Annotated in this window: 43 protein-coding genes and 3 pseudogenes (1 of these 46 running past the window's edge); 26 read left to right on the forward strand and 20 right to left on the reverse strand. The window is 72.2% G+C overall.

Going from position 1 to position 57,671, the window contains the following annotated elements:
- A pseudogene (locus ACFWI8_RS19305) lies at positions 1–125 on the reverse strand (ABC transporter); the annotation flags it as partial.
- 20 nt (positions 126–145) lie between these two features.
- Entirely contained in the window at positions 146–811 is a 666-nt protein-coding gene (locus ACFWI8_RS19310) for a DUF4097 family beta strand repeat-containing protein (protein WP_387092809.1), read from the reverse strand.
- 55 nt (positions 812–866) lie between these two features.
- On the opposite strand from ACFWI8_RS19310, the gene ACFWI8_RS19315 reads away from it, so the two are divergent.
- The 8 genes and pseudogenes from ACFWI8_RS19315 to ACFWI8_RS19350 all read left to right on the forward strand — a co-directional run bounded on the left by ACFWI8_RS19315 (position 867) and on the right by ACFWI8_RS19350 (position 7,058).
- Complete coding sequence (locus ACFWI8_RS19315; protein WP_387092812.1) at positions 867–1,016, forward strand: hypothetical protein; 150 nt, start codon at positions 867–869, stop codon at positions 1,014–1,016.
- Positions 1,017–1,036: 20 nt separating this feature from the next.
- Positions 1,037–1,234, forward strand: a pseudogene (locus tag ACFWI8_RS19320) (helix-turn-helix domain-containing protein); the annotation flags it as partial.
- 123 nt (positions 1,235–1,357) lie between these two features.
- Positions 1,358–1,792, forward strand: a pseudogene (locus ACFWI8_RS19325) (MarR family transcriptional regulator); the annotation flags it as partial.
- Between the two features lie 287 nt (positions 1,793–2,079).
- Positions 2,080–2,280 (forward strand): type II toxin-antitoxin system prevent-host-death family antitoxin, encoded by a 201-nt coding sequence (locus ACFWI8_RS19330; RefSeq protein WP_387093007.1) that lies wholly within the window; start codon positions 2,080–2,082, stop codon positions 2,278–2,280.
- A 104-nt stretch (positions 2,281–2,384) separates the two neighbouring features.
- A complete protein-coding gene (locus ACFWI8_RS19335; protein ID WP_387092815.1) occupies positions 2,385–2,699 on the forward strand; it encodes a transcriptional regulator in 315 nt (104 codons plus the stop codon).
- Positions 2,700–3,089: 390 nt separating this feature from the next.
- The gene (locus ACFWI8_RS19340) at positions 3,090–3,935 is read left to right on the forward strand and encodes a hypothetical protein (RefSeq protein WP_387092818.1); all 846 of its coding nucleotides are present in this window, start codon (positions 3,090–3,092) and stop codon (positions 3,933–3,935) included.
- 19 nt (positions 3,936–3,954) lie between these two features.
- The gene (locus ACFWI8_RS19345) at positions 3,955–4,374 is read left to right on the forward strand and encodes a hypothetical protein (RefSeq protein ID WP_387092821.1); all 420 of its coding nucleotides are present in this window, start codon (positions 3,955–3,957) and stop codon (positions 4,372–4,374) included.
- A gap of 5 nt (positions 4,375–4,379) precedes the next feature.
- On the forward strand, positions 4,380–7,058 hold the full coding sequence (locus ACFWI8_RS19350; RefSeq protein WP_387092824.1) for a KGGVGR-motif variant AAA ATPase: 2,679 nt from the start codon (positions 4,380–4,382) through the stop codon (positions 7,056–7,058).
- A 26-nt stretch (positions 7,059–7,084) separates the two neighbouring features.
- Here ACFWI8_RS19350 and ACFWI8_RS19355 read toward each other — a convergent pair whose 3' ends face one another.
- Positions 7,085–8,068, reverse strand: a complete 984-nt coding sequence (locus ACFWI8_RS19355; protein ID WP_387092826.1) for a LacI family DNA-binding transcriptional regulator — start codon at positions 8,066–8,068, stop codon at positions 7,085–7,087.
- Positions 8,069–8,248: 180 nt separating this feature from the next.
- Here ACFWI8_RS19355 and ACFWI8_RS19360 point away from each other — a divergent pair, with 180 nt between their 5' ends.
- The 5 genes from ACFWI8_RS19360 to ACFWI8_RS19380 all read left to right on the forward strand — a co-directional run bounded on the left by ACFWI8_RS19360 (position 8,249) and on the right by ACFWI8_RS19380 (position 13,250).
- Positions 8,249–9,076 carry an ABC transporter permease gene (locus ACFWI8_RS19360; RefSeq protein WP_311596738.1) on the forward strand — a complete coding sequence of 276 codons (828 nt, stop codon included), beginning with the start codon at positions 8,249–8,251 and terminating at the stop codon, positions 9,074–9,076.
- Complete coding sequence (locus tag ACFWI8_RS19365) at positions 9,073–9,870, forward strand: ABC transporter permease (protein ID WP_387092830.1); 798 nt, start codon at positions 9,073–9,075, stop codon at positions 9,868–9,870. The genes ACFWI8_RS19360 and ACFWI8_RS19365 overlap by 4 nt, the downstream gene beginning before the upstream one ends.
- Positions 9,867–10,880: an ABC transporter ATP-binding protein gene (locus tag ACFWI8_RS19370; RefSeq protein ID WP_387092833.1), complete on the forward strand. Its 1,014-nt coding sequence runs from the start codon at positions 9,867–9,869 to the stop codon at positions 10,878–10,880. The genes ACFWI8_RS19365 and ACFWI8_RS19370 overlap by 4 nt, the downstream gene beginning before the upstream one ends.
- A gap of 35 nt (positions 10,881–10,915) precedes the next feature.
- Complete coding sequence (locus ACFWI8_RS19375) at positions 10,916–12,025, forward strand: extracellular solute-binding protein (RefSeq protein ID WP_387092835.1); 1,110 nt, start codon at positions 10,916–10,918, stop codon at positions 12,023–12,025.
- A gap of 106 nt (positions 12,026–12,131) precedes the next feature.
- Positions 12,132–13,250, forward strand: a complete 1,119-nt coding sequence (locus ACFWI8_RS19380) for an adenosine deaminase (protein ID WP_387092838.1) — start codon at positions 12,132–12,134, stop codon at positions 13,248–13,250.
- 648 nt (positions 13,251–13,898) lie between these two features.
- On the opposite strand, the gene ACFWI8_RS19385 is transcribed toward ACFWI8_RS19380, so the two are convergent.
- The 4 genes from ACFWI8_RS19385 to ACFWI8_RS19400 all read right to left on the reverse strand — a co-directional run bounded on the left by ACFWI8_RS19385 (position 13,899) and on the right by ACFWI8_RS19400 (position 16,702).
- On the reverse strand, positions 13,899–14,399 hold the full coding sequence (locus tag ACFWI8_RS19385) for a DUF1772 domain-containing protein (protein WP_387092841.1): 501 nt from the start codon (positions 14,397–14,399) through the stop codon (positions 13,899–13,901).
- Between the two features lie 8 nt (positions 14,400–14,407).
- Positions 14,408–15,115 (reverse strand): transcriptional regulator, encoded by a 708-nt coding sequence (locus ACFWI8_RS19390; protein WP_387092844.1) that lies wholly within the window; start codon positions 15,113–15,115, stop codon positions 14,408–14,410.
- The gene (locus ACFWI8_RS19395) at positions 15,112–16,233 is read right to left on the reverse strand and encodes a pyridoxal-phosphate dependent enzyme (protein WP_387092846.1); all 1,122 of its coding nucleotides are present in this window, start codon (positions 16,231–16,233) and stop codon (positions 15,112–15,114) included. Before ACFWI8_RS19395 ends, ACFWI8_RS19390 begins: the two co-directional genes overlap by 4 nt.
- A gap of 172 nt (positions 16,234–16,405) precedes the next feature.
- The gene (locus ACFWI8_RS19400; RefSeq protein WP_387092849.1) at positions 16,406–16,702 is read right to left on the reverse strand and encodes a WXG100 family type VII secretion target; all 297 of its coding nucleotides are present in this window, start codon (positions 16,700–16,702) and stop codon (positions 16,406–16,408) included.
- Positions 16,703–16,996: 294 nt separating this feature from the next.
- Between ACFWI8_RS19400 and ACFWI8_RS19405 the strand changes: the two genes are divergently transcribed.
- Positions 16,997–21,541 (forward strand): FtsK/SpoIIIE domain-containing protein, encoded by a 4,545-nt coding sequence (locus tag ACFWI8_RS19405; RefSeq protein WP_387092852.1) that lies wholly within the window; start codon positions 16,997–16,999, stop codon positions 21,539–21,541.
- A 34-nt stretch (positions 21,542–21,575) separates the two neighbouring features.
- Here the strand turns inward: ACFWI8_RS19405 and ACFWI8_RS19410 are convergent, their stop codons facing one another.
- The gene (locus tag ACFWI8_RS19410) at positions 21,576–21,914 is read right to left on the reverse strand and encodes a heavy metal-responsive transcriptional regulator (protein WP_132929423.1); all 339 of its coding nucleotides are present in this window, start codon (positions 21,912–21,914) and stop codon (positions 21,576–21,578) included.
- A gap of 73 nt (positions 21,915–21,987) precedes the next feature.
- A complete protein-coding gene (locus tag ACFWI8_RS19415; protein ID WP_387092856.1) occupies positions 21,988–23,790 on the reverse strand; it encodes an ABC transporter ATP-binding protein in 1,803 nt (600 codons plus the stop codon).
- Positions 23,791–24,111: 321 nt separating this feature from the next.
- Here ACFWI8_RS19415 and ACFWI8_RS19420 point away from each other — a divergent pair, with 321 nt between their 5' ends.
- The 6 genes from ACFWI8_RS19420 to ACFWI8_RS19445 are packed head-to-tail and all read left to right on the forward strand — an operon-like array spanning position 24,112 to position 29,559.
- A complete protein-coding gene (locus ACFWI8_RS19420) occupies positions 24,112–25,734 on the forward strand; it encodes an ATP-binding protein (RefSeq protein WP_387092859.1) in 1,623 nt (540 codons plus the stop codon).
- A complete protein-coding gene (locus tag ACFWI8_RS19425; protein ID WP_311596718.1) occupies positions 25,731–26,180 on the forward strand; it encodes a roadblock/LC7 domain-containing protein in 450 nt (149 codons plus the stop codon). The genes ACFWI8_RS19420 and ACFWI8_RS19425 overlap by 4 nt, the downstream gene beginning before the upstream one ends.
- On the forward strand, positions 26,177–26,524 hold the full coding sequence (locus ACFWI8_RS19430; RefSeq protein ID WP_311596716.1) for a DUF742 domain-containing protein: 348 nt from the start codon (positions 26,177–26,179) through the stop codon (positions 26,522–26,524). The genes ACFWI8_RS19425 and ACFWI8_RS19430 overlap by 4 nt, the downstream gene beginning before the upstream one ends.
- Positions 26,502–27,101, forward strand: a complete 600-nt coding sequence (locus ACFWI8_RS19435) for an ATP/GTP-binding protein (RefSeq protein ID WP_243740596.1) — start codon at positions 26,502–26,504, stop codon at positions 27,099–27,101. The genes ACFWI8_RS19430 and ACFWI8_RS19435 overlap by 23 nt, the downstream gene beginning before the upstream one ends.
- Positions 27,098–28,438, forward strand: a complete 1,341-nt coding sequence (locus ACFWI8_RS19440; RefSeq protein WP_387092864.1) for a cytochrome P450 — start codon at positions 27,098–27,100, stop codon at positions 28,436–28,438. The genes ACFWI8_RS19435 and ACFWI8_RS19440 overlap by 4 nt, the downstream gene beginning before the upstream one ends.
- A 44-nt stretch (positions 28,439–28,482) precedes the next feature.
- A complete protein-coding gene (locus ACFWI8_RS19445; protein ID WP_387092867.1) occupies positions 28,483–29,559 on the forward strand; it encodes a cytochrome P450 in 1,077 nt (358 codons plus the stop codon).
- A 51-nt stretch (positions 29,560–29,610) separates the two neighbouring features.
- On the opposite strand, the gene ACFWI8_RS19450 is transcribed toward ACFWI8_RS19445, so the two are convergent.
- The gene (locus ACFWI8_RS19450) at positions 29,611–30,462 is read right to left on the reverse strand and encodes a fumarylacetoacetate hydrolase family protein (protein ID WP_387092870.1); all 852 of its coding nucleotides are present in this window, start codon (positions 30,460–30,462) and stop codon (positions 29,611–29,613) included.
- Between the two features lie 96 nt (positions 30,463–30,558).
- The gene (locus ACFWI8_RS19455) at positions 30,559–31,218 is read right to left on the reverse strand and encodes a TetR/AcrR family transcriptional regulator (protein ID WP_387092872.1); all 660 of its coding nucleotides are present in this window, start codon (positions 31,216–31,218) and stop codon (positions 30,559–30,561) included.
- A gap of 130 nt (positions 31,219–31,348) precedes the next feature.
- Between ACFWI8_RS19455 and ACFWI8_RS19460 the strand changes: the two genes are divergently transcribed.
- Positions 31,349–32,467, forward strand: a complete 1,119-nt coding sequence (locus ACFWI8_RS19460; protein ID WP_387092875.1) for a serine hydrolase domain-containing protein — start codon at positions 31,349–31,351, stop codon at positions 32,465–32,467.
- 29 nt (positions 32,468–32,496) lie between these two features.
- Positions 32,497–33,261, forward strand: a complete 765-nt coding sequence (locus tag ACFWI8_RS19465) for an NAD(P)-binding domain-containing protein (RefSeq protein ID WP_387092877.1) — start codon at positions 32,497–32,499, stop codon at positions 33,259–33,261.
- 71 nt (positions 33,262–33,332) lie between these two features.
- On the opposite strand, the gene ACFWI8_RS19470 is transcribed toward ACFWI8_RS19465, so the two are convergent.
- The 6 genes from ACFWI8_RS19470 to ACFWI8_RS19495 form a co-directional block, all read right to left on the reverse strand.
- A complete protein-coding gene (locus ACFWI8_RS19470; protein WP_387092879.1) occupies positions 33,333–35,561 on the reverse strand; it encodes an MMPL family transporter in 2,229 nt (742 codons plus the stop codon).
- Between the two features lie 89 nt (positions 35,562–35,650).
- On the reverse strand, positions 35,651–37,360 hold the full coding sequence (locus ACFWI8_RS19475) for a phytoene desaturase family protein (RefSeq protein ID WP_387092882.1): 1,710 nt from the start codon (positions 37,358–37,360) through the stop codon (positions 35,651–35,653).
- A 35-nt stretch (positions 37,361–37,395) separates the two neighbouring features.
- On the reverse strand, positions 37,396–39,039 hold the full coding sequence (locus ACFWI8_RS19480; RefSeq protein ID WP_387092885.1) for a phytoene desaturase family protein: 1,644 nt from the start codon (positions 39,037–39,039) through the stop codon (positions 37,396–37,398).
- Entirely contained in the window at positions 39,029–40,759 is a 1,731-nt protein-coding gene (locus ACFWI8_RS19485; protein WP_387092888.1) for a phytoene desaturase family protein, read from the reverse strand. The genes ACFWI8_RS19480 and ACFWI8_RS19485 overlap by 11 nt, the downstream gene beginning before the upstream one ends.
- The gene (locus ACFWI8_RS19490) at positions 40,749–50,156 is read right to left on the reverse strand and encodes an amino acid adenylation domain-containing protein (protein ID WP_387092891.1); all 9,408 of its coding nucleotides are present in this window, start codon (positions 50,154–50,156) and stop codon (positions 40,749–40,751) included. The genes ACFWI8_RS19485 and ACFWI8_RS19490 overlap by 11 nt, the downstream gene beginning before the upstream one ends.
- Before the next feature lie 251 nt (positions 50,157–50,407).
- Positions 50,408–51,256, reverse strand: coding sequence for a sterol desaturase family protein (locus tag ACFWI8_RS19495; RefSeq protein WP_387092894.1), 849 nt, complete (start codon positions 51,254–51,256; stop codon positions 50,408–50,410).
- A gap of 414 nt (positions 51,257–51,670) precedes the next feature.
- Between ACFWI8_RS19495 and ACFWI8_RS19500 the strand changes: the two genes are divergently transcribed.
- Positions 51,671–52,336 carry an SDR family NAD(P)-dependent oxidoreductase gene (locus ACFWI8_RS19500; RefSeq protein WP_387092896.1) on the forward strand — a complete coding sequence of 222 codons (666 nt, stop codon included), beginning with the start codon at positions 51,671–51,673 and terminating at the stop codon, positions 52,334–52,336.
- Here the strand turns inward: ACFWI8_RS19500 and ACFWI8_RS19505 are convergent.
- Positions 52,305–53,066, reverse strand: coding sequence for a nucleotidyltransferase domain-containing protein (locus ACFWI8_RS19505; RefSeq protein ID WP_387092899.1), 762 nt, complete (start codon positions 53,064–53,066; stop codon positions 52,305–52,307). The genes ACFWI8_RS19500 and ACFWI8_RS19505 overlap by 32 nt on opposite strands.
- A gap of 127 nt (positions 53,067–53,193) precedes the next feature.
- On the opposite strand from ACFWI8_RS19505, the gene ACFWI8_RS19510 reads away from it, so the two are divergent.
- From ACFWI8_RS19510 to ACFWI8_RS19520, 3 genes are all read left to right on the forward strand, one after another.
- Positions 53,194–53,622, forward strand: coding sequence for an OsmC family protein (locus ACFWI8_RS19510; protein ID WP_387092902.1), 429 nt, complete (start codon positions 53,194–53,196; stop codon positions 53,620–53,622).
- Positions 53,623–53,711: 89 nt separating this feature from the next.
- Complete coding sequence (locus ACFWI8_RS19515; protein WP_387092904.1) at positions 53,712–54,023, forward strand: antibiotic biosynthesis monooxygenase family protein; 312 nt, start codon at positions 53,712–53,714, stop codon at positions 54,021–54,023.
- 104 nt (positions 54,024–54,127) lie between these two features.
- Complete coding sequence (locus ACFWI8_RS19520) at positions 54,128–56,473, forward strand: polysaccharide lyase 8 family protein (protein WP_387092907.1); 2,346 nt, start codon at positions 54,128–54,130, stop codon at positions 56,471–56,473.
- Between the two features lie 320 nt (positions 56,474–56,793).
- Here the strand turns inward: ACFWI8_RS19520 and ACFWI8_RS19525 are convergent, their stop codons facing one another.
- Positions 56,794–57,552: an IclR family transcriptional regulator gene (locus ACFWI8_RS19525; RefSeq protein ID WP_387092910.1), complete on the reverse strand. Its 759-nt coding sequence runs from the start codon at positions 57,550–57,552 to the stop codon at positions 56,794–56,796.
- Positions 57,553–57,663: 111 nt separating this feature from the next.
- Positions 57,664–57,671, reverse strand: the end of a protein-coding gene (gene ehuA, locus ACFWI8_RS19530) for an ectoine/hydroxyectoine ABC transporter ATP-binding protein EhuA (protein WP_387092913.1). 793 nt of this gene lie beyond the right edge of the window; only the last 8 of its 801 coding nucleotides appear in the window; its start codon lies beyond the right edge, outside the window; the stop codon is at positions 57,664–57,666.

Genomic DNA, 57,671 nt, shown 5'->3' on the forward strand with positions numbered 1-57,671 from the left:
GCGCCGTTCGGGCCGAGGAGGGAGAAGATCGTGCCCTCCGGGACGGCCAGGTCGACACCGTCCAGGACGGTCTTGTCGCCGTAGGACTTACGCAGTCCGGTCGCCGCGATGGCCAGGTTCGTCATGATCGGTGCTCCTCGGAGAGTCAGAGGCCGCGGGCGACGATGTCGCCGTGGGAGGTGGTGGCGCGGATGGTCAGGCCGGCGGTGCCGTCGTTCCTGAGCGCGTTGTCGATCCGGCCGTAGCCGGTGCTGGCGTCCAGCGCGGCCGAGACGCCGGCGGCGGCCGCGACCGAGATGTCGCCCAGCTGGGTGGTCAGGACGACCGACCCGCGCACCGCCTGGGCGATCCGGATGTCGCCCTTCTGGGTGCTGATCTGGGCGGCGCCGCCCAGCCGGCCGACCTCGACGTCGCTGTCCATCGCGGTCAGCCGCACGCTGGCGGCCTCGTCGATCTTGACCGCGCCCTGCGCGCCCTCGAAGACGACGTCACCCAGGCGGCCGACGGCCCGGAACTCGGCGCTGGCGGCCTTGGCCTCGACGCGGGAGTCGGCGGGCAGCTTGACGGTGACCTCGATGGATCCGGAGGGGCCGAAGTACTGGTTCTCCGCCGCCGGGGCGTCGATCCGCAGGACGCCGTCGGCGTACTCGACGGTGGTCTGCTCCGCCGCCTTCACGTCGCGGCCCTTCGAGGCGTTCGCCGGCAGTACCTCGACGGTGGTGTCGGCCCGGTCGGCGGCGATGAACCTGATGTGCCCGGCGGGGACGTCGAGCACGGCGGAGATCGGGGCGGGGGTGTCGAACGTGTGCATCGTGGGCTCCTCTTGTGGTCTTCGTTTCCGGCAACGGAAAAGCTACGTTGCATTCATGGATCTGGCAATGAAGATGTTGCGCTCTGATCGAATAGATACAGGTCAAGGCCCTGATTTCATTGCAACGAGTCTGGGGGCAACGCAACAGGCGAGCGCTCTTGCGTTGCAATGGATCGAGGGTGAACGCTATGCTGCGGGCACCTGAGGAGTACGAAGGAGACCGCGATGCCCGGAGGCAGGCTCACCCAGCAGGAACGTCAGCAGATCGCGCTGGGCCTGGCCGACGGCCTCGCCTACGCGGAGATCGCCAGGCGCCTCGACCGCCCCACCTCGACGGTCACGCGTGAGGTGATGCGCAACGGCGGCCCCACCGCCTACCGCGCCGACCTGGCGCACCGGGCCACCGAACGTCGCGCCCACCGGCGCGGGCGGGCCGTGCCCCGCGGGCCGCAGTCTCCCTCGGGGGGCGACGGCCGCGACGCCGAGGCCGTGCGTGAGTACGAGGAGTCGTTCGCCACGCTCTTCATGCAGCAGGGCCTGCCGAAGATGACGGCCCGGGTGCTGGCCGCCCTCTACGTCACCGACGCGGGCAGTCTCACCGCGTCCGAGCTCGCCCAACGCCTCGGGGTCAGCCCGGGGTCCGTCTCCAAGGCGATCACCTTCCTGGAGGGCCTGGACCTCATCCGCCGGGAACGGGACGAACGCCGCCGTGAGCGCTACGTCGTCGACAACGAGCTCTGGTACCAGTCGACGCTCATCGCCGCCCGGTCCCAGGCCCAGCTCGCCGAGGTCGCACGGCAGGGCGTCGCCATCCTCGGCCCCGACACCCCGGCCGCCGTCCGCCTCGAGAACATCGCCCGCTTCGTCGACTTCATCGGCGAAAGCATCACCCGCGCCGCGGAACAGGCCCGCGACATCCTCTACGCGACGCCGGCGACACCCTCGGACGGCGCCGCCACGTCAGGCGCGGACGGCGCATAGCCAACCGTCCCGACGGGCCATCTCGGTAGGGACGTTGAGGAACGCGTTCGGGGCGCAGCGGGCGAACGGCTCCGCGTGGCCACTGTCCAGGCGGCTTCCGGAGTCGAAGAAGGAGTAAGCGTGAGCTTGGGGGCGCGGTCGCTCCGGAGCCGGCGCGGCTGCCGCACGACGTCGCGTTCGGCCGCCGCCCTCCCGCGTGACTCGCCTGCCGAACCGGAACAGAGCCGTGGCCGGGAGGTCATCATTCCGACCGGTCGCCATTATGGTCGGTATGGAGTCCGTCCCCCATCACCCGCAACGGTCGCGCTGACGTCATGCTCATCTCCGTGGCGGAGTACCGGTCGATGCAGGAGACCCTCGAAATCCTCAGCGACGACGAGACGCTGGCCGATTTGCGCGCCTCCCGTGAGGAGTTCGCCTCGGAGGACGCCTTCAGTTCCGACGACGTCCGCGCGGAACTGGAACGTCGCCGGAGCAAGGCTGTGTGAGTACCGCACCATCAGAGCCGACCGACCCGTACGCAGTCCTCCGAGATCCACTCGATCCGGCACCGCCGCCACGTCTACCGCACCTGACTGTCCGGGCGAGGACGATGAACTACAGCCGCTGGAAGCTTGCCGGGGCACATGGTGTCACCGAGAGGCGTGTCGAGCCGCCGGAGGTCGAGGCGGAGCGGGAACAGATCCGGTTGTTGATGGCTCTTGGCCAGGCGGTTCATGACCGTCGCGTGACCATGGCGCTCCCCGAGGACGAGCTGGCGGATCGGCTCGGCGTCACGGTCGACGAGGTCGAAGGCGTCGAGTTGGGTGATCCGGACACCTTCCGTCCGACGTCGCTTGACTTGTTGGCGCGGGCGCTGGAGGCCCGTGTCGACCTGCGGGTGGTGCCGGGTGGGGAGGCCGGGTGACGTTCTCGGCAGAGGCCGCCGCCTGACGTCGGTGGCGGCGGCTACCCGCCGGCAGGAAAGACCACCGGCACCGGCAGCCGTAGCCAGGCCGCCGTTTCCGCCGTGTCGTGGGTCATCGGGTCGTGGAGCACGGACATCGCCGTGCGACCGGGTCTTGGGTTTCGCGATGCGAGAAACGAGCGCTCTTTCTGTGGAATGGGCGGAGGGTTTGAACCCACCCTCCCGCGCCCTGGACTGCGCCGATTACGTCATGTGGCGCATTGGACACAGATGACCCCAACGGCGTAACGTGCGGCACAGCGGACAAAAAACGAGCCCCGCCGGTGTTCTCAGCACCGGGCGGAGCTCTGACCACGAAGATCTCCAAGGAAAGAAAAGGACCCTGTGGCTGTGACCAATCCTAGCCCTGTTACGTCCTCCGCCGCACACCCGATGGCACGCTCCGGCTACGGAAAGCGTTCGGCCCCCGGTCAACGGCCCCGCACCGCACACGACTTCGAGCACCTTCACTGGCGCGACGCCGCCATTGCCGGCCACATCGACCGGCTTCCCGAGGGGGCGGACATCTCCATCAAGGGCCTGGCCGGCCAGCTCACCTTCGGGCAGATGGCGGTCTCCACCTCACTGCGCCGCCTCTCCGAGGCCGGACACCTGCGCCGGGTCAGCGAGCGCGATAACGGCGCGACGCAGTGGGTCACCCGGACCTACTTCTCCCGCACAGCGCGCGACGACGCCTGGTGGGAGACGTTTCTCGGCGGGGGACAGCGGCCAAAGGACGAGAAGCCGGTCCGCTCCCGCGCCTACACCGCCCTCGCTCGGCTCGGCGAGGCCGATCCTCGCATGCTGCTCTCGGCCCGTGACTGTGCCGAGTTGGAGAAGCTGGCCGCGCCCTGGTTCGAACGAGGCGTGACCGAGCAGCAGTTCTGGCACGCGCTCACCGCCGGGCTGCCACGGGAGGTCTTCTCCGCCCGCGGGATCGCCCACCGCCGGCTCACGGAGAAGCTACCGCCCGACCCAGTACGGCCGCCGGCCGAGCCCTCCGTCCAGCGGATCCTCGAATGCACGGTCTGCAACGCCCCTGGCCGCCCCGCGGCTCTGCCCGGTGGGCTCTGTCGCCCTTGCCGAGGCGAGCCGGCCCTGCCGCCGGAGCAGCCACGCGTGAACGTGAGCTCGCACGCCGCCAGGATCCGCGCAGTGCTGCACGCGGGCCGCGGCCGTCGGCCGGCCGTCGTCTGAGAGGAAGTAACCTGTTTCGATGGTGGACGTGGGGGTCAGCGAGTTGCGGCGGAGCCGCGATCGCCTCACCAAGCAGGGGGAGGCCGCCGAGCAGGCGGGGGAAGTGGCGGTCGGTGGCTTGCTGCTCTTCTACGCCGCCGAGTGCGCCTTGAAGGCCGAGGTGCTGCGTTGGGTTCTGTGTCGCCAGGACACCTCGGCTCTATCCGGTGATTTGAGGACGCACAACCTGCGCGGCCTGGCCAAGGCCTTGAACCTGCCGCCTCCCCCACCTGGGCAGCCGGACCCGTTGCGCTGCCGTCGACACAAGGGAGGCCCCTGGGTCGAGAGCCACGACCTGCATGAGGCATGGCGCTATGGTGCGGAACTGCGTGCGAATGATCAGAAGGCGGCGTTGGAAGCCTTGAAGTCACTGGTGAAGGACGCCAGGAAGGGATCTTGAGCGCTATGGCTGGCAAGCTCTTCACCTGGGTGGACATCGATTCCCGACTTGCGGAGGCGGCCGTAAGGGGTGAGTGGCCCAGCTGGCTGCTGGAGGTCGACGCCTGGTGGGACGGGGTGGAGCTCACGGTTCGCCCGAACGCGGCGTCAGCTGACGTCCGCGCGTGGTTGGATCGTCAGTTTGGACTGGGATCGACCATCGAGGGGGAAGACGGTCTTGAACTACCCCTGGACCGTCCCGCCGGCCTTGCCTCAGAGGCACTTCCCGTGCGGCTGGTCGAGCAACCGGACATCCGCATGGTCGCGCGTCGCCCGAGGCTCAGCGAACGCCGTGTCACCTCGGCGCTGACAGAGCCCCTTCCACGCCCGGAATCGTCACGGTTCGCGGGAGACACTCAGCTCACCGCCTTCCACTCCTTCAAGGGGGGCGTTGGGCGCACACTGCACGCCGTGGCGCTGGCTGACCGGCTCGCGTTCGAGGGACAGCATGTGCTTCTGGTGGACGCGGACCTGGAGGCGCCAGGGATCACGTGGATGTACCAGGCCCAGGGGGGACGCTGCGACATCGCATACGAGGACCTCCTGGCCCTCCTGCACTCCTCCAGGAGGGGAGATCCCAGCCAGGCGGTGGAAATCGCCGCAGCCCATCTGCCCAATCAGCGGGTCTCGCGGTACCCGGGGACCGGCCGTGTGACAGTGCTACCTGCCAGTCGGCGCAGACATCTCGGTCCGCCACGGGTGGGGCCTGCCGACCTGTTGACCGAGGACCGTTCGCCGTACTTCCTCAGTGAGTCCCTGGCGGCCCTCGCGGTCGCCGCGGAGGCCAGCACCGTCGTGCTGGATCTCCGGGCCGGGGCTTCTGAGTTGGCCGCTCCGATCCTGTTGGATCCTCGGGTGACGCGAGTGTTCGTCACGACGATCAGCAGCCAGTCGCTTCGCGGCACCGAGACCATGATCCGGCAGTTGGGCACGCAGTCACCCGCGGTGGCAGGGACGGACCCCACTCCAGGCGCGATCGTGACGCAGTACCGGCTCGACGTCCATGACTCGCACGCCGAACAGGCCCGCAGCAGGCTCTCGGCGTCGCTGGCATCCACGATCGCCTTGCCTCGGACGGCCGCCGACGAGTACGGGCTGGAGGAGTTGGCCATTGACGAGCAGGTTCTCACCAAACCCGTGCTCAGCCCGTTCCGCGAGGAATTGTTGGCGCTGCCGTCGTCCTGGGACGCGGTGGTGGAGGTCATCAGGCGTTGTGGTCTGCCTGGCCTACTGGGCGAATTTGCCTCAAGCGGGCAATCCACGCCTCCGCCCCGCCCTGAGGGGCGGGTCACTTTGCACGGCCGCCGGCGCGCTCTCGAAAGCACAGCACGTCGACTTGTCTTCGCCGAGCGCAGTGGCATGGATGCTGGGCTCGGGTTCCTCACCACCGAGCCGGTGCGACGTCTGATCGCGGATCACAGCACCGATCTCCCGGTGACAGTCGTCGTGGGTGCGAAGGGCTCGGGCAAGACATTCACCTATGCCCGGATGTGCGCAAGGGGGACCTGGGAGGAGTTCGCTCGGGAGAACGGACAAGATGTCGCGCGGCCCGCCTTGGTGGTGCCTGTCCTGGATCCGGCGAATGTTTCGATCCAAACCGGCGTGACGTCGCCGCAGACGCTTCGAGACCGTGCGGCAGGCGGAGACGGCGTCACCGCGGACGAGATCCGGAGCCGACTCAACGCCGGTCTGCGTGACGAGCGTGCTGACGACCCCGAGTTCTGGCGGCTCCGATGGTTGGAGTGCCTGGCATGGTCAGCCGGCGCAGGCAGGGGCGTGCCCGCCGAGGACTTCCTGATCAATCGGACGTTGGAGGCGTCCGGTGCCTGCCTCTTCGTCATCGACGGGTTGGAGGACTGGCTCGAGTCGGTGGACCGGGAATCGAAGCGCATCGCGCTGCGGACTCTGCTGATGGACATTCCCGCATGGCTCAGCCGGCTGCGTCACCGTACGCTCGGCCTCGTGGTCTTCGTACGTCAGGACCTTGTGCGCTCGGCGATCAGGCAGAATCTCGGCCAGTTTCTCGACCGCTACGCGCCCTATGAGCTGCGCTGGGACACGGAGGACGCCCTTCGGCTCGCCCTCTGGGTGGCGACCAGCGCCGAGGCCGTAGAGTCCCCCGTGGTTCCGATCGCCGACATGGGCTACGACGAGATCGTCACGTCGCTCCTACCTCTCTGGGGCGCGAAGCTCGGAATGGACAACTCACGCGAGGCGCGGACCGAGCGCTGGGTTCCTGCGGCCTTGTCGGACTTCAATGAACAGACTCAGGCCCGGGATGTCGTCCGCTTCCTCTGTGAGGCGGCGAGCGCCTCGGTCGGAGACGAGCGCTGGCCCGACCGAGTCCTTACTCCGGCGGCCATGCGCAGCGCTCTGGGCGCCTGCAGCCGTGCCAAAGTCGAGGAGATCAACCAGGAGAATCCGCGTCTCGGAAGGCTCCTTCGGGACATGTCAACTTACTCGGAATCGGTCAGGATGCCCTTCGACGCCGCGGACGTAGCACTGTCGGCCGATGATGTGGAGACTCTGGAGCAGTGGGGCGCGCTGGCCCGAGACGCCGACGGCCGCTATCGCATGCCTGAGATCTACCGTCATGAACTCGGTTTCCGCACGCAGGGCAGGGCCCGGGTGGTCCGGGGCCTCTGAAGAGGAGACACCAGGCCCGCCCCCGCTCAGCCGCGCGGTGCCGCCTCGTCGCCGGGCGGCGGGAAGACCACCGGCACCGGTAGCCGTAGTCGGGCGGCCGTCTCCGCCGTGTCGCGGGTCATCAGGTCGTGGAGGGCGGACATGGCCGTGCGGCCGAGTTCGGCGCCGTCGACGTCGATGGTGGGCATGGTGGTGAGGCCGAGCGCCGCCGCGACCTGGCGTTCGATGGTGATGGCCATGCCGTCGGGGACGGCGACGCCGCGGGCGCCCAGGGCGAAGACGATGCCGAGGCCGAGCGCGGTGGCGTAGGGGATGACGGCCGTGGCGCCGCTCTCGGCGAGGGCCGGGGCGATCTCGGTGCCGGCGGCGAACGTCGGCGGCATGGGGTCGAAGATGGCCAGCTCGGCGAGGCCGGCGGTGGCCGCCCTGACGGCGGCTATCCGCTGCTCGTTCTGCCAGGAGCGGTTGGAGCCGCCCACCAGGGCGATCCGCTGGTGGCCGCCCCGGATGAAGTGGCGGGCGACGGCGGCGAAGGCCGTCGCCGTGTCGGCGATCACGGAGGAGACGCCGGCGATCTCGCGGTCGACGAGGACCGTCGGCTTGAGTTGGCAGGCGGCCAGCGTGCGGGACTCGGAGCCGAGCGGGGCGGTGAGCAGGAAGCCGTCGACCTGGGCGGAGAGCTGGGTCAGCGAGTCGAGGTCGGAGTCGTCGCGCAACGCGTTGACCACGACGGTGAGTTGGAGTCCGGACTCGGCGGCGCGGTGCTGGGCGCCGCCGATGATCGGGGTGAAGAACGCGTTCTCCAGGGTGGGGACGACCACCGCGACGATCCCGGTGCGGCCGCGCGCCAGCGCGGTCGCCGCGCGGTTGGGGACGAAGCCGAGCCGCTCCGCGCTCTGCCGGACCCGCAGCACCGTCTCGGGGGCGACCAGGGCGGGCCGGGAAAGGGCTCTGGAAGCCGTGGACTTGGAGACGCCGGCGGCCCTGGCGACGTCGTCGAGCGTTGGCACCGGACTCCTCAATCGTGTGCGGGTGATCTTACCCAGGGTGAAGGGCGCTCGGGGACTTTTACAAAGAGTTAATAACGCCCCCTGTACGCGGCACCGCTCAGCAAACTACTGTCACCGCAACCGGTTGCGCAACCGGTTGTGGACACAGAGAGCAACCCAGAGAGCTACCCAGGACACACTTTGATCCGATCGCGCCGAATAGCGCTCGCGCTGCTGCTGCCCGGGCTCGCGCTGCTCGTGGGAGGCGTCGTCGCGCCCTCCCTCGTGATGCTGCTGTCGCCACCCCGGGTGGAGACGGGCGAAGTCCTCGACCGGCTCGGCCGGATGCTCAGTGACCCCTACGACCTGGAGATCATCTGGCGCACGCTCCGCGTCGGCCTCGTCGTCACCGCGATCTGCGTGCTGCTCGGCTTCCCGACCGCCTACCTGCTGGCCCGCTCCCGGTCCCGCTGGGCCGGGCCGCTGCTCGCGCTGGCGATCTTCCCGCTGCTGCTGAGCAACGTGGTGCGCACCTACGGCTGGCTCGTGGTGCTCGGCAGCAACGGCGTGGTCGGGCGGGCGATCACCGCCCTCGGCATATCCGACGAGGCGCCGCAGCTGCTCTACACCGAACTCGCCGTCGTCCTCGGCCTGGTGCAGCTCTTCCTGCCGCTGGCCATCGTCACCTGTTACTCGGCCGTCGCCCAGGTCGACGCCGGCCTGGACGACGCGGCGCGCGGGCTCGGCGCCGGCCGGACCAGGACGATGTGGAGCGTGGTGATCCCGCTGTCCATGCCGGGCATCGCGATGGCCGCCACCCTCGTCTTCGCCGGCGCCGTCACCGCCTACACCACGCCCTACCTGCTGGGCGGCTCCCGGCAACGGATGCTCTCCACCCAGCTGTACAGCTACTCCGGCGTCACCCTCGACTGGGCCGCGGCCTCCGCGACGGCGATCGTGATGACGGTGCTGGTGCTCCTGGTCTACGTCGCCTCCACCCTCGCGAGTCGGAAGGGGCAGATCAGGTGAAGCGCCGAAGCCCCGTAGCCGCGGCCCTCGCCGTGCTCGGCTACATCGTGATGATCGTGCCGATCCTGTTCGTGGTCGCCACCGCGTTCACCGAAGGCGAGACCCTGCGCTTCCCGCCCGAGGGCTTCTCGACGCGCTGGTTCGAGGAGGCCACCAGCTACCAGCCGTTCACGGACGCCCTCGTCTCCAGCCTCCAACTCGCCGCGCTCTCCACGGCGGTGGCCCTCGCCGTCGGCATCCCCGCCACGCTGGCGATCATGCGCGGCCGGCTGCCCGGCAAGTCCCTGGTCGAGGGGTTGTTCCTGTCCCCGCTGGTGCTGCCCGAGCTGGTGGTCGGCCTCGCCCTCTTCCAGCAGCTGATGCTCCAGATGAAGCTGGACAACTTCCAGGCGCTGCTCATCGGCCACACCGCCCTGCTGCTGCCGTACACCGTGCGTGTCACCGGCGCCTCGCTGGTGCTCGCCGACCCGGCGCTGGAGGAGGCGGCCCGCGGCCTCGGCGCCTCGCCGCTGCGGACCTTCTTCGCCGTGACGCTGCCGGTGCTGCGGCCCGGCATCATCTCGGCGGCGCTGCTGAGCTTCGTCACCTCCTTCAACAACGTGCCGATCTCGCTGCTGCTCCAGTCCCGCGACTTCCGCACCCTGCCCGTCACCATGCTCGACTACGTCCAGCAGAACTACACGCCGATCATCGCCGCGATGTCCACGCTGCTGCTCGCCGGAACCGTCGTGCTCGCCCTTGTCGCCGAACGCGTCCTGGGCTTCGCCCGCATCTTCGGAGGTATCAACCGATGACCACCGCCGCCGAGTTCGTGGGGGTCAGCCGGCACTTCGGCGACTTCACCGCCGTCGACTCGATCGATCTCACCATCCGCGAGGGCGCCCTCACCACGCTGCTCGGGCCGAGCGGCTGCGGCAAGACGACGTCGCTGCGGATGCTCGCCGGCTACCTGGAGCCGTCGGCCGGAACGATCAGGATCGGCGGCGAGGACCACACCGCCACGCCGCCCGAGAAGCGCGGCCTCGGCATGGTCTTCCAGTCCTACGCGCTCTTCCCGCACATGACGGTCGCCGCCAACGTCGGCTTCGGGCTGAAGCTGCGCAAGGTGGCCAAGCCCGAACGGAACCGGCGGGTCGCGGAAGCGCTGGAACTGGTCGGGCTCGGCCACCTCGCCGACCGCCGGCCCAAGGCGCTCTCCGGCGGCCAGCAGCAGCGGGTGGCGCTGGCCCGCGCCATCGCCATCCGGCCGCGGCTGCTGCTGCTCGACGAGCCGCTGTCCAACCTGGACGCCCGGCTGCGGGTGCAGATGCGCGGCGAGATCCGCCGCATCCAGGCGGAGACCGGCCTCACCGTCGTCCTGGTCACCCACGACCAGGAGGAGGCCCTGGAGATGTCCGACCACATGGTCGTGATGAACGCGGGCCGGGTGATGCAGCAGGGCGCGCCCGAGGAGCTGTTCCCCGCGCCCGCCAACCGGTTCGTGGCCGAGTTCCTCGGCTACGAGAACTTCCTCACCCTGCCCGGGCGTGGCCTGGTGACGGTACGGCCCGAGCTGCTGACCGTCACGACCGGCGACGCGGCGGGCGGGGAGACCGCGGTCTCCGCGACGGTGCGGGCGATCGCCTACCGAGGGGTGGAGGTCCGCGTCTCGCTCGACGCGAAGGAGACCGAGGGCGACACCACGCCGCTGGTCGCCTCGCTGCGGGGCGACGAGCTCACCCCCGAGGACCGCGCCGCGCTGACTCCGGGAGGCAGGGTGACGGTCTCCGCGCGCCCCGACCATCTGGTGCCGCTCGCCGGCTGAAGCCTTCAGTACACGCACGAACGGAGCACGACCCCATGAACGTGAAGCGGACGAGACGACGGTTGCCCAGGCTGGTCGCGGTGGGCGCCGGCGTGGTGGCCACCACGCTGACCCTGAACGCCTGCGGCTCCGACTCGTCGGACGACGCCGGCTCCGGCGGCGAGGGCGGGAACGGCCTGGAGGGCGCCACCATCGTGGTGTCCACCTTCCCCTTCGGGCAGGAGGACTTCGAGGCCAACATCGTGGAGCCGTTCGAGGAGGCCACCGGCGCCACGGTCGAGATCGAGAGCGGCAGCAACGCCGACCGGCTCACCCAGCTCCAGCTGGCGGCCGGGGACCCGGGCATCGACGTGATGCTGATCTCCGACACCTTCGCGGCGCTCGGCCAGGACCAGGGCCTCTTCCAGGAGTTCGACGCGGAGGACGTGCCGAACCTGGACGCCATCGCGGACTTCGCGGTCGACGACGCCTACGCGGGGCCGGCCTACACCTACCAGCTCAACGGCGTCCTCTACCGGACGGACGAGCTGAGCGCCGAGGAGGCCGCCGACTGGGGCACCTTCGGCGACCCGGCGCTGGCCGGCAGGGTCGCGCTGCCGGACATCTCCGCGACCGCCGGGCAGTTGACGGCCTCCGGCATCGGCACCCAGTTCGGCGACGGCCCCTACGACATGGACACCGCGTTCTCGACGATGGGCGAATGGGCGCCGGACGTCCTGCAGTTCTACAGCTCGACCACCGAGGTCACCAACCTGATCTCCCAGGGCGAGATCGCGGCCGTGCCGACGATCAGCGCCTTCGTCCCGCCGCTGATCGCGGCCGGCGAGCCGGTGAACTGGGTGCCGCCGGCCGAGGGCCGCTACATGGCGACGAACCGGCTGATGATCCCGGACGGCGCGCCGAACGCCGAGGGCGCCTACGCCTTCATCGACTACATGCTGTCGGCCGAGGGACAGCAGGCGAGCGTGGAGTCGGACCTGCCGGTGAACCCGGAGGTGGCGCCGTCCGAGACGTTCGCGGAGCTGATGGGCGAGGCGGCGACCGACCCGGTCGCGGCCGGCTACGAGACGCTCGACCCGCAGCAACTGGTGGACAACCGCACCGAGTGGGTGGAGCGGTTCGCCCGTGAGGTCTCCGGCGGCTGAGCCGGGTCCCTTCCTTCCCCACGTATCACCCCCACCCACAGACGCCCGGGCCGGCGACGCGGAGCTGCCCTCGCCGGCCCGGGCATTCCACTTCCGTAAGTGAGCCATGTCTGAGACACCGCACGACGTCGACCTCGAGTACCTGGCGCGGATGCCCAAGGCGGACCTGCACGTCCATCTGATCGGCACCACGCGGGCGTCGACCTTCGCCGAACTCGCCCGCCGCGCGGGGCTCGACCTGCCGGCCGAGCCGGAGGCCATCTGGCGCGACATCAACTCGCTGCCGCCCGACCCGGAGTTGTACCGGAACACCCGGATCCCGGTGCCGCAGGAGCGGGCGCCGGACGAGCCGGAGGTCTCCTACTCCCTCTTCAGGGCGAGCGGTTGGGTGGAGGAGGCGCTGCGGGACGCGGACGACTTCACCCGGATCACCTACGAGGCGTTCGAGGACGCGCACCGCGGCGCCGTCCGGCACCTGGAGCTGCACGTGGACGACGTGCCGCCGCGGCTGGCCGGGTTGGGCTTCGCCGGGATGGTCGAGGCGTGCGCGGAGGGCATCCGGCTCGCGGAGCGCGACTTCGGGATGACGGGCCGGCTGATCGGCTCGATCGACCGCAGCAAGGACGCCGACTGGGCGCTCGACTACGTGCGGCGGGTGGTGGCCGTGGAGCACGAGTACCTGGCGGGCATCGGCCTGGTCAACCTGGAGGTCGCGGGCCCGCCCGAGCGGTTCGCCGAGGCGTACCGGCTGGCGGGCGAGGCGGGACTGCGCCGCACGGCGCACGCCTCGGAGCACGCGCCGGTGGCGGTGAACACCGTGACCTGCCTCGACCTGTTGGGCTGCGACCGGATCGACCACGGCTACTACGTCCTGGAGGACGACGCGGTGGTGGCGCGCTGCCGGGACGAGGGCGTGCCGTTCACCGTCATCTCCACCACGTCGCGCCGCTCCTGGCGGCCGTGGCGCCGCGCGTCGATCGCCGCGATGCTGGACGCCGGCCTCAACGTGATCCTGGCCTCCGACGACCCCGGCATGTTCCCGACCAGCCTCGTCGGCGAGTACCGGATCGCGGCCGAGACGATCGGCGTACCACGGTCCAGGCTGCGGCAGATGGCCCTGAACTCCATCGACGCGTCCTGGCTGCCGCCCACCGAGAAGGCGACGGCCCGCGCCAGGTTCGAGTCGGAACTGGCCGCGCTGGACGCGGAGTTCGCTACGCGGTAACGCGGTGACGCGGTGACGCGGTGCCGCTGCGCGGCGAAGCCGCGAAGCGGCGGAGCGGCTGGCGGCCGTAGCCACGGCGCGGCGCCGGCCTGCGGCCGGCACCGCGCCGTGCCCTCCGCGCGGGTGCGGAACGGCCTGGCGGCCGGCCCGGCGCGTGACGGCCGTCGCGGCAGGGGCCGGTCGGTGTCCACCGTCAGTCGCTCGACGCGTGGCGCGCGGCTGCGGGCGGAGTTGTGCGCTCCGCGCGGGTGCGTAAGTGGTCTGGCGGCCGGTCCGGGTGGGCCGGTGCCGTGCGCTGGGTCGGTGCGTGACGGCCGTCGCGGCAGGGGCCGGCCGGTGTCTGCCGTCAGCCGCTCGACGCGTGGCGCGCGAGTGTCGGCCACCGCGCCCGCCGCGCGGCTGCGGATGCCGCGTCGCTGGCTCCGCGCGGAGAGTGCCGGGTCAAGGCGCCGCGGCACCGCCCCGACCGCCCGCCCCGGAGCGAGGTCTGCTGGGTGAGGGCGCCCCACGCCACCGCCCCGCCCGCCCGGCTGGGGCGGCGGCGGGGCCGGCACCCCGTGCCAGCGATCCGCCGGTCGGTCCGCGCGAAGCGCGGCCGCGGAAGCGCCGCGCCGCCTGCGTCGTGGGTGGCCAAGCCCTCGGCAGGGGTCACGCGTCGCGTGACCACAGGCAGAGGCCGCCCGCCGAGAGCAGCAGGGTGAGGGTGGCGAAGGCGGCGCGGACGGTGTTCCAGGTGGTCCAGCGGGGGCTGTAGTCGGACCAGGTGCCGCCCGCGGCGAGGGCGTCGTTGAGCGGCACGTTGACGGCCGCGGTCGGCAGGAAGGTGCCGAGCAGGTAGACCACGGCGGCGAGCAGGAAGGCCCAGCCGGCGGCCCGGTGGCCGAGCCACAGCAGCAGGCCGCCGGCCGCGCCGGCGGTCAGCGGCACGGTGGTGAAGGCGGAGAGGAACAGCGGGTTGAGTATCCGCTCGTTGACGCGGCGCATGGCGTCGGCCGCCGCCTCGGGGTCGAGCGAGTCGAGCCCGGGCATCACGGCCACCGAGAAGCCGAGGAAGAGGCCCGCCATGGCGCCCGCCGTGAGGAGTGTCAGGACGGCGGCGACGAGGGCGACCGGCGCGGTCGCGGCGGGGGCGGCGGTGGTGATCGACATGCCCCGAGTCAACGGCCCGGCACCGCCCGGCGGCCATCGTCGAGCGACGCACCCGCATAAGCGGTCGTCTCACCCGGGGCCTGCCTGAGGTGGTTGTAGACCGTGGCCCGGGAGACGCCGAGGATCTCGCCCAGGGTGGGGACGGCGTGCTTGACCTGGAGGAAGCCCCGGTCCCTGAGGTCGCGGACCAGTTCCCGCTTGTCGGCGGCGCGCAGCCCGCGCGGGCTGACGCTGCCCCGGGCGGTGGCGAACTCCGCCGCGGCCGAGCGTAGTTCGTCGAGGGTGCGGGCGCGCAGGGTCTCGGCCGGCGGGCGTTCTTCGGCCTCGGTGCGGGCCAGCGCGGTCAGGGCGGCGGCCGCGGCGCCGAGGGCGGAGACGTCCAGGTTGAGGCAGATGGCGGCGACGTAGGCGCCGCTGCTGTTGCGGATGCCGATGGAGGTGCTCTTGGCGGGGCGGCCGTCGGGGAAGCGGTTGGGGTAGTTCTGCAGGACGTCGGGGAAGTCCGGGTCCTGGATCCTGGCCAGGCCGATCTCGGTGGCCGGGTCGCCGACGACGCGGCCCGAGAGGCCGCTCTCGATGGCGCGGACCGCGTGCTCCGGGTCGCGCAGGTCGTGCAGCACCACCTCGCACAGGCCGGGGAACATCCGGCCGATGGCCGTCACGATCTTCTCGGCCTCGCGCAGCAGCAGTTCGTCCTCGGACAGCGGGTCCCTCACGCGCCGCTCCCGGGGGCGAGGAGGCGGCTCACCAGGTGGGGTGCCTTGAGGCCGCTGCCGGTGAGGACGACCACGGTCGTCTCGCCGGGACGGATCGCGCCCCGCGCGCGGAAGGCGTCGACGGCCGCGGCGGCGGTGGCGCTCGTCGGTTCGGCGTAGAGGCCCGCGGCGGCGAGCCGGCGGACGGCGGCCGCGATGTCGGGTTCCGGGACCGCGACGGTGTCGCCGGCGGAGCGGCGGATCGCGGCCAGCACCTCAGGGGCTCGCACGGGCTCCCGGATGGCGGCGCCCTCGGCGATGGTGGGCGCGAACGCCGGCCGGTCGGCGCCCTGGTACGCGGCGTGCAGCGGCGCGCAGTTGGCCGGCTGGGCGACCAGCAGTCGGGGGCGGCGGGCGATCCCTCCGGCGGCGAGCAGCTCGCCGAAGCCCAGGTCGCAGCCGAGCACCAGGCTGCCGGCGCCGGCCACGGTCACGACGGCGTCGGGGGCGGTGAAGCCCAGGTCCTCCCACAGCTCGTAGGCGATGGTCTTGGTGCCCTGGAGGAAGTACGGGTGCCAGTTGTGGCTCGCGTACGGGGTGTGGGCGGCGCGGCGCAGGGCCTCCGCGGCGGTGGCGTCGCGGTCGCCCGGGACCTCCTCGACCTCGGCGCCGTAGGCGCGGGTCTGCAGGACCTTGGCGGGGGAGGTGCCGGCGGGCACCAGGACGCGGGCGCGGATGCCGGCGGCCGCGCAGTAGGCGGCGACCGAGGCGCCGCCGTTGCCCGAGCTGTCCTCGATCACCTCGGTGACGCCCGAGGCGGCCAGATGGGAGACGAGCACGCTGACGCCGCGGTCCTTGAAGCTGCCGGTGGGCGCGAACCACTCCAGCTTGAAGCGGACGTCCGTGCCGCCCCAGTCCCCGGCGACCAGCGGGGTGCGGCCCTCGCCGAGCGAGACCGGCCGCGCCACCTCGGGCAGGGCCGCGCGGTAGCGCCACAGTGAGCGCTCGGCGGCGTCGACATCGGCCGGCCCGATGCCGGGCAGCGGGGCGACGGTCAGCGGCGCCCCGTCGTCGCCGCGCCACCGGTCGGGGGCGATGGCGTACGTCCGACCCGACCGCTCGTCGAGATAGTGCGCCACGGCGCCCCCAGCGGAAGTTAGAAGATCCGACCAACTCTGGACAGTCTGTCCAGAGCGGCGCGGGGCGTCAACCCGCGGGCACATTGGGGAAATCCTGTGAGAAAGCGAAGGGCGGTGCCCCGGCGCACACCCAGCGCCGTGACACCGCCCGGTCCCGGAACGGGAACGAGGACTACTGCCCGCGGATGCCGCTCTCCAGGGAGGAGTCGGTCTCCTCCATGGCGTCGGCCGCGGTCTCCAGGAAGCCGCCCATGCCCTCGAGGCCCCCGAGCATCTCCCGGGCGCCGTTGACGAACTCGGTGAACGACTCGCCGAACGCCCGGCCGGAACGCGCCGAGTAGCCGTCCTCGATCAGGCCCTCGATGAAGGAGCGCAGCTCGTCCAGCTTCGCGTCCATGTTCGTGTACTCGGTCTTGAGCCGCTGGGCAGCGGACCTCATCTCCTCATACGTGATATTCAGGTCGGCCACGAAGACCCCCTCCTCGATGCTGCGGAGGCGCGTCCCCCCGCGGATTTGCGTATGCCTGGCGTGGCGCCCCGACTTCCGGTGGCGGCAACGCTGGTGGCAGCCTACGTCCGGGAGGCACGTGCCGACACCCCCGGTCAAGGGGTCGTCCCGTGCGCCACGGTCACCAGCCTGGACGCGGTGCGGGCCGTGGCGGTTGCAGTGGTGCACGCCCGAATCCCGTCGACGCGGGGGATGCAATTATGGGCATGTCCACTGCGGACAGGCAGGCAACGTAGGACAAAGGGGAGGAGCGCCGTGCGTCTGACGCTTACCGTCGTCGACCCGGTCGGGGGACACGCCGCGGACGCGGTGATCGACGCGGACGCCGAGACTCAGCTCGCCGATCTGGCGCCGGAGTTCGCGCAGGCCGTGGGGTCCGGCGGCTACGGTGGCGAACCCGTTCACCTCTTCGTGGGCGGCCAGTACCTCGAACCCTCGCTCACCCTCGGCCAGTCGCCGTTGCGCGAGGGCAGTGTGGTCAGCCTGCACAACGCCAACGGCTGTTGGCCCGGCGAGCCGGCCGGCGTCGTCGAACTGCGGATCGTCGGCGGCCCGGCGGCCGGCGCCGTGCACCGCGTCGGCCACGGCAAGATCGAGGTCGGCAGCGGACAGAACACGCACGTCCGGGTCCAGGACCCGAGCCTCCCGGAACGCGCCTTCACGCTGCGCGTCGCGGCCGACGGGACGGCCAAGGTCACGGTCTACACCGAGAACCAGCCGCTGCTCGACGGCGAGCCCTTCGTCCACACCGAGGGCGACCGCGCCGACTGGAAGCTCGGCAAGCAACTCTCCATCGGTGACTCGCTGTTCGAGCTCACCCCGTACTTCCCGCCGGACGCCGCGCTCAAGGTCTCCGAGGACGGCGTCGGGCTCGACTACAACCGGCCGCCGCGACTGCTGCCGCCCGAGCGGGAGACCAAGTTCAACCTCCCCCGCCCGCCAGGCGAGCGGGAACGCCGGCCCATGCCCTGGCTGATGGCCCTGCTGCCGCTCGTCGGCGCCGTCGCCATGGCCTCCTTCACGGGCCGCTGGATCTTCCTCATGATGGCGTTCCTCAGCCCCGTCATGCTGCTGTCCAACTACTTCATGGACAAGAAGCGCGGCCGCATCACGCACGCCCAGAAGGTCGCCGAGTACAACGAGCGCAAGGCCAGGATCGAGGCCGACGCCAGGGCCGCGCTGATCGCCGAGCGCTTCGCCCGCCGGCACGCCGCGCCCGACCCGGCCACCGTCCTCGCCCAGGCCACCGGCCCCCGCACCCGCCTCTGGGAGCGCCGCCGCACCGACAACGACCACCTGCTGCTGCGCGTCGGCACCGCCGAACTCGACTCGGAGGTCATGCTCAACGACCCCGAGCAGGACGACCACAAGCGCCAGGTGCTGTGGAAGATCGCCGACGCGCCCATCACCCTGCCGCTGCGGACCCTCGGCGTCGTCGGCTTCGCCGGCCAGGGCGACACCGCGCGGGCCCTCGCCCGCTGGGCGGTCGGTCAGATCGCCGTCCTGCACAGCCACGTCGACGTCCAACTGTTCGTGCTCACCGACGGCTCGGGGCAGCACAGCTGGAACTGGGTGCGCTGGCTGCCGCACGCCCGCCCGCTGCCCGAGCAGAACACCAACGTGCTGGTCGGCACCGACGCCGAGACCGTCGGCGCCCGCATCGCCGAGCTGACCGCCCTGCTCGACGCCCGGCAGAAGGCCCGCAAGGAGGCCCGCAGCAAGGGCCAGACCACGTTCAAGGACCCCGACATCGTCGTCGTCTTCGACGGCTCCCGACGGATGCGGTCGCTGCCCGGCGTCATCCGGCTGCTCACCGAGGGGCCCGAGGCGTCCATGTTCGCCATCTGCCTGGACGACGAGGAGCGGTTCCTGCCCGGCGAGTGCCAGGCCGTCGTCGTCGCCGAGCCCGACCCGAACAAGGCCGCCACCACAGGACCGCGCCAGGCCGGCTACGCCACCGGCTTCCACACCTTCCTCGCCGCGCCCGCGATGGGCGGCCAGCCCGGCGCCCCCGGCGTGGACCAGCCCGTCGGCTCCACCCTCACCCAGGTCGCCGACCGGCTGCGGGTCGAGCAGGCCGGCGCCTGGCGGATCAGGGGCGTGCGTCCCGACTGGGTGCTGCCCGAGTGGTGCGAGCTGCTGTCCCGTTCGCTCGCCCCGATCCGCGACATCAGCGGCGAGTCGGAGGACGCGGCGCTGCCCTCCGCCAGCCGGCTGCTCGACGTCATCGAGATGGAGCCGCCCACCGCGGGCGCCATCGCGGCCCGTTGGCGGCTCGGCGGCCAGTCGACCGAGGCCGTCATCGGCGAGTCCTACGACGGCGCGTTCGCGATCGACCTGCGTCGCGACGGCCCGCACGGCCTGATCGCCGGCACCACCGGATCCGGCAAGTCCGAGCTGCTGCAGACCATCGTCGCCTCCCTCGCGGTGGCCAACACGCCCGACAACATGACCTTCGTACTGGTCGACTACAAGGGCGGCTCCGCGTTCAAGGACTGCGTCCAACTGCCGCACACCGTCGGCATGGTCACCGACCTCGACAACTACCTGGTGGAACGCGCCCTGGCCTCGCTCGGCGCGGAGCTCACCCGCCGCGAGCACATCCTGGCCGGCGTCGGCGCCAAGGACATCGAGGACTACCAGGACCTGGCCCGCCGCAACCCGGGCAGCCTGGCCCCGCTGCCCCGACTGCTCATCGTCATCGACGAGTTCGCCTCGATGGTCCGCGAACTGCCGGACTTCGTGAAGGGCCTGGTCAACATCGCCCAGCGCGGCCGCTCGCTCGGCATCCACCTGCTGCTCGCCACCCAGCGGCCGAGCGGCGTCGTCTCGCCCGAGATCCGCGCCAACACCAACCTCCGGATCGCGCTGCGCGTCACCGACGGCAGCGAGTCCACGGACGTCATCGACGCGCCGGACGCCGGCTTCATCGCCAAGTCCACGCCCGGACGCGCCTACGTCCGCCTCGGCCACGCCTCGCTCGTGCCGTTCCAGTCGGGACGCGTCGGCGGCCGCCGTCCGGGCGCCGTCGACACGTCCGTCTCCCGGCCCTGGATCGGCCGACTCGACTGGCACGACCTGGGCCGCGCCCAACTGCGCCGCCCGCCGGGGCAGAAGGCCGAGGAGGAGGAGATCACCGACCTCAAGGTGCTGGTCGACGCCATCATCGAGGCCGACCACCAGCTCGGCTTCCCCAAGCAGCACAGCCCCTGGCTGCCCGCCCTCCCCGAGAAGGTGCTGCTCGCCGAACTCGAACACCCCGTCCCGGCCGGCGCCCTGCGCGCCGCCCCGTTCGGCGTCGAGGATCTGCCCGACCAGCAGGCCAGGCGCCCGCTGGCCATCGACTTCAAGACCTTCGGCCACATGCTGGTCGGCGGCCAGCCCCGCAGCGGCCGCTCCCAGCTGCTGCGCACCATCGCCGGCTCGCTCGCCTGGGTCCACTCGGCGGTCGACGTGCACATCTACGGCATCGACTGCGGCAACGGCGCGCTCAACGCCCTCACCAAGCTGCCCAACTGCGGCGCCGTCGTCAGCCGCACCCAGGTCGAGCGGGTCCGCCGGCTGCTGCGCCGGCTCCGGCAGGAGCTCGACCGCCGCCAGGAGATGCTGGCCAGGGACGCGCTCGCCGACATCAGCGAGCAGCGCGCCACCGCCGCCCCGGAGAACCGGCTCGCGCACATCGTGGTGCTGCTCGACCGCTGGGAGGGCTGGGGCAACACGCTGGGCGAGATCGACCACGGCGCCCTGACCGACGAGCTGTTCACGCTGATGCGGGAGGGCGCCAGCGTCGGCATCCACCTGATCATCGCCGGCGACCGCAGCGTGCTCTCCGGCCGGATCGCCACCCTCACCGAGGAGCGGTACGCGCTGCGGCTCCCCGACCGCGGCGACTACAGCGGCGTCGGACTCACCGCCCGCAAGGTCCCGGAGAACATCCCGGACGGCCGCATGATCCGCAACCAGGCCGGCACCCAGATCCAGGTCGCCGTGCTCGCCGACGAACTGTCGGGCCAGGCCCAGGCCGCGGCGCTGGAGTCCATCGGCGCCTGGGCCACCGAGCGGGACGCGGCCGTGCCGCGCGCCAAGCGGCCGCTGCGGGTCGACGTGCTGCCCAGCCGGCTCACCTTCGAGGACGCCTGGGAGATGCGCGACCCGGAGGCGTCTGAGTCCCGGCTCTGGGGCCTGGTCGGCGTCGGCGGCGACGAACTCATGGGCTACGGCCCCGACCTGGGCCAGGGCACCCCGGCGTTCATCGTCGCGGGACCGGCCAAGTCCGGCCGCTCCACGGTGCTGACGATGCTCGCCAAGTCCTACCTCAAGCGCGGCGTCCGGCTGGTCATCGCCGCGCCCCGGCCTACGCCGCTGCGCGACCTCGCGGGCCAGGAGGGGGTGTTGCAGGTGTTCACCGGCGACAACCTCACCAACAAGGAGGTCCGGGAGGCGATGAGCACCTCCTCACTGGCCGACCCGATCGTCTTCATGATGGACGACGGCGAGGACCTGCGCCGCTGCGACGCCGGGGACGAGCTGAAGACCATCCTCAACCAGGGCGCGCAGCTGGGCCGTTACCTGATCCTCGGCGGTGACGAGGGCGACCTGGGCGGCGGCTTCTCCGGCTGGCAGGTCGACGTGAAGAAGTGCCGGCGCGGCGTGCTGCTCTCGCCGAGCACCCATCGGGTCGGCGAACTCATCGGCGCCAAGCTGCCGCGCAGCGCGGCCGTCGAACAACCCACCCCCGGCAAGGGCATCCTCCACCTCGGGGACGGCACGCCCTTCACCGTCACCACCCCCGCGCCGTAGGCGCGGACCGCACGAGAGAGGCCCGCCGGTCGGCTCAGCCGCAGCCCGTCAACTCGCGCAGCGCGTTGCGGGCGTGGGTGAGCTCGGCCAGGCGGGCCTCGACCTGCCGGAGCTGCGCGGCTATCAGGTCCGCCACCGCGCCGTTCGGGGGTTGACCGCTGTCGCGGATCGTCAGGACGTCGCGGATCTCGGCCAGGCTGAGCCCGGCGGCCTGCGCGCCCCGGATGAAGACCAGCCGGTCGGCGCTCTCCGGCGGGTAGTCCCGATAGCCGGAGGGGGTGCGCGGCGGTTCCGGGAGTAACCCGGCCCGCTCGTAGAACCGGATGGTCTTGGCGGTCACCCCCGCCGCGTGTGCCAGCGTGCCAATGCGCATGTCTTCAAGCATATGGACGTGACAAGAGCCGGTAATCGGCCAAGCCGAGCCCTGACCGGGCGGCCCCGAGAGCTCAGCTGAGCTCGGCCGTTGCCAGGAACTGGGTGGCCGCCAGCTCCGCGTACAGCGGGGATCCGGCGACCAGTTCCCGGTGGGTGCCCACCGCCTGCACCCGGCCCGCGTCCATCACCACGATCCGGTCCGCCGAGGTCACCGTGGACAGTCGGTGCGCCACCACGAGCACCGTGGTGTCCCGCGCCACCTCGGCCACCGTGTCCCGCAGCGCCGCCTCGTTCACCGCGTCCAGCTGCGAGGTGGCCTCGTCGAGCAGCAGCAGCCGAGGCCGGCGCAGCAGGGCGCGGGCTATCGCCACCCGCTGCCGCTCGCCGCCCGACAGCTTGGTGCCGCGGTGCCCGACCACGGTGTCAAGACCGTCCGGCAGCCGGGCCACCAGGCCGTCGAGACGCGTGGTCCGCACGGCCTCCCGCAGCGCGTCCTCGTCGCTCTCCGGCGCGCCGAACAGCAGGTTCTCCCGCAGCGTGCCGGAGAGCACCGGCGCGTCCTGCTCCACGTAGCCGATGGCGGCCCGCAGCTCGACCAGGTCCCACTCGGCCACGTCCACACCGTCCACCAGCACCCGTCCTTCGGTGGGGTCGTAGAAGCGCTCGATCAGCGAGAAGACGGTGGTCTTGCCGGCGCCCGACGGGCCGACGAACGCCGTCAGGCCGCGCGGCGGGACGACGAAGTCGACGCCGTGGTGGATCTCCGGCAGCTCGGGCCCGTAGCGGAACCGCACGCCCTCGAAGGTGACCGAGGCCGGCGCCGCGCCGGCCGGCACCGGGCGCGCCGCGCCACGGGGCGCCGGCTCGGCCGGCAGCGCGGCCACCTCCTGGATCCGGCTGATCGCCGCCGCGCCCACCTGGTACTGCGTGACCGCCTGTACGACCTCCTGGATCGGCGCCATCAGGTAGAAGACGTAGAGCAGGAAGGCCACCAGGGTGCCCACCGAGATGGCGTCCGTGGCCACCCGGGCGCCGCCCACCGCCAGCACCGTGATGAACGCGAACTGCATGGAGAGGCCCGCCGTGTTCCCGGCCAGCGCCGACCACTTGGCGGCCCGCACGCTCTCCCGCCAGGACGCCTCGGCCGCCCGGCGCACCGTCTCCTCCTCGCGCTCCTCGGCGCCCGACGCCTTGACCGTGCGCAGCGCGCCCAGCACCCGCTCGAGCGCCGCGCCCATCTGCCCCACCGACTCCTGGGCCCGCTTGCTCGCCCGGTTGATCGCCGGCACGATCAGCCCGATGACGACGGCGGCCAGCGTGATCACCGCGAGGGTGACGCCGAGCAGCACCAGGTCGACGAAGCACATCATCACCAACGTGGCGACCAGCGTCAGTCCGCCGGTGCCGAGCCCGACCAGCGAGTTGGTGGTCATGGCGCGCAGCAGCGTGGTGTCCGAGGTGGCACGGGAGAGCAGGTCTCCCGGCTCGGTGCCGTCCACCGCCGAGACCCGCAGCCTGATCAGGAAGCCGACGAGCGAACGGCGGGCGGTCAGCACCACCGACTCCGCGGTGCGCTGCAGCACGTAGGAACCCAGGGCGCCCACGCCCGCGTTGGCGAGCACGAGCACGCTCATCAGCAGCAGGGCCGCGCCGATCGGACCATCATCCGACAGGTTCTCGATCAGGCTCCTGGCGACCAGCGGCAGCGCGAGCCCGGTGGCGCTGGTGACCAGCGAGAGCAGCGCGCCCGCCAACAGGGCGCCGCGGTGCGGGCGGACGTAGTCGAGCAGCACCCGCCAGGCCGGCGGGCCGCTGGCGGCGTCGGCCGGCGGGGCCAGGGGTACGGTCGCGTCGTCGGTGCTCGGGGTGGCCACGGGCGAAGCCTCTCAGATCGGGGGCGCTCACCACCCCACCATTTTTTGAAGACGCGGCTTGCACGCCGTGGGTTGTTCGCGCCGGCGCACGCTGGGCCTTCACATCGCGCAACAGTCACCACCTTGCGTGCTCGCTTGACGGCTGTTTGAATTTGGCCCCTGCTGCCCTGACGTTGCGAACGGGACCTACCGTGGCGCGCGTTGAGCAAGTGGGTCGGCTGTGGCGAGTCCCCGGCCGGGGTTGATGTGCTCGGTCGACTTCCGGGTGGTTGCCTGGGCGCGTTCCGCATCCACGTTGCGTGATTTCTCGGGAGTTGAACCATGCAGATACCGGCGGCGGCGGTGGCGTGCCTCGTGGTGGCCTCGGTGGCGGCGGTCTTGCTCGCCGTCTACTGGCCGCCAAGGCGCCAGCGGGTCATGGGCCTGCGGCGCAGGGCAGACACCGCGGACGCGGAGCTCGCCGTGCTGCGCGGTCGGCTTTCCGAGGCCGAGCGGCGCGAGCAGATGATGGTCGCCGAGATCAGTCACCTGGCCTCCCGACGGCTGCCCGCCCTGGCGCGCAACTCGCGGCACCCGCACATCCGGGTGCCGGGACCCCTCCACCCCGAGCTGCTCGGCGGCGAGGCGGGCGGCGCCCTGGACGCGGTGCTGGCGCAGGCGACCAGGGCGATTCTCGACGAACGTGCCCGGATCGACGGCGCGGCGCAGTCCGCGATGCGGGGTGCGACCACCAAACTGCAGACGATGTGCTACCAGCTGCAGACCTCGGTGGACGAACTCCTCCACAAGTACGACGACCCCGAGCTCGCCGAGAAGCTGGCGGCCCTGGACTACCTCAACGAGCAGATCCTGCGCCGCCTGCAGGCCACCCGTGTGCTCTGCGGCGCGGGCGCGGGCCTGGTGCGGACCAAGACGCTGCTGCCCGACCTGGTGCTCGGCGCCAGCTCCCGCATCCCCAGCTACGACCGGGTGCGGATCGACAACCACCTGCCGCGCGCCGTGGCGGTGGCCGACCGGGCCGCCGAGTCGGTGGCCGTGGTGGTGGCCGAGCTGTTGGCCAACGCCGTGCACCACTCGCACGGTTCGCTGCCGGTCGAGGTCGGCCTGCACCAGGCGCACAACGGCGCGGTGGTCGTCGTCAACGACGCCGGCATCGGGATGAACGGCGACGAGTTCACCAAGGCCAGGCGGCTGCTCACCGGCGAGGCCAAGGTCTTCCTCTCGGAGCTCGGCGACCCGCCGGCCACCGGCTTCGCGGCCATCGGCCAGCTCTGCAAGCAGTTCGGCTTCAAGGTCTCGGTCGAGCCCTCGCACTACGCCGGCATCAAGGCGGTGCTGTTCATCCCCGGCGACCTGCTGCACGCCGTCTCGGACGACCACCCGCGCGCCCTGATCCCGCCGACGCCCGCGCCGACGGGCGCGGCCCCGCACCTGCCGACGGCCCCCGTGCCGTACGTGCCGGCCCCGCCGCAGATGCGGACGGCGTCGTCCCAGGCCCCGTCCTCGATGGCGCCGTTCGGCGTCGCGCCCCACTCGTTCGCCGGTCCCGCCGGTTCCACCGTGGCCCCCAAGCCGCCGGTGCCGACCGTGCCGCCGGCCGAGGCGCCGCCGCGTCAGTGGCCGGTGCGACCGGACCCGGTGGCCGAGGACCCGGTGTCCGGAGGCCACGGCGCCGAGGACCTCGCCGCCGAGCCGCCGGAGGCGGCCGCCGACGGGCCCCCGCCGGGGTTGCCCCAGCGTCGACACCGCCGCCCCCAGCGGTCGGCCAGGCGCGCCGCCGACAGCCCTCCGCCACCCGACATCTACTACCGCGACCCCGAGGAGACCGCGTCCCGGATGGGCGCACTGCAGCGGGGCACGGCCCGCGGGCGCGTGGAGACCGGCGAGCAGCCCGCCGTCACCGCGGCGGATCATGTGGACGACTCAGAGAGGGACAGCCGATGAATGCCCGAACGCCCGTCACCAGGCCCAAGGTGGACCTGTCGTTCGTCCTGACGCCCATCCTGGAGATCCCCAACGTCCAGCACGCCATGGTGGTGACGGCGGACGGCTTCTTCGAGGCCCACTCGGGCCTCGACGGGGAGACCGCGGAGAAGCTCTCGGCCGTGCTCGCCTCGCTGCTGGCCTCCAGCCGGGGCACCAGCCAGACCTACTTCGGCGGCCGCTCGCTGCTGCGCCTCGTGATGGTCGAGACCTACGAGGGGTACGTGTTCGTCATCCCGGCCGCGGAGAACACCTACCTCGCCGTCTTCACCGGGCCCAACGTGGCGATGGACAACGTCAGTTACGAGATGCAGAAGCAGGTGCAGACCCTGGGCAAGGCGATGGGCAGCCCGCCGCGCTCCGACCTGGGCGGCTCACCCGTCGGCGGGGACGGCTTCCCGGCATGAACCGGCGGCTGATTCCGCCGTACGTGTGGACCGGTGGCCGCACCCGGCCCAGCCGGAACGTGCTGGACCGGCTGACGGTGCTGCGCGCCGCCACCGACCAGGTGCCGGCCAGCCTGTCGCCGGCCGGCCGGCGCGTGTTGGAGCTCCTGCTGGACGGGGCCCTGCCGTTGGCGGAGGTGGCCGCCCATCTCTCCCTGCCCGTCAGTTTCGTCAAGGTCGTGGTCAGCGACCTGTTCGACGAGGGCTGGCTGATCGTCCGCGCGCCCACCCCCGCCCAGGACGACCAACTGCCCGACCAGCAGCTCCTCGAAAGGGTGATCCGTGGACTCCGCGCGCTCCAGTAGTGGCATCTACCTGCGCAACCCTGACCAGCGCCTGGTGAAGGTCATCGTCAGCGGCCCGTTCGGCGTCGGCAAGACCACGATCATCAACACGCTCTCCGACATCCCCCCGCTGCGCACCGAGGAGGTCATGACGGCGACCGGCGCCGTCGTCGACCACCTGGAGGGCGTGCGCGACAAGACCACCACCACCGTCGGCCTCGACTACGGCCGCATGTCGTTGAGCGACGACCTGGCCCTGTGCCTCTTCGGCACCCCGGGACAGAAGCGCTTCCACGCCCTCTGGGAGGACCTGACCCAGGGTGCCCTGGGCGCGTTGATACTGGCCGACACGCGCCGCATCGCCGACTCCTACGAGGTCATGGGCCTCATCGAGGAGCAGGAGATCCGCTACGCGGTGGCGTTGAACGTCTTCCCCGACTCGCCCCAGTACCCCGAGGAGGATCTGCGGCAGGCGCTCGACCTGGCCCCGGAGACCCCCCTCATCACCTGCGACGCACGTGACCGCGGCTCGTCCCTGGCCGCACTGCTGGGGCTCGCCGAGCACCTGCTGAACATCCCCGTCCTGGAGCAGTCGTGACCCACCCAACGCCCGGACCCGCGCCACACACCGACGCGCTGGGGGGCCCCGTCCCCCTGTACGGTCCGGACTTCGCCGAGAACCCGCACGCCGTCTACGCCAGGCTGAGGGAGTTCGGCGCCTGCGCGCCGGTGGAGCTGGCGCCCGGGGTGGTCGCCACCCTGGTGACCAGCTACCGGGCCGCGCTCGAGGTGCTGCACGACACCGAGACCTACTCCAAGGACCCCCGGGTCTGGCAGCACACCGTCCCGCAGGACAGCCAGATCATGCCGATGATGGCCTGGCGGCCCAACCTGCTCTACAACGACGGCGACGTGCACGCCCGTTACCGGCAGGCCGTCACCGACTGCCTCGACCTGATCGAGCCGCACGACCTGCGCGAGATGGTGCACCGCTCCGCCGACCGGCTGATCCAGGGCTTCGCGCAGCGCGGCGAGGCCGACCTGATCGGCGAGTACGCGCGGGTGTTGCCGCTGCTGATCTTCAACGAGCTGTTCGGCCTGCCCGACTCCTACAGCGCCCGGCTCGTCTCGGCGATGACCAGCCTGCTGGACTCCAGTTCGCCCGAGGGCGCCATCACGGCCATAAACGATCTCAACGCCTACATGGCCAACCTGACGTCCCTCAAGCGGGAGCAGCCGCGCGAGGACCTGACCTCCTGGCTGCTGCAGCACCCGGCCGACCTCACCGAGGAGGAACTGCAGTGGCAGCTCCTGATGGTGACGACGGCCGGCCACGAGCCCACGGCCAACCTCATCGGCAACGCGCTGGCCCGCATGCTCTCGGACTCCCGCTACTACCGCACCCTCTCCAGCGGCTCGCTCTCCTCGTCCGACGCCATCATCGACGTGCTGTGGAACGAGCCGCCGATGGCCAACTTCTCCACGCACTTCCCGCGTCGCGACGTCGACCTGCACGGCACCTGGATCCCCGCCGGCACCCCCGTCCTCGTCTCCTACGCGGCCGCCAACGCGGGCGCCGCGGCCGAACTGCCGCCCGGGGCGAGGGCGGACGCCGGCGCGCACCTGGCGTTCGCGGCGGGTCCGCACGGCTGCCCGGCGAAGCAGCCCGCCGTGATGATCGCGGCGACGGCGATCGACCGGCTCACCAGCTGGCTGGTGGACATCACACTCTCCGTCCCCTATGAGGAGTTGTCGTGGCGCCCTGGGCCCTTCCACCGGGGCCTGGTCGCCCTGCCCGCGCGCTTCACCCCGATCGCCCCGGACCAGAAGGGAACCAGCCCGTGGACCTCAAACCCCGCCTCATCGACCCCACAGGAAGCGACATCAGAGCCGAGGCCGCCGGCTTCCGCGACGCCGGTCCCGCCGTCCCGATAACCCTCCCAGGGGGCGTCGAGGGCTGGCTCATAACCCGGCACGCCGTGGCCAAGCGCCTGTTCACCGACCCCCGGGTCTCCAAGGACGCCAGCCAGCACTGGCCGGACTTCAGGGCCGGTCGAATATCCGAGGGGTGGCCCCTCTACCTGTGGGTCGCGGTGAACAACATGTTCACGGCCTACGGCAAGGACCACTCCCGGCTCCGGAAACTGGTCGCGCCCGCCTTCACCAACCGCCGCACCACGGCGATGCGGGAGCGGGTCGAGGCCATCACGGCCGAACTGCTCGACGGCCTCGCCGCCACCCCGGCCGGCCAACCCGCCGACCTCTTCGGCGGCTTCGCCAACCCGCTGCCGATCCGGGTGATCTGCGACCTCTACGGGCTGCGGGAGGAGGTGCGCGCCGAGTTCCAGTACGCCGTCGACTTCGTGTTCCGCACCTCGGCCTCCGCCGAGGAGGTGGCGGCGACCCACGAGACCCTCTACCGGATCCTCGGCGAGATGGTGGCCGAGAAGCGGGAGACGCCGGGGGACGACCTGGCCAGCGCGCTGATCGCCACCCGCGACGAGGACGGCGACCGGCTCACCGAGGAGGAGCTGTTCGACACCCTGCTGCTCATCCTGACGGCCGGGCACGAGACGACCGTCCACCTCCTGGGCAACGCGGTGCACGCGCTGCTCACCCACCCCGAGCAGCTGGCCCTGGTCCGCTCGGGACAGGTCGGCTGGGACGCGGTGATCGACGAGACGCTGCGCTGGGCGCCCCCGGTGGGCAACCTGCCGCTGCGCTTCGCGACCGAGCCGATCGAGGTCGAGGACGGCATCACCATCGAGCCCAACCAGCCGATCGTGATCGGCCTCGCGGCCGCCGGCACCGACCCCGAGCAGCACGGCCCCGCGGCCGACCGCTTCGACATCACCCGACCATCGGGCGAGCACCTGGCCTTCGGCCACGGCGTCCACTACTGCCTGGGCGCCCCGCTGGCCCGTCTCGAGGCCCGCACGGCGCTGCCTGCGCTCTTCGAGCGGTTCCCGGCGCTGCGTCTCGCGGACACCGCGCTACCGCAGGTCGAGTCCTTCATCTCGCTGGGCAACGCGGTGATCCCGGTCCATCTGGTCTGACGCCCCCGCTGAGTGCAGAAACGTTCTTGCATCTCTGGCGGGTCGGTGGGCTCAGGCGGCGGCGAGCACCTGACGCTGCCGCCCGAGCCCCTCGATCTCGATCTCCATCACGTCGCCCGCGGCGAGGTAGGGGAAGCGCCCGGAGAGCGCGACGCCCTCCGGGGTGCCGGTGTTGATCACGTCGCCCGGCTCCAGCACCAGGTACTGGCTGAGGTGGTGGATCAGCTCGGCCACCGGGAAGATCATGTCGGCCGTCGACGAGTCCTGCCTGACCTCGCCGTTGACGAACGACCGCAGCCGCAGCGCCTGCGGGTCCGGCACCTCGTCCGCCGTCACCAGGTAGGGGCCGAGCGGGTTGAACGTCTCGCAGCACTTGCCCTTGGACCACTGGCCGCCGGAGTGCTCGGTCTGGAAGGCGCGCTCCGAGACGTCGTTGGAGACGGTGTAGCCGGCGACGTACGACAGCGCCTCGTCGGGCGAGTCGAGGTAGCGGGCGCGGCGGCCGATCACCACCGCCAACTCCACCTCCCAGTCGGTCTTCTCCGCCCCGCGCGGGATGAGCACCTCGTCGAAGGCGCCGACCACCGTGTTCGGGGTCTTGAAGAAGATGACCGGCTGCGCGGGCGGGGCGCCGCCCGACTCGGCGGCGTGCGCGGCGTAGTTCATGCCCACGCACAGCACCGCGCCGGGCCGCGCCAACGGCGGCCCGAGCCGGACGCCCGCGGTCTCCACCGGCGGCAGGTCGCCGACGGTCAGCGCCCGCCGGACGGCGGCGACGCCGTCCCCGGCGAGGAAGCGGCCGTCGATGTCGGGAGTGAGCGGGGTGAGGTCGTAGGCCTGGCCGGCGTCGTCGAGAACGGCGGGACGTTCGGCGCCTGGCTCGCCGAGACGGACGAATCGCATGTCGCGTGCCTCCATTTCTTGGCAACAGCGCCACCATCCGTACCACCAGTTCGCCGCCCGCGCCACGGGCCCGCCGACGGCTCCGGCGCCGGTCGGCTAGCTGGTGCGGATCGAACCCTCGATGCTGGCGAGTTGGGCGGCGAGGAGTTCCTCGAACGCCGCGTGGCGGTCCGCCCCGAGCGGGCGGACCTCACGGGCGAAGTGGGCCAGGGCGGGGAAGCGTTCGGGGTCGGCGCCGAGTACCGCGACCCGGAAGAGCTCGATGCCCTGTTCGCGCTCTTCGGGGGTGATGGTGCTGACCCCGGCCTCGGCGGCGATCAGTGCGGCGATGAGGACCACGATCCGGTGGTAGCGCGCCGGGATCTCCGCGTCGGGCAGGCCCGACGCCCGCAGGGCCTGTAGCACCTCCTCCATGACCAGCCGGGAACCCGGGCCGCCCGAGGCGTAGCGCCCCCAGACCGCGGCGAGCTGGGGCTGCCGTCCGAAGGCGTCTCGCACGCGAAGGGCCAGGGTGGTGATGCGCTGCTTCCAGTCGCCCTCGGGGCGGTAGCCGTCCATGGCGGCCAGGAGGATCCGGTCCGCGACCGCGCGCAGCAACTCCGTCTTGCTGCGGAAGTGCCGGTAGAGGCTGGAGGAGTCGGTGCCGAGGTTCGCGGCGAGCCTGCGCACGCTGAACGACCCGGCGTCGCCCGTACGCAGCAACTCCGCCGCCGCGTCCAGGATCTCCTCGGTCGACCAGCGTCTTCTGCCCGCCATCCCGCTCCTTTCGCCGGGGCCAGCCTAGCCTATGCGCTTGGTGATGCGTCTGGTGATGCACTTGGCGTTGCACGCGGTGCGTGCATAATGAGGACGTGAGCCTGCCGTGAAGCCCGAGAGGACGCGTGTCGTGAGGAAACCACTGGATCCGGCGGAGCTGGACGCCGCCGTCGAGAACGTCCACCGCGCCGGGGTGCCGGGCCTGTTCGCCGAGGTGCGGGACGGCGACCAGGTCTGGCGCGGCGCCGCCGGGGTCGCCGATCTCGTCACCCGTCGCCCCGTCACCGCCGACATGCGGCATCGCGTCGGCAGCATCACCAAGACCTTCACCGCCGCCGCGGTTCTGCAGCAGGTCGAGCGCGGTCGGATCGGTCTCGACGCGCCGATCGGCCGATACCTTCCGAGGCTGGTTCCGGGGGCCCGCGGTGACGCGATCACGGTCCGGATGCTGATCAACCACACCAGCGGCCTGGCCGAGTACCTCCCCCACGCCTACCCCTCCCTCAAGGCGTTCCCCGCCTTCGCGGAGACCGAGCCCCAGAGCCTGGACGACCACCGGTTCACGCGGTTCCACCCCACCGAACTCATCGAGATGGGGGTCACCGCGCCCGCCGTCGGCGTCCCGGGCGGCACCCCGGGGGTGTACTCCAACACCAACTACCTGCTCCTCGGCGAACTCCTGGCGCGGGTGACCGGCACCACGGCCGAGCGGTGCATCACCCGGAACGTCATCGAGCGCGCCGGGCTCCGGGGCACCGGGTTCCCCACCGGTCCGCACGTGGAGGGGCCGCACTCGCGGATCTACGAGTCGTGGTTCGGCAAGATCGACCCGCCGCGCGACTACAGCGTCTACGACATGTCGTTCGTGGGCCCGGCGGCCTCGCTGATATCCACCGTCACGGACCTCAACCGCTTCTTCCGCATGCTGCTGGCCGGTGAGATCGTCAGCCCGTCGTCGCTCGCGGAGATGCGACGCACCGTCCCGGTCGTCTCCCAGGAGGGCAGGACGATCGACTACGGCCTCGGCCTGTACCCCGTCGAGGCGCCGGGGCAGGCCGTCTTCTGGGGCCATGGCGGCACGGTCTGGGGCGGGGGAGCGCTGGCCATGACCCGTGCCGACGGCGAGCGGCAGCTGGCCGTCGCCGTGAACCTGCAGAGATGGAACAGCCTCGATTCCGCGGGCAGGCCACGGCCCCATCCCGTCGACGACGCGCTCGCGGCCTTCCACCGCGTGGCGCTGTACGGCTGACGACGACCACACACCAGGGAGAGAGAATCGTGAGAAGCGTCGGAGTCATCGGAGTCGGCGAGATCGGCCGGGCCGTCGTGGAAGGACTGTGCGGCGGGAACGACGAGTCGCCCGAGGTGTTCCTCTCCCCCCGGGGGGCCCGCACGGCCGCGGAGCTGGCCGAGCGTTACGAGGGCGTGCGGGTGTGCGCCGACAACCAGCGGGTGGTGGACCGCTCCGAGGTGGTGATCGTCGCCGTGCGTCGCCAGGACCGGCAGGAAGCCCTCGCCGGCCTACGGGTGGACGACGACCGGATCGTGGTCAACGTGATGGCCGGCGTCGGCAACGACGACCTGCGCCGCACGCTCGACACCGGCGCCCCGCTGGTGCGGGCCATCCCCCTGCCGGCCGTCCGCGAGCGCCGCTCCGTCACCGTGGTGTACCCCTCGCACCCGGAGGTGGACTCCCTCTTCGAGCGCCTGGGCGGGGCGCTTCCCGTGGCGGACGAGGAGGCCTTCAACGTCTGCTCCGCACTGACGGGGACACTCACCACGCACTACGCGTATCTCGCCACGCTCGCCTCGTGGGCCACCGACCACGGCATCGGCGCCGAGGACGCGGACCGCTACGTGCGCGGCCTCTTCCGGGGCGTCGGCCGCTCGCTGGGCGACGAGACCCGCTCCCTGGAGCGACTCGCGGCCGACCACGAGACCCCGAACGGCAACAACGAACGTATCCGCACCACCTGGTTCGGCCCGGCCAACTCGGAGGCCCTGACCAGGGCGCTCGACGCGCTGCTCGCCGACCTCGGGTAGCCGCGCCACCTGGCGCGAAGGCGGCGCCTTCGCGCCAGGTGGCGGGGTCCTGGCCGGCCCGCGAGGTGGCGTCAGCGGCCCGCGTGGGCGGGTTCGGTGGTCGATCGCGTCGCCGCCGAAGGCGCTTCCCGGAGGCCGAAGCGGTCGTGGACCGGGCGGAGCCAGGTGGGGAGCCACCAGAGGGCCGCGCCGCCCAGGCGCATCGTCGCGGGGAGGAGCGCGCCGCGGATGAGGGTGGCGTCCATCAGGACGGCGAGCGGCAGGCCGATCCCGAGGGCCTTGAGGAAGACGATGTCCGAGACCAGGAAGGCCAGGAAGACGATGGACAGCGTCGCGGCCGCCGCCGTGACGATGCGGCCGATGCGTTCCAGGCCGAGGGCGACGGCCGAGGTCGGGTCGCCGGTGAGGTCGTACTCCTCGCGGATCCGGGAGAGCAGGAACACCTGGTAGTCCATGCCGAGGCCGAAGGCGACGGCGAACAGCATCACCGGCACCGTGCCGGCCACGTCGCCGGTGGTGGTGAAGTCGAGGAGCCCCGACAGGTGGCCGTCCTGGAAGCCCCAGACCAGCGCGCCGAAGGTGGCGGTGAGGCCGATCGCGCTGAGCAGCATGGCGAGCAGCGGGAGCAGCACGCTGCCGGTGAGCAGGAACAGCAGGACGTACATGGTGACGAGCAACGTCAGGCCCGCGGCGGGCAGGTTGTCGGTGATGGCGTCGACGCCGTCCAGGTTGACGGCGGTCTGGCCGCCGACCAGGGCCTCGGCCGGGGCGGGGAGGGCGCGGATCGCGTCGACCAGGGCCTCGGCCTCGGGGGTGGGCAGCGGGTGGGGGACGACGGCGAGGTAGACGCCGTCGTCGGCGGCGAACGCGGCGTGGCGCTCGTCGGGCGGGGCGACCTGGCTGCCCTGGGCGTAGGTGCCGGTGCTCGTGTCGACGCGGGCGACGCCGGGGAGTTCGGAGAGCGTGGTGGCGTAGTCGGTGAGCTCGCCCGAGGTGTCGGGCGCCTGTGGGAGGACGACGTTGAGCGCCTGGCTCTCGCCGGAGTCGTAGTCGGCGCGCAGGGTCTCGGCGACCTGCCTGGCGGAGCTGGACTCGGGCAGCACCCGCTCGTCGGCGGTGCCGAGCGTGATGTTGAGGAAGGGCGCGCCGAGCAGCAGCAGTCCGGCGGCGACCAGGGTGGCGATGGGGACCGGGCGCCGCATCACGAAGGACGAGAGGCGGTGCCAGAAGCCGTTGGCCAGCTCCTCGTCGTGGGTGGGGGAGCTCGCGCGGTGCAGCAGCGGCAGTCGGCCGCGGTCGACGCGCGGGCCGAGGAGGGCGAGCAGCGCGGGCAGCACGGTGAGGGTGACCAGCGCGCTGAGCAGGGCAACCGCGATGCCGGCGTAGGCGATGGAGCGCAGCGCGAGCAGCGGGAAGAAGGCCAGGCAGGCGAGGGTGACGGCGACGGTGACGGCGGAGAAGAGCACGGTGCGGCCTGCGGAGGCCATGGTGGCCCGCACGGCGGGGCCGGTGGCGCGTCCCGCGGCCAGCTCCTCGCGGTAGCGGTTGACCATCAGCAGGCTGTAGTCGACGGCGAGTCCGAGGCCGAGCAGCGTCACGACGTTGAGGGCGAGGATCGAGATGTCGGAGACGGTGGCCATGAGCCAGAGCAGGCCGAAGGAGAGCAGGATGGTGAGGACGCCGATGACCAGCGGCAGGGCGGCGGCGACCAGGCTGCCGAAGATCAGCACCAGGACGACGAGCATCACCGGGAAGGCGATCATCTCGCCGCGCACGGCGTCGCGTTCGCTGATCTCACCGAGTTCCTTGTTGACCATGGCGGCGCCGCCGATCTCGACGGTGAGTCCCTGGTGTTCGCCCTCGTAGGTGGGCTGGAGGTCGTTGAGCCGGCGGGTCGCCTCGTTGTCGTCGCCCGCGATGGCGGCCAGGATGAGCGCCGACTCGCCGTCGCCGGAGCGGAGTTGGGCGGCGCCGGTGAGCCAGTAGGAGGTGACGTCCGATATCCCGTCCTCGGCGGCGAGCCGCTCGCTGAGCGCGGCGCCGGCGGCCTGGGCCGCCGGGTCGTCGACGCCCTCCGGGGCGTGCACGAGCAGCGCCAGGTTGAGGTCGTCGCGGCCGAAGCGTTCGACCAGTTCGGTGGCGGCGCGGCCGGACTCGGAGCCCGGGTCGTCGAAGCCGCCGGTCTTCAGCCGGTCGAACACCGCGGAGCCGGCGGCGCCGGCCGCGAGCGCGAGCAGCACCGCGACGAGCAGCACGGCCCGGCGGCGGGGCAGCAGGAACTCCGACAGTCTGGCGAGCATGGTCTTCCCTTCCTTCGGGGGTTCGGAAGGGAGACGGACGGGGCGGCCCCGGATGTGACATCCACGAGCCGCCCCGGTGGCGACACCGGCTAGCGGGCCGAGGAGCCGGTGGGGACGGGCCGCTCGGCGGGCGCCGGCGGGGGCGTCGGCGGCGCCAGCTCGCGCGGACCCACCGGCACCACCACATGGGTGGGCGGCGGCGCGCTGCGGTCGACCTCCGCGGTGAACTCCTTGCCGTCGTCGCGGCAGACGAAGTGCATCACGTGCCGCCCGGCCGCCGCCGCCCTGATCAGCCCGCCGGTGGTGGCCCAGACCCCGGAGATGTAGAAGTTGGCGAGCCCCGGCAGCCCGGGCCCGTGCTTCTTGATCTGCTCCTCCATGGTCTCGCCGCTCTCCACGAACGGCTGCCAACCCAACACCGTGCCGTCGTAGTTGCCGGTGTAGCGGACCTGGGTGAGCGGCGTCGACACGTCACGGACCGCGATCTCGTCCCTGATGCCCGGGTAGCGCTCCTCCAGCCAGGCGATCAGCGTGTTCCGTGCCTTCCGCTTGGCCGCCAGGTACTCCTTGGATCGCCGCACCGGCAGCGTGTGCATCTCGGTGCCGCGCCGGGTGCGCGTCGCCTGCTCGGGCCCGTCGTGCAGCTCGCGCCAGGGCGCGATGTCGCAGAAGTAGGTGGCGTAGACGACCGAGGTCTCCTCCGGGGAGAGCTCCGGGTAGTGCGTGCTGCGGAACTGCACGTTGATGCTGGGGTGCCGGATCCCGGGCAGCCTGGCCGCCTCCTCCTCGGACAGCAGGTGGGTGGTGCACGGATCGCCCTCGGGGAACTTCCGGCGCAGGCCGAGGAAGAGCGTGAAGTACCCGGGGAAGACCATGCCGTCTTCCCTGATGGTCTCGGTGTACAGCTGGCGGTAGGTGTCGTCCGTGTACCGGCCGCCGAGGAACTTCATCATCGTGGTGTAGCCGTCGCAGGCGGACACCACGATGTCGGAGCGGAACTCCCGGCCGTCGGATAGCCGCACCCCGACCGCGCGGTCGTTCTCGACCAGCACCTCCTCGACCTTGGCGTTGTACGTGATCTCGCCGCCGAGCCCCAGGTAGCGCTGCTCGATCGAGCGCGCCAGACCGAGCGAGCCGCCCTCCGGCACGCCCGCCGACATGTTGGCGTGCGAGGCGAGCTGGAAGTAGAAGGGCAGCACCGGGAAGTTGGGGTGCTTCTCGTAGAGGATGAAGTTGAACGCCTCGCGCAGCAGCGGGTCCTTGAACTTCGCCGAGTAGTCCGTCATCAGCACCGTGATGGACTTGCGGATGGTGTTGAAGTAGGGGATGAACGAGGCCAGCATCCGCCAGCGCTCCATCCTTCCCATCAGCGCGACGGGCTTGAGGAACGGGTAGACGGTGAGCGCCTTGCGGAACTTGCGAAGACCGTTGCAGAAGCTCCTGATGCGGCGCGCGTCGGCCGGCGAGATGGACGTCAGGTGCGCCTCCAACCGGTCCGGGTCGGAGTAGAAGTACACGGCCCTGCCGTCCCGGCCGCGCACGATGTTGAAGACGTCGAAGTGCCGCATCTGCTTGCCCTGGAGGGCGCCGAGCTCCAGCCAGATCTGGTGCATCTCGTTGCCCGGGCCGTTGCCGAGCAGCCAGCTGATGCAGCAGTCCAGCGTGTAGTCGCCCCGGTCCCAGGCGGTGCAGCAGCCGCCGGGGATCTCGTGCATCTCGAGGATCCGGGTGTCGTAGCCGTTCATCTGGCCGTAGCAGCCGGTGGAGAGCCCGCCGAGCCCCGCACCGATGATGATCATGGATTTGCGCTCTGGTGGCACGGTCTTTCCTCCCGCTACGCGGTGCGGTTGTCGAGTTGGGGCAGGTGGCCCAGCTTCTTCGGATGCCACGGCTCGCCGCCCGGGCTGTCCCAGGCGCGGAACGGCACTCCCAGCTCCTCGCACAGGTACTGGGCCGCGAACCGGCCGCTGGCGGCGACCTTGATGAGGGCGCCGCCGCCCGCCCACTGGCCGGCCATGGTGAAGCCACGCAGGCCCGGCAGGCCGAGACGCTCCTTGTTGATCAGCCGCTCCAGCAGGTCGTCGGGCTCCGCCCAGGACATCCAGCCGAGGATCGCGCCCCGGTGGTTGCCGGTGTAGCGCTCGGTGGTGACCGGGGTGGCGACGTCGGTCACCTCGACGTGCTCGCCGACCCCCGGGTGGCGGCGGTCGAGGAAGTCCCGCACGAAGGCGGCGACCTCGCGTTTCCGCGCCCAGTAGGCCCTGCGGTCGGTGGTGCGCAGCTTCTTCCAGTAGTCGTAGTCGCTGAGGTAGGTGCAGTGGATCACCGACTTGCCCTCCGGGGCGAAGTCGTCCGCGTAGCGCGAGCGCAGCTGGACGACGATGCTGTCCTGCGCCGTGCTGGGCAGGCGGCGCGCGTCGTCGGGGGAGAGCAGGTGGGTGGTGCTGTGCGGGGCGTCGGGCGCGACGTCGCAGCTCAGCCCGACGAAGGCGGACACCACCCCGCGGTACACCATGCCAGGCTTGTCCGCGACCTCCCGGTAGAGGCGCTGGGTCACCTGGCTGGCGTACCGGCCTTCGAGCAGGCCGTCGAGGGTGATGTGGCCGTCGCAGGCCGACACCACGTGGTCGGCGAAGTGCCGGCTGCCGTCCTTGAGTTCGACGCCGACCGCCCGGTCGTTCTCCACCAGGATCCGCACCACCCGGGCGCGGTAGCTGATGTTCCCGCCCAGGGACGTGTACCGCTCCTCGATCGAGCGGGCCATGCCCAGCGAACCGCCCTGCGGGAAGCCGATGTTGCCGATGTCGGCCTCGGCCAGGGTGAACAGGTAGGGCAGCAGCGGGAACACCTCGTGGTCCTGGAGCAGGATGTTGGGGAACGCGCGTCTGAGCAACGGGTCCCGCAACCGCTCGGTGAAGCTGTCCATCTGGGTGGCCGCGGTCCGCCAGAACAGTCCCAGCGCGGGCAGCACCTTGCGCAGCAGCTGGAGCTTCTCGCGCGGTGACATCAGCGCCTTGGGCTTCAGGAGCGGGTTGATGTTGACCTTGGCGAAGCGGCGCAGGTAGCGGCAGAAGGCCCGGATATGCGGGGCGTCGACCGGGGAGAGCTCCAGCAGGTGGCTCTCCAGACGGTCGGGGTCGGTGTAGAAGTTCACCGCCCGACCGGTGTGGTCCTCCACCCGGTTGAACACCTCGAACGTCCGCGTCGTCTTGCCGTCCAGGGCGCCCAGCTCGCGCCACAGCTGGTTCGCCTCGTTGCCCGCGAGGGTGCCGTTCAGGTACTCGATGCAGTAGTCGAACAGGTAGCCGTCGCGGGCCCAGGCCGTGCAGCAGCCGCCCGGCAGCACGTGCTTCTCGAAGATGTGCGACTGGAGACCGCTCATCTGCGTGTAGCAGCCGGTGGCCAGGCCCGCGATGCCGCCGCCGACGATGATCACCCGGCGTCTGCCGGGGTCCCACGGCACCGTCTCACGCCGCATGGGAGTCTCCGTCCGAGGTGGCCGCGGTCTCGTCGGTGGCGCGGGAGTTGAGCTGGCGCAGCGCCCGGGTGTCGAGCTGCGGGAGGTGGCCGAGCTTCTCCCGGTGCCAGCGCCCGCCGCCGCCCGGGCTGGGGGAGGGGCGGAACGGCAGGCCCAACTCCTCGCAGATGAACTGGACGACGAAGCGGCCGGTGGTGGCCGCCCTGATCAGCCCGCCCATGCCGACCCACTGGCCTGTCATGGAGAAGCCGTCGAGCCCCGGCAGCCGCATCCGGTCCTTGTTGATCAGCTTGGTGACCTCGTCGTCGGCCGGCGAGAACGGCTTCCAGGCGAAGATGGTGCCGTTGTGGTTGCCCGTGTAGCGGTGGGCGGTGACGGGGGTGGCGATGTCCACCACCTCGATCCGCTCGTCGACGCCGGGGTAGAGCCGCTCCAGGAAGCTCCGTTGGAAGTCGGCCACCCGGCGCTTGGTCGTCCAGTACTCCCGGCGGTTGGTGGTGCGCAGCTTCTTCCAGGCGTCGAAGTCGCTGAAGTAGGTGCAGCGGATCACGGACTTGCCGGGCGGCGCGAAGCCCTCCCAGTAGTGGTTGAACAGCTGTACCACCATGGTGCTGTGCAGGCCGCCGAAGAGCCGGGCGCCCTCCTCGGGCGGCAGCAGGTAGGTGGTGCTGTGCGGGTCCTCGGTCTTCACCGGCCCGTCGATGCCGAAGTAGGTGGAGACGGCGGACGGGAACAGGTTGTCCGGCTCGTGCAGCATCTCCCGGTAGAGCCGGTCGACCCGGGGGCTGGTGTACGCGCCGCCGAGCAGCCCGTTGACCGTGGTGTTGCCGTCGCAGGCGGACACCACGTGGTCGGCGCGGATCCGGGTGCCGTTCTTCAGCTCGACGCCGACCGCCCGGTCGTTCTCGACCAGGACACGCTCCACCCGGGCCCGGCAGGCGAGTTGCCCGCCGAGGCCCGTGTACCGCTCCTCGATGGAGCGCACCAGGCCGAGCGAACCGCCCTCCGGGAAGCCCGCGTTGCCGTTGTGGGCGCGGGCCATGCCGTACAGGTAGGGCAGCACGGGGAAGCCGACCGGGTCCTGGAGGATGATGTTGGGCAGCGCGCGCCGCAGCAGCGGGTCCTTGAACCGTTGGGCGAAGTCCGCCATCTGGGTGGTGGCGGTCCGGTAGAAGAGCCTGAGCAGCGGCAGGGTGGCCAGCGCGGTGCCCAGCTTCTCGCGCGTCGACTTCAGCGGCGGCGGCTTGAGGATCGGGTACGGGTGGGCGCCCGTGAAGCCGCGCAGGTAGCGGCAGAGCTGCCGGATCGGCTCGGCGTCGCCCGGCGAGAGGTCGAGCAGGTGGCGTTCGAGCCGGTCCGGGTCGTTGTAGAAGGTGACGGCCCGACCGGTCTCGTCCATCACCCGGTTGAACATCTCGAAGTGGGCGATCTCCTTGCCGTCCAGGGCGCCGAGCTCCCGCCACACCTGGGCGGCGTCGCCCGAGTCGCCGGTGCCGCTGAGCCAGTCGACGCAGTAGTCGAACAGGTAGCCGTCGCGGGCCCAGGCGGTGCAGTAGCCGCCGGGCAGCACGTGCTTCTCCAGGATGAGCGTGTCCATGCCGCTCATCTGGGCGTAGCAGCCGGTGGCGAGGCCGGCGATGCCGCCGCCGATGACGACGACCCTGGGGCGGTCGCCCGGCTCGGCCGGGCGACCCCAGGCGGTGAGACGGTCAGGCCGCACGGGAGGCACCTCCGGTCAGCACGGACCTGGTGAGCCGCGCGTTGTGGGCCAGGTTGTCCTCGTCGAGCATGTCGGCGTGCACCCCGGCACCCCGCAGCACCGTCGAGTGGCTGGTCGAGGTGGCGTGCCAGCTGCCGTGCTTGCCGGCCGCGTAGAACGCGACCTTCTCCTCGTCGGAGATCACGGTGACGGCCGCCGCCACCGTCCCGGTGTTGGGGGTTCTGCTGCAGAAGTCCAGGTACTCGCGGGCCTGTTCCAGGGTCTCCTCGGCGACGAGGTCCGAGCCCAGGTGCTTGCGCAGGTGCTCGCCGAGCTCGTGCTCGAACGCCTGGAAGTGCTCGGGGCCCATCTCGAAGGACTCGGCGATCCGGTACGAGTCCATGATGATCACGTCCGACACCTGGCGGCCGCGGGACTCCAGCTCCTTGGCCACCTCGAACGCCAGGTTGCCGCCGAGCGAGTAGCCGAAGAGCACGCACGGACCCTCGCTCTGTAGCGACTCCACCAGGTCGGCGTAGCGGGCGATCTTGTCGTCGCCCGACACGTAGTTGAAGGACAGGAACCGGTACTCCGGCATCCGCTCGGCGAGTTGGCGGTAGACCAGGCCGTGGCCACCGGCCGGCGGGAAGCAGAACAGCGGGCTGCCCTGCTCCTCGTTGAAGGTGAGGTACGGCTGGGCACCGGCGGTCCGGCCCGTGGTGACGTCCTCCACGGTGCGGGCCATGCCGTGCAGGGTGGTGACCTTGAACAGCTGGCTGACCTGGATCGAGATGTTGAACTCGTGCTGGAGGTGGTGGATCAGCTCGATCAGCCGGATGGAGCTGCCGCCGACCTCGAAGAAGTCGTGGTGCAGGCCCACCGACTCGATGCCGAGCAGCGCCTTCCAGTGCTCCGCCATCCGCACCTCGAACAGCGTGGTCGGCGGCTCCTCCACCTCCTCGTCGAGGTCGGTCGGCGGCGCCGGCAGCGCGGCCACGTCCACCTTGCCGTTCGGGGTGAGCGGCAGCGCCTCCAACTCCACGAACGACGACGGGATCAGGTAGGTCGGCAGGTAGCCGGCCAGGTGGCGGCGCAGCTCGCGGGTGTCGAGCGGGGTGCCGTCGGCCGGCACGCAGTAGGCGCACAGCGTGGCCTCGCCGCGGGCGTCCCTGCGGACGGTGACCACGGCCGCCGCGAGCCCGGGCCAGGCGGCCAGCTGGGACTCGACCTCGCCGAGCTCGATGCGGTGGCCGCGGACCTTGGTCTGCGAGTCGGACCGGCCAAGCAGGTGCACCCCGCCGGTCGCGTCCCAGTGGGCCAGGTCGCCCGTGCGGTAGAGCCGCACCGGCGTCGCGCCCGGCTCCCGGCTCAGGGCGCGGGTGACGAACCGCCGCACGGTCTGCTCCGGGTCGCCCGCGTAGCCGAGGGCCACGCCCGAGCCGCCGATCCACAGCTCGCCTGGCACGCCGGCCGGCACCGGCTCGCCCTGCGCGTCCAGGATGTAGAGCGCACTGCCGGGGAACGGGCGGCCGATGGGCACCATCCGGCTCGGTTCGAGGCCGGTGGCCGGGCCCTCGAAGTAGGCGCTGTCGATGGTGGCCTCGGTGAGGCCGTAGGAGTTGACCACCCGGGTGTCGGGGCCGCAGCGGGCGCGCAGCCGCTCGTACTCGGCGACCTTCCAGGCGTCCGAGCCGACGATCACCAGGCGCATGAAGTCGAGCCCGACGTCGGCGCTCTCGCAGTGGTCGAGCAGCCCCCGCACCACCGCGGGCACGAACTCGCCGCAGTCCACGCCCTCGGCACGCATGGTGTCGTAGAGCCGGGCCGTGTTGAACAGCAGCTCGCGGCCGATCAGCACCAGGGTGCCGCCGGAGCACAGGGCCCGCACCAGGTCGCCGGTGAAGACGTCGAACGAGGGGGCCGCCATCTGGAGGTGGACGCCGACCTCGCTGTCGAGCCGGTACTCGGCGCGCCAGCCGGCGTAGGCGGCGGCCAGCGAACGGTGGCTGACCCGAACGGCCTTCGGGCGGCCGGTCGATCCCGAGGTGTAGATGACGTAGGCGGGGGAGTCGAGGGCGACGGGGGCGGCCGGCGCCGGCTGCTCCTTGGCGCCCTCGGCGCGCAGCTCGTCCGGCGAGACGGCGGGCGCCTTGGCGCCGGAGAGCCGCTTCCCGCCGCGCTCCTCCGCGATCACCAGCACGGTCTCGGCCGTGTCCGCCATGTAGGTGAGCCGGCCGGCCGGGTGGTCCGGGTCGAGCGGCAGGTAGGCGCCGCCCGCCTTGAGGACCGCCAGCAGCGAGGTCACCAGCAGCGGTGACTTCTCCAGGCAGACCGCCACCACCGAGCCCTCGCCCACGCCCCTGGCCCGCAGCCCGCGGGCCATCAGCTCGGCGCCGGCCTCCAGCTCGGCGTAGCTCAGCCGCTCGGTTGGCCCTGACTCGGCCGGGGCGGACAGCGCGACCACGTCCGGGTGTTCACCGGCGACCTCGGCGATCAGCTCGTGCACCGGCGACAGCGCGGGCTCGGCCACGGCCGCGCCGCTCCACTCCGTCAGGATGTGTCGCCGCTCGTCCTGGCCCAGCATGGCCAGGCCGCTGATCGGCTGGTCGGCCGGCGAACCGGTCAGCTCCGCCAGCAGGTTGACGTAGTGACCGGCCATCCGCCGCATGGTCTCCGGCAGGAACAGGTCGGTGTTGTACTTGAACACGCAGTGGAAGCGGCCCTCGGACTCCTCCTCGTAGGCCGACAGCGTGATGTCGAACTGACCCTCCTCCTCGGGCAGTTCGATGTAGTCAAGCCGGTAGCCGTACTTCTCGGTCGCCACCTTGTGGTGCAGCAGGATGAACATCGCCTGGAAGACCGCCGACCGGCTCGGGTCGTGCTGCAGGCCCAGCTTCTCCACCAGCAGCGTGAACGGGTACTCCTGGTTGTCCAGGCCGCCGAGCACGGTGGTGCGCACCTGGTCGAGCAGCTCGGCGATCGACGGCGCCCCCGACAGGTCCGCGTGCAGCGGCAGCGGGTTGACGAAGTAGCCGTAGACGCTGGCGAAGTCCTCCTGGGTGCGGCCGGTGACCGGGCTGCCGACGATGACGTCGTCCTGGCCCGAGTACCGGTGGAGCAGCACGTAGTAGGCGGCGAGCAGCACCATGAACACCGTCACGTTGTGCTCGCGGGCCAGCGCGTGCACCCGGGCGCTCAGCTCCTCGTCGAGGACGAAGAACTCGGAGGCGCCGTTGTGCGTCATCACGGGCGGACGCGGCTTGTCCGTCGGCAGGTTGAGGATCGGCACCTCGTCCGGCAGGTGCGACGTCCAGTACTCCAGCATCCGCTGCGCCTCGGGCCCGGCCAGGAACTCGTTCTGCCAGTTGAGGAAGTCGAGGTAGCTGGCCGAGACGGGCGGCAGCTCGACGCGGCGGCCCTGCCGGAGCCCCTCGTAGAGGGCCAGCAGCTCCTCGATGAAGGTGAAGGTGGAGATCGCGTCCGAGATGATGTGGTGGACGGCCTTCATGATCAGCCAGCGGTCGGGGCCGCGCCGGAACAGCCGGAACCTGAACAGCGGGTCCCGCTCCAGGTCGTACGGCGCCCGGTACTCGCGGATGATCATCTGGTAGATCTCGTCCCACGGGGTGTTCTCGACGTCGAACAGCCTCAGGTCCACGTCGACCTCGGGGGAGATCCGCTGCACCGCCTGGCCGTCCTCCAGCAGGAAGTTGGCCCGCAGGCTCGGGTGGCGGGCCACCAGCGCCCGCACCGCCTCGAACATCAACTCGGGGTCGAGCTCGACGCGGACCTCGACGGCGCCGCCGATGTTGTACGCGAAGCCGTCCGGGTGGAGCTGCTTGAGGAACCACTGCGCCTTCTGGTTCTGCGTCAGCGGGTAGCGGGAGGCGTCACTGAACCGCTCGACGGCCGCGCCGCCGCCCCCGCCCGCGCCGTCCGCCACCAGGCCGAGCAGCCCGTCGTGCGCCTGCGCGATCAGCTCGCTCATCGGCGCGCTGCTCAGCAGCGCCACCACCGGCAGCGCCACCTGCAGCTCGGTCTGCACGCGGGAGCGCAGCTCCATCGCCAACAGCGAGTCGAGACCCAGGGAGTTGAGGCTGACGGCCGGGTCGACCCGCTCGGCCGGCACCCGCAGCACCGTGGCCACCAGGGCGGTGAACCGCTCGGTGAGCAGCAGCAGTCGCTTCTCCTCGCCGACCTCCCGGAAGGCGTCGAGGAAGCTGCTCGCCTCGCCCGCCGCCGAGCCGCTGCGCGCCGCCGCCAACTCGGCCACCAGCGGCGGCGGCACGTCGTACCAGGCGAGGAACGTCGGCCAGTCGACGATGGTGGCCACCACCAGCCGCGCCCGGTCCTGGCCGATGACCCGCTCCAGCACCGCCATGCCCGCCTCGGGCGAGAGCGAGCTCATGCCCCGGCTGTTGCGGTAGTGGTCGATCAGGCCGAGGTCCTCGATCATGCCGGTGGCCCACGGGCCCCAGTCCAGGCTGAGCGCCGGCAGGCCGTTGGCCCGCCGGTGGTGCGCCAGCGCGTCGAGGAACGCGTTCCCCGCCGCGTAGTTGGTCTGGCCCGCGGTGGTGAGCACCGAGGCGACCGAGGCGAACAGCACGAAGTGCTCCAGCGGCTCGTCCGCCAGCACCCGGTGCAGCACGGTCGCGCCGGCGACCTTCGGGTCGTAGACCCCGTCGAAGGTGGCCCGGTCCATCTCGGGCACCCGGGTGTCCCGCACCTGGCCGGCCAGGTGGAACACGCCACGGATCGGCGGCGCGTCGCTCCGCCGGTACTCGGCGAGCCAGCCGGCGAACGCCGCCTCGTCGGTGACGCTCAGCCGCACCACCACCGGGTGGGCGCCCAGCTCCTCCAACTCCCGCACCAGCGCCACGTTTCGCGCCTCGGGCGAGCCGGGGTCGAGATCGCGCCACCGCTCGCGCGGCGGCAGCGGGGTGCGGCCCACCAGGATCAGCCGGCGGGCGCCCCGCCGCACCAGGGTGCGGCACAGCAGCCGGCCGAGCGCGCCGAAGGCGCCGGTGACCAGGTAGCCGCCGTCGGCCCGCAGCCGCAGCGGCAGCGGCCGGCTCAACGACTCGGCGGCCCGGAGCCGGCTGGTGTGGCGGCGGCCGGCGCGCAGCGCGATCTCGTCCTCGTCGGTCGCGGCCACCTCCCGCAGCAGCGCCCTGGCCTCGGCCTGCCGGGCTGCGGCGTCCGCGCCGCCGCCGAGCTCCAGGTCGACCAGCTTGCCCTGGTGTCCCGGCAGCTCCTGGTACCACAACACCCGGCCGATGCCCCACGCCGGCGCCCCGAGCGGCTCGACCTCCGCGCCCTCCTCGACCGCCTGCGCGCCCCGGGTGACCACCAGCAGCCGTCCCGGGTGCCGGCCGTCGAGCAGCGCCTGGGCGAGCGTGACCAGCGAGAAGCCGCCGAGCGTGGCGTGGTCGCCGAGCGCGGCGTGCTCGCTGGCCTCGAACCGCGGCAGGTCCAGGTTCCACAGGTGCACGATCGCGTCGAACGGGTCGCCGTCCGCCGTGAGTTCGGCCAGCAGCCGGCCGAAGTGCCCCGCGGAGCCGGGGTCGACGGTTGACTCCTCGCGCCCGGTGTCCAGCGCGTAGCCGTCGCCGGCGCGGACCAGGTGGCAGCGGCCGCCGTGCGCCCGGGCGGCGGCCGCCAGCTCGTCGCCGACGCCCGAGGCGTCCGCCAGGATCAGCAGCCGTCCCGGCGCCTGGTGGACGCGCTCGGCCTGCTCGGCGGCGAGCGGCGCCTCCTGCCAGGCCACGTCCGTCAGCCAGCCGTCGATGGTGGACAAGCCGACGGCGGTGGCGGCCTTCTCCACGTCGGCCGCCCGGAAGTCGGAGATCCGGCCAAGCGCCGCGCCGTCCTCCCCGTAGACCGCGATGTCGCCGACCAGTTCGTCGTCGCCCTGCCGGCTGATGGTGGCGTGCACCCACAGCGGCCGGTCGCCCACCTCGTCGATCCTGACCTCGCCGATGGACAGCGGCAGCCGGATCCCGGTGCCCGCCGGGTCGTCTCCGCCGGCCGCGAGGAGCTGCGGGGTGAGCAGCGTCTGGAAGCAGGAGTCGAGCAACACCGGGTGCATGTGGTGGCGGGCCGCGTCGTCCCCGATGGGGGCGGGCGGCCTGATCAGCGCCAGCGCCTCGTCCTGGCCGATCCACACCCGCTCGATGCCCTGGAAGGCGGGGCCGTAGTGGTAGCCGAGGGCCGCGAGCGCCGCGTAGCAGTCGGGCCCGGCCAGCTCGCGCGCGGCGCGCCCGGTGATCGCCGGCCGGTCGAGCGCCGCGCTCAGCCGGCGCCGCTGCACGGCCCGCACCACGCCGCTGGCGTGCACCGTGCGCTCGTTGGTGCCGGCGCGCGGGACGCTCGCCACGGTGAAGCCGGCGCCCTCCCCGGAGAACGACAGCTGCACCCTGCTGACCTCGCCGTCCGGCAGGAACAGCGCCTTCCGCAGCTCGATGTCGGCCAGCGCCGCGTCCGTCGAGCCGGTGAGCGACCGCACCGCCTGGATCGCCATCTCCAGGTAACCGGCGGCCGGGAACAGCACGTTGCCCTGGATCCTGTGGTCCTCCAGGTACGGCAGCGCCTCCGCGTCCAGGGCGGCCTCCCACACCGGCTCGGCCGACGCGAGGCGGCGCCCGAGCAGCGGGTGGTCGAGCCGGCCGAGCCGCACCCGCGCCACCGGCGCCGGCTCGACCCAGTACCGGTCGCGGCGCCACGGGTAGCGCGGCAGCGTGACCGGGGAGCCGGTCGGGTGCTGCACCGACCAGTCGACGGGCACGCCCAGGTTGTGCAGGGCGGCGAGCGACATCGTGAACCGCTCCGGCTCGTCCTCCAGGCGGCGGATCGAGGGCAGGGACACGCCCCGGGCGCCGCGCTCGTCCAGGCACTCGCGGATCGAGTGGCCGAGGACCGGGTGCGGGCCGATCTCCAGGAAGACGCCGTAGCCGTCCCGCGCGAGCCGGTCGACGGCGGCCCTGAAGTAGACGCGCTCGCGGACGTTGAGCCACCAGTAGTCGGCGTCGAGCTCGGTGCCGACCGCCAACTCGCCCTCGCGGGCGGTGAGGTAGAGCGGGACCTGCGCCGGCCGCGGCTCGATGTCGGCCAGCGAGGCCAGCAGCTCGTCCTTGATGTCCGCCATCCGCGCGCTGTGGTACGGCACCTTGACGGTGAGGAACTTGGCGAACACCTGCTCCGCCTTGAGCTCGGCGGCGAGCCTGGCCAGCGCGTCCTCGTCGCCGGCCAGCGTCATCCCGGTGGGCGAGTTCACCGCGGCGATCGACACCCGGTCCCCGTAGGGCCGCACCCGGCGGGCCGCCTCCTCCTCCGACAGGCTCACCGCCAGCATCGTGCCGGTGCCGACCAACTGCTGCTGGAGCCGGCTGCGGTGCACCACCACGCGCGCCGCGTCAGCCAGCGTGTAGACGCCGGCCTCGTGGAACGCGGCGACCTCGCCCGTGCTGTGGCCCACGATCGCGTCCGGCCGCACCCCGCGGCTGCGCCACAGCGCGGCGAGGCCCACCTGGACCGCGAAGTTGGCCGGCTGCGCGAGCCAGGTCTCCGCCATGTTGGACTCGGCCTCGTCCGCCGCCATCTCGGCGATCAGCGACCAGCCGGTCAGCTTGCCGATCTCCGCGTCGACCCGCTCGACGGCCTCCCGGTACACCGGCTCGGTGGCGAACAACTGCCGCCCCATAGCCCACCACTGCGGGCCCATGCCGGTGAACACCCAGACCAGGCGCCGCTCCTCGGCGTCCAGCTGCTGGCCGGTCAGCACCCGCGGGTGCTCCTCGCCGCGCTCGTACGCGGCCAGCGCCTCGTCGAGCGCGGCCCGCGAGTTGTAGACCACGGAGAGCCGGGACTCCAGGTGCTGTCTGCGGTGCGCCAGGGTGTGGCCCAGGTCCTCCAGGGCCACCGGCGGGCCGCCGTTGTCGCCGGCGAGCTCGCGCCTGATGCCGGAGACCAGCTCGGGGAAGGCGGCCGGGTCGCGCGCCGTCAGCGGCAGGATCGCGTACCCGGGACCGGTCGCGGCGACCGCGGCCCGCTGCTCGGCGGCGACCGGCACCGGCGCCCGCTCCAGCAGGACGTGCGCGTTGGTGCCGCCGAAGCCGAAGGAGTTGACCCCGGCGCGGGCCGGCCCCTCGTGCTCCGGCCAGGGGGTGAGCTCGGTCGGGATCCGGTAGGGCAGGGAGTCGGGGTCGATCTTCGGGTTGAGCTCGTTCAGGTTGATGTGCGGCGGGATGACGCCGTGCCTGAGGGCGAGCGCGGTCTTGATCAGGCCCGCGATGCCGGCCGCCGACTCGGTGTGCCCGATGTTGGTCTTGACCGAGCCCACGTAGCAGCGCGCGCCGGGCGCCCGCCCCACGGCCAGGGCGCGGGCCAGCGCGTTGGCCTCGATGGGGTCGCCCACCGGCGTCGAGGTGCCGTGTGCCTCGACGTACTGCAGCTCGCCCGGGGTGATCCCGGCCTCCGCGCAGACCCGCTCGATCAGCGCCACCTGGGCGTCGGCGTTGGGGACGGTGATGCCGTTGGTCCGGCCGTCCTGGTTGACGCCCGAGCCGATGATCACGGCGTGGATGGGGTCCCCGTCGCGCTGTGCGTCCGCGAGGCGCTTGATGGCCACCACGCCCACGCCCTCGGCGCGCACATAGCCGTTGGCCGAGGCGTCGAAGGTGCGGGAACGGCCGTCGGCGGAGAGGAAGCCGCCCTTGGTCTCGGCGATGGTGTACTGCGGCGCCGAGTGCAGCAGCGTGCCGCCGGCGAGCGCGAGGTGCGTCTCGCCGCGGGCCAGGCTCTGGCAGGCCAGGTGGACGGCGACCAGCGAGGAGCTGCACGCCGAGTCGAGGGAGACGCTGGGGCCGCGGAAGTCGAAGCAGTAGGAGATCCGGTTCGACACCATCGTCATCATCGTGCCGGTCGCGGTGTGCGCGGCCAGCGTCTCGAAGCTCAGGTCGGCGAACTGGATGATCTTGTAGTCCAGGGTGAAGGCGCCGACGAAGACGCCGACGTCCGTGCCGGCGAGCTCGCCAGGACGCTGGCCGCCGTCCTCCAACGCCTCCCAGGCGACCTCCAGCAGCTTCCGCTGCTGCGGGTCCATGTGTTCGGCCTCGCGCGGGGAGATGCCGAAGAACGCGGGGTCGAACTCGTCGAAGCCGTCGATGTACCCGCCGCGGCCACCGATGAGCCGGCCGGGCTTCGCCTGGTCCCGGCTGCCGAGCGTCGTCACGTCGTATCGGTCGGCCGGGGTGGGCGTGAGGCAGTCCTTGCCGGCGATCAGGTTCTGCCAGTAGGCGCGGTGGTCGGAGGCGCCGCCGGGGAGGCGGCAGCCCATGCCGATGATGGCGAACTTCTGACCGGCGGCGTGCGGTTCGGCGGCGGCGGTGGCCTGGGCGGGGACGTTGCGTGCGTCCGTCATGTGGTGGTTCTCCTTGGATGGGCGCGCGAACAGGGCGCCGCATGGGGACGGTCGGGCGGTGACGGTGGGGGGACGGTGCGGCGCCGCTGGCGCCGTTCGATGGCGTGACGGTGTGGCGGCGTGCCGGTCCGATGACGTGACGGCGCGCGCGGAGACGGTCCGCGCGGTGCCGGCCGGCGCCGTGGGGGATGTCGGGTGGTGACGGTGGCGGCGGCCGGGCGGCGTGGGGGGCGCACCGCCCGGCCGGTCGGTCACCCGGCGGGGCGGCGCCAGGGACGGAACTGGTTGGTGAGCACGGCCGCGGTGGGCGGGAACGAGGTCGGGTCCGCCAGGCCGACGGAGACCGGCCGGCGCCCCGGGCGCCAGGTGAAGCTGCCGAACACCCGGTCCCAGACGGAGAGATCGGCCGCGTAGTGCCCCGCCTCCGAGAGGTCGGTGCTGTGGTGCAGCCGGTGCTGCTCCGGGCTGGAGACGACGTGGTTGAGCCACCCGATGCGCACGTCGGCGTTGACGTGCGTGAAGTAGCCCTGGGCGACGACGAAGAGGCCGACGGCGAAGACGGCCGTCTCCGAGAACCCGACGAGCGCGAGCGAGAGTTGGGTGGCGCCTTGGGTGAGCACCACGTCGAGGACGTTGTTGACGCCGTTGTTCCCGACGTTGACCTTGTCGGGGGCGTGGTGGACGCCGTGCAACCGCCAGAGGTGGCGGTTGGTGTGCGCCAGCCGGTGTACCAGGTAGTTGGCCAGCGAGGCGAGCAGCGCGGCGAGCGGGATCTCGACGACGAGCGGCAGGAACGAGTCGGGCATCGCCACGACGGCTATCAGCGCGAGCACGATCGCCTGCGCCACCGCGCCGCCGAACGCGGTCAACAGGAAGTAGCCGCCGTACCAGCGCCATTCGCGCCGGCTCGGGTGCCACGCGCGGTCATAGGGAATCAGCCGTTCGAGCACCCCCAGGTAGAGCAGGGTGACGAGCACGAAGAGGAAGCCGACGGCTTCCGGCTGCCAGTCCCCCGCGATCCCGAGCGCGGACGCCGTGACGACGAGGCCGAGCAGGACCGGATAGGCGACGTGGCGCAGCACCGGTGCCCACGCGGGCACCTTCTCGGGCCGCGCCGGTTGTGAAGCCGATTGTGAAACCTCGCTGTCGATCGGGGACCTGAGGTCCATATCACCCACCCCTCTGGAACACGGATCTCGTGTGACCGTGTGGTGGCCCGCGACCCCTACGCGGGCAGGCACTTGGAAAGATCATCAACAGTATGGATTTGATCAAATACGCCGAGCAATGACTGGAGGGGGGCGTATCAGGTTGTAGGGGGTGGCATGCCCTATTCCGCGCGCCCCCCTTGTGGACCTTGCGCTCCCCGGCGCCGCCACCTCCGGTTGTGTGGGTGCGGCGACCGCGTGTCGAAGGAGTGTCCACTCCGCGCCGGCGCTGGGACTGGCCCTGACACCGATGTGAGGGCCTCCGCTCGCGCTCGTCGTCCGCCGGGCAGAAGGGAACCCGCAGCCATGCCAGGAGTGATCGTGATCGGCGCCGGACCGGGGATCGGCCGCTCGGTCGCCCGCCGGTTCGCACGCGAGGGGCTGCCGGTCGCCGTGCTCGCCCGCACCGCGGACACGGCGCGCGCCACCGCCGAGGCCGTCGCCGACCTGGGGACGCGCGCCCTCCCGCTGACCGCGGACGCGGCCGACGAACCCGCGCTGCGCGCCGCCCTGGACACCGCCGCCGCCGAACTCGGCCCGCCGGACGTCCTCGTCTACAACGCGGCGCTCGTCCGCCCCGACGCGCCCGGCGAACTCCCCGCCCGCGCCCACCTCGACGCCTACGCCGTCAACGTCGGCGGCGCGCTGACCGCCGCCGGTCACCTGCTGCCCGCGATGGCACGCCGCGGCACTGGCACCTTCCTGGTGACCGGCGGCATGCCGGAGCCCAAGCCGGCGTACACCAGCCTCTCGTTGGGCAAGGCCGCGCTGCGCGCCCTCGTCGCACTACTGGCCGAGGAGTACGGCCCCGCGGGCGTCCACGTCGCCACCGTCACCGTGGACGGCCCGGTCGCGCCCGGCACGGACTTCGACCCGGACGACATCGCCGAGCACTACTGGCGCTTGCACGTCCAGCCCCGCGCCGACTGGCGGCGCGAGGTCATCCACGGTCCCCGTCGGACGACGCCGTAGCCGCCCGCAGCGGCCCGGCCAGCCGCTCGGTCAACCCCTCGTCGGTGGCCCGTAGTTCGTCCAGCAGCGCACCGGTCGCCGCCGCCAGGGCGCGGCGCAGCTCCGCCGCGCCCAGGCCGCGCACCAACGCCTCCTCCAACGGCCGGGTGACGGCGGCCGGCAGCCGGTCGGCGCCCTTGGCGTACCCGGTCGGCAGCCCGAGCCGCAGGCAGGCCAGCGCGAGCGTCTGGTCGCGCACTCCACTGATCCAGTACTCGGCCAGCCAGGGCGCGTCCCGCTCGATCGCGGCCCTGGCGTGCAGCACGTGGTGCCAGGCGTAGCCGACGAACCCCCGCGCGTCACCGGCCGTCGGGCGCGGCTCGACGGCCGCCCCGAACACCACCCGGAAGCCGCCGTCCCCCACCTGCCCGAACTCGGCCGCCGGCGTGAACCCCAGGTCCACCTCCAGGCCGTCGCCCAACAGGAAGGCACGGTAGACAGCCGACCCGGACCGCAGGTCGAAGTGGTGCAGCGCGCCGAGCTCCCCGTACACGAACTCGCTCCAGGCGCCGAGCACCTCCGCCAGCAGCCGGCCGGGCGCCACCGCGAGCAGCAGGTCGACGTCGGACCAGCGGTCCTCGGTGCCGCGCGCCGCCGAACCGGTCAGCGCCGCCGCCGAGACGTCGTCGTCCGCCCGCGCCCGCGCCAGCAACCGTGCCCGCACCTCGTCCCGCTCAGCCTCCGCGAACATGCCGGGACCCTACAAGACCGGATCCCGGTGTCGGGCGCCACCGCGACCACCGTGACGTGCGGGACGGCGTTAGCGTGTATATCCGTACGTGACCGCTGATCCGGTTCAGCCACCAAGGAGCTTCGACATGGCAACCACGCGCATCGCGACGACGAACTGGGAGGGCTCCCTGCTGCAGGGCGCCGGCAACGTCTCCCTCGATTCGTCCGGGGTGGGGAAGTTCGACGTCACCTGGGCGTCCCGGGCCGAGGACCCCAACGGCCGCACCAGCCCCGAGGAGCTGATCGCGGCTGCCCACTCCTCCTGCTTCTCGATGGCGCTCTCCCACGGCCTCGCCGGCGCCGGCACCCCGCCGGAGTCCGTCCAGACCCAGGCCAGCGTCACCTTCCAGCCGGGCGAGGGCATCACCGGCATCGTCCTCAGCGTCAAGGCGAGGGTGCCCGGCCTCTCCGCCGAGGGCTTCCAGGAGGCGGCCGAGGGCGCCAAGGCCAACTGCCCGGTGAGCAAGGCCCTGGCCGGCGTCACCATCTCCCTCCAGGCCGAACTCCTCGACTGACCGGGGAGAGGCCAACAACGGTCGGGCGGCCCCCGGCGCACCCGCGCCCGGGGGCCGCTCGGTCACCGACCAGCAGAGAGGCGCGCGAGATGCCAAGCGTCGTGAAGATCAACGTGTTGACGGTGCCGAAGGAGCAGCGGGAGGTCCTGGAACAGCGGTTCTCGTCCCGGGCGGGGCTCGTCGAGAGCCAGGACGGGTTCGAGTGGTTCGAACTGCTGCGGCCGGTGGAGGGGACGGACCAGTACCTGGTCTACACCCGCTGGCGCAGCGAGGAGGACTTCCAGCGGTGGATGAACGGCGAGATGCGGCAGGCACACCAGGGCGGCGGCGGCCGTCCGGCCGCATCCGGGGCCACGCTCTGGTCCTTCGAGGTGGTGCAGCAGGCGGCGCCGAAGGCGTGAGCGCCGGGGCGCCGAGACGGGCGGGTGACCGTGCGGCCCGGTCGCGTGTCTGCGTCGGCGTCCGCCGGTTAGGGGCCGCGCGTGCGCCGGGTAGACCTTTTCGTGTGAGACGACGGACGGTGTTGGGGCGTGGGCTGGCCGCGGTGGGTGGTGTGGCCCTGCCGGGGGCCTGGCTTCGGCCGGCGTCGGCCTCGGACGTGACCGACGTGTTCAGCGAGTTATGTGACCGCTGGCGGCGTGTCATCGTCGGTCCCGGCGCGCCGGACGGCGCGTACGCCGGGGCGTACGCGCAGGCGGTGGCGGCCCAGGACCGGTCGGCGGCGGGCCGGTTGGCGACGTTGGTCACCGACCCGGACGCCGCCAGCCCGTGGCCCGACCTGCCGTTGGCCGAGGAGCCGGCGCTCTCGGCCAACGTGACCGGCGTCGCGTCCCGGCTGCGCGCCATCGCCGTCGCCTGCGCCACCGAGGGCGGCGCGCTCCACGGCGACGAGGCGGCGAGGGCCCGCGCGGCCGCCGGCTGCCGGGTGCTGTGGCGGGCCCGCTACCACGCGGGGCAGGCCCAGTACGGCAACTGGTGGGACTGGGAGATCGGCACCCCGCGCCACCTCACGGACACCCTGACGCTGCTCGGCCCGGCCGTCGACGCCGAGACCAGGGCCGGCCTGCTGGCCGCCGTCGACCACTTCGTGCCCGACCCGCGCCGCATGCTGCGCGGCGAGTTGGAGTCGACGGGCGCCAACCGGGTCGACCTGTGCCGGGTGGTGGCGCTGCGGGGCGCGCTCGGCGCGGCGCCCGAGCGCCTGGCGCTGGCCGCGGCCGCGCTGGTGGGCGTCGTCGACCCGGTGCTGGTGGGCGACGGCTTCCACCCGGACGGCTCGTTCCTCATGCACACCTGGGTCGCCTACCCCGGCACCTACGGCGAGGTGCTGGTCAAGGGCATGGCCGAGCTGATGCTGCTGCTCGCCGGCACCGAGTGGGACGTCGGCGCGGCCGAGCGCCGGCTCACCACCGAGGCGATCGACCGCACCTTCGCGCCGTTCGTCCACCGTGGCGTGATGCTCGACGCGGTGCGCGGCCGGGCGATCTCCCGCGACACCGCCACCGACGCCGACGACGGCTTCAAGCTGGCCGTCGACCTGCTGACGCTGGCCGACGCGCTGCCGGCGGCCGAGGCCGAGGCCGAGGCGGCGGGCGCGCTGCGGGCCACCGCCAAGTCGTGGCTCGCCGACAACGCTTGGCGACCGCTCGCCGCCCGGCAGCCGGCCCAGATCGCGGCCGTCGCCGCCGTGGCGGACGACGCGGCGATCACCCCGGCCGCCGGGCCGCTCGGCCACTTCGGCTACCCGGACATGGAACGCTTCGTCCACCGCCGCCCCGGCTGGACGTACTGCCTGTCGCTCAACTCCGACCGGGTCGCCCGCTACGAGTACATGAACGGCGAGAACGCCCGCGGCTGGCACACCGGCGACGGCATGCACCAACTCGCCTTGGACACCGACCCGTTCCACTACACCGACGCCTACTGGCCCACCTGCGACGCCAAGCGCCTGCCCGGCGTCACGGTCGACACCACGCCGCTGCCGGTCGGCGCGGGCGGCGACAACGACAACGTGCCGCTCTCCGGGGCCCCCTGGTCGGGCGAGGTGCGGCTCGGCGACCTCGCCCTGGCCGGCCTCGACCTCCGTGGCATCGACTCCACGCTGCGGGCGCGCCGGAGTTGGCTCTTCCTGCCGGACGCGGTGCTCACCGCCGGCTCCGGCATCACCGCGACCGGCGGCCGCCGGATCGAGACGGTCGTCGAACACCGCCGGAGTGACGGCGAGTTGACGGTGGACGACCGACCTGAGCCGCGCTGGGCGCACCTGGCGGGCGTCGCCGGCTATGTCTTCCCCCACCGCCCCTCGCCGCTGAACGTCCGGCGCGAGGAGCGCACCGGAGCGTGGAGCGAGATCCGCCAGGGCGGCCCGACGGCGCGCATCACCCGCCGCTTCGTCACCCTCTGGCAGGACCACGGCGTCGACCCCGTGGACGCCCACCACGCGCACCTGCTGCTGCCCGGCGCGACGGCGGGCGAGACGGCCGCCAGGGCGCGGGAGCCGGGCGTTGAAGTGGTGCGACTCGACCGCGACGTCCACGCGTTCCGCGCCGGCCCACTGACGGCCGTGGCCTTCTTCTCCCCCGGAACGGCGGCCGGCGTCACGGCGGACGCGCCCTGCGCGGTGCTGGTGCGGCCGGAGGGCCGCACCCTACGAGTGGCCGTCGCCGACCCCGCGCGCCGCTCGGCGACCCTGCGGCTGACGCTCGCGCGGCACGGCCCCCACACCCTGCGCGAGGCCGACCCCGGCCTCACCCTCCTGCCGTCCGGCCCCGGCACGATCCGCCTCCACGCCGAGCTCGCCGCACTGCGGGGCACCACGCTGACGGCGACACTCACCCGGCACGGCCACTGACCTGACGCCACGGCACCGGGTCCTCCCCACCCACCCGCCCTCTTCGCGCGCTGCGCGCGGAGGGCGGGTCGCGCGTCGGTCGTTCGGCCGCCACGGCGGCCTCCGGCCCTTTTCGCGCGCTGCGCGCGCAGGAGCGCGCCCGCGTGGCCAATGGGCGGCAGCCCGCAGAGCGACGGCCGTTCGGCGGGGTGACCCGCTCCGGCTGCCGGTGGGCCGCGCAGCGGCCCCCGGCCAGGAGGGCGTAGCCCTCCGGAGGTCGCCGGGCCCGGCCCGGGGGGCGGAGCTGCCTGGCGGTCGCCGGCCGCAAGGCCGGCGCGGCGTCACAGCGCCAGCGTCAACAGGGTCGGTGCCGCCTGGCGGTTGAGCGCCTCGGCGGCCACGCGCAGGCGGTGGGCCTGGCCGACGGGGAGCGAGAGGGCCAGGCAGCCGACCGACGCGCCCGCCGTCAGGGGGACCGCCGCGCAGAGGGTGCCGACCGCGTACTCCTGGATGTCCAGCATCGGCATCGTGGCCGGCTGCCGGTCGAGCGCGCTCAACAGCGCCCGCTTGTCGGTGATGGTGCGCGAGGTCAGCCGGGCCGCCCGGTGGCGGGAGAGGTGGTCCTGCCGCCCGTCGTGGTCGAGTTGGCTGAGCAGGCACTTGCCGATGGCGGTGGCGTGCGCCGCAGAGCGGAAGTCCACCCACTCGTTGACCACCGGCAGCTGCGGCGTCCCCGAGATGTGCGGGACCTCCAACTCGCCGTCGGTGTAGCGGGCGAGGTAGACGGCGGCGCCCAGCGAGTCGCGCAGCGCGTCCAACGCCCCCTGCAACCGCTCGCGCCGCACCTGCTGCCGATCGACGCCGGTGCTCAGGCCCAGCAGCGCCTCGCCGACCGCGAGTGCGCCGTCCGGCAGCCGCCGCAGATAGCCCTCCCGAACCAACATCCGCAGGATGCCGCGCTGTTGACCCGGCGGCAGGCCGGCCCGCTGGACCAGCCGCTCCTCGGTCAGACCGTCGGGGTGGTCGGCCGCCGTCTCGAGCAAGCGCAGCGCGTACCGCACCGAGTGCAAGGGAGCGGTGCGCCCGGACGTGATCGCCACATCGACCTCCTGCCAATCCTCCCCGTGTTCGCTCGTACAAGCGTAGCGACGAAAGGCGCCCATGGTGTGCCCATTGACGCCGTTCGTCGCTGCGTGTACCGAACCGATCGCTCAGAGAA

The organism is Streptomyces sp. NPDC127098 (assembly GCF_042722465.1).
Taxonomy (GTDB): Bacteria; Actinomycetota; Actinomycetes; order Streptomycetales; family Streptomycetaceae; genus Streptomyces; species Streptomyces millisiae.

Bases quoted from the DNA above. Each gene is read 5' to 3' on its own strand.
- ACFWI8_RS19310 (WP_387092809.1), bottom strand. From the start codon at position 811: ATGCACACGTTCGACACCCCCGCCCCGATCTCCGCCGTGCTCGACGTC.
- ACFWI8_RS19315 (WP_387092812.1), top strand. From the start codon at position 867: ATGGATCTGGCAATGAAGATGTTGCGCTCTGATCGAATAGATACAGGT.
- ACFWI8_RS19335 (WP_387092815.1), top strand. From the start codon at position 2,385: ATGAACTACAGCCGCTGGAAGCTTGCCGGGGCACATGGTGTCACCGAG.
- ACFWI8_RS19345 (WP_387092821.1), top strand. From the start codon at position 3,955: ATGGTGGACGTGGGGGTCAGCGAGTTGCGGCGGAGCCGCGATCGCCTC.
- ACFWI8_RS19350 (WP_387092824.1), top strand. From the start codon at position 4,380: ATGGCTGGCAAGCTCTTCACCTGGGTGGACATCGATTCCCGACTTGCG.
- ACFWI8_RS19370 (WP_387092833.1), top strand. From the start codon at position 9,867: ATGACCACCGCCGCCGAGTTCGTGGGGGTCAGCCGGCACTTCGGCGAC.
- ACFWI8_RS19375 (WP_387092835.1), top strand. From the start codon at position 10,916: ATGAACGTGAAGCGGACGAGACGACGGTTGCCCAGGCTGGTCGCGGTG.
- ACFWI8_RS19380 (WP_387092838.1), top strand. From the start codon at position 12,132: ATGTCTGAGACACCGCACGACGTCGACCTCGAGTACCTGGCGCGGATG.
- ACFWI8_RS19385 (WP_387092841.1), bottom strand. From the start codon at position 14,399: ATGTCGATCACCACCGCCGCCCCCGCCGCGACCGCGCCGGTCGCCCTC.
- ACFWI8_RS19410 (WP_132929423.1), bottom strand. From the start codon at position 21,914: ATGCGCATTGGCACGCTGGCACACGCGGCGGGGGTGACCGCCAAGACC.
- ACFWI8_RS19420 (WP_387092859.1), top strand. From the start codon at position 24,112: ATGCAGATACCGGCGGCGGCGGTGGCGTGCCTCGTGGTGGCCTCGGTG.
- ACFWI8_RS19425 (WP_311596718.1), top strand. From the start codon at position 25,731: ATGAATGCCCGAACGCCCGTCACCAGGCCCAAGGTGGACCTGTCGTTC.
- ACFWI8_RS19430 (WP_311596716.1), top strand. From the start codon at position 26,177: ATGAACCGGCGGCTGATTCCGCCGTACGTGTGGACCGGTGGCCGCACC.
- ACFWI8_RS19450 (WP_387092870.1), bottom strand. From the start codon at position 30,462: ATGCGATTCGTCCGTCTCGGCGAGCCAGGCGCCGAACGTCCCGCCGTT.
- ACFWI8_RS19455 (WP_387092872.1), bottom strand. From the start codon at position 31,218: ATGGCGGGCAGAAGACGCTGGTCGACCGAGGAGATCCTGGACGCGGCG.
- ACFWI8_RS19470 (WP_387092879.1), bottom strand. From the start codon at position 35,561: ATGCTCGCCAGACTGTCGGAGTTCCTGCTGCCCCGCCGCCGGGCCGTG.
- ACFWI8_RS19475 (WP_387092882.1), bottom strand. From the start codon at position 37,360: ATGATCATCATCGGTGCGGGGCTCGGCGGGCTCTCCACCGGCTGCTAC.
- ACFWI8_RS19480 (WP_387092885.1), bottom strand. From the start codon at position 39,039: ATGCGGCGTGAGACGGTGCCGTGGGACCCCGGCAGACGCCGGGTGATC.
- ACFWI8_RS19490 (WP_387092891.1), bottom strand. From the start codon at position 50,156: ATGACGGACGCACGCAACGTCCCCGCCCAGGCCACCGCCGCCGCCGAA.
- ACFWI8_RS19500 (WP_387092896.1), top strand. From the start codon at position 51,671: ATGCCAGGAGTGATCGTGATCGGCGCCGGACCGGGGATCGGCCGCTCG.
- ACFWI8_RS19505 (WP_387092899.1), bottom strand. From the start codon at position 53,066: ATGTTCGCGGAGGCTGAGCGGGACGAGGTGCGGGCACGGTTGCTGGCG.
- ACFWI8_RS19510 (WP_387092902.1), top strand. From the start codon at position 53,194: ATGGCAACCACGCGCATCGCGACGACGAACTGGGAGGGCTCCCTGCTG.
- ACFWI8_RS19515 (WP_387092904.1), top strand. From the start codon at position 53,712: ATGCCAAGCGTCGTGAAGATCAACGTGTTGACGGTGCCGAAGGAGCAG.